This is a genomic window from Mycobacterium aquaticum (genome assembly GCF_002086485.1).
In the GTDB taxonomy this organism is placed as follows: domain Bacteria; phylum Actinomycetota; class Actinomycetes; order Mycobacteriales; family Mycobacteriaceae; genus Mycobacterium; species Mycobacterium aquaticum.
The window spans coordinates 1-57671 of the sequence record NZ_MVHF01000008.1; the positions used below are offsets into that span (position 1 = coordinate 1).

At 66.0% G+C, this 57671-nt stretch carries 52 protein-coding genes and 1 tRNA gene (1 of these 53 running past the window's edge); 31 read left to right on the forward strand and 22 right to left on the reverse strand.

Annotated features, from left to right (window positions below; translation table 11 throughout):
* Window positions 1–135 precede the first annotated feature (135 nt).
* The 3 genes from BST13_RS10545 to BST13_RS10555 form a co-directional block, all read right to left on the reverse strand.
* Complete coding sequence (locus BST13_RS10545) at window positions 136–630, reverse strand: methylated-DNA--[protein]-cysteine S-methyltransferase (protein ID WP_083163439.1); 495 nt, start codon at window positions 628–630, stop codon at window positions 136–138.
* Entirely contained in the window at window positions 627–2144 is a 1518-nt protein-coding gene (locus tag BST13_RS10550; protein ID WP_083163441.1) for a DNA-3-methyladenine glycosylase 2 family protein, read from the reverse strand. Before BST13_RS10550 ends, BST13_RS10545 begins: the two co-directional genes overlap by 4 nt.
* 79 nt (window positions 2145–2223) lie before the next feature.
* On the reverse strand, window positions 2224–3828 hold the full coding sequence (locus BST13_RS10555) for an adenylate/guanylate cyclase domain-containing protein (RefSeq protein WP_083163445.1): 1605 nt from the start codon (window positions 3826–3828) through the stop codon (window positions 2224–2226).
* Window positions 3829–3874: 46 nt separating this feature from the next.
* Between BST13_RS10555 and nucS the strand changes: the two genes are divergently transcribed.
* Both nucS and BST13_RS39710 read left to right on the forward strand, forming a co-directional pair.
* On the forward strand, window positions 3875–4561 hold the full coding sequence (gene nucS / locus BST13_RS10560) for an endonuclease NucS (protein ID WP_083163447.1): 687 nt from the start codon (window positions 3875–3877) through the stop codon (window positions 4559–4561).
* Window positions 4561–4851: a hypothetical protein gene (locus BST13_RS39710; protein WP_083163450.1), complete on the forward strand. Its 291-nt coding sequence runs from the start codon at window positions 4561–4563 to the stop codon at window positions 4849–4851. Before nucS ends, BST13_RS39710 begins: the two co-directional genes overlap by 1 nt.
* 3 nt (window positions 4852–4854) lie before the next feature.
* Here the strand turns inward: BST13_RS39710 and mce are convergent, their stop codons facing one another.
* Window positions 4855–5331 (reverse strand): methylmalonyl-CoA epimerase, encoded by a 477-nt coding sequence (mce, locus tag BST13_RS10570; RefSeq protein WP_083163453.1) that lies wholly within the window; start codon window positions 5329–5331, stop codon window positions 4855–4857.
* Between the two features lie 84 nt (window positions 5332–5415).
* Between mce and BST13_RS10575 the strand changes: the two genes are divergently transcribed.
* Genes BST13_RS10575 through BST13_RS10585 form a run of 3 tightly spaced genes read left to right on the forward strand, consistent with a single transcriptional unit; the run spans window position 5416 to window position 7923 of the window.
* Complete coding sequence (locus BST13_RS10575) at window positions 5416–6594, forward strand: acetyl-CoA C-acetyltransferase (RefSeq protein ID WP_083163455.1); 1179 nt, start codon at window positions 5416–5418, stop codon at window positions 6592–6594.
* Between the two features lie 47 nt (window positions 6595–6641).
* Window positions 6642–7025, forward strand: coding sequence for a DUF3817 domain-containing protein (locus tag BST13_RS10580; RefSeq protein WP_095533490.1), 384 nt, complete (start codon window positions 6642–6644; stop codon window positions 7023–7025).
* Between the two features lie 13 nt (window positions 7026–7038).
* Complete coding sequence (locus BST13_RS10585; RefSeq protein WP_083163458.1) at window positions 7039–7923, forward strand: tetratricopeptide repeat protein; 885 nt, start codon at window positions 7039–7041, stop codon at window positions 7921–7923.
* Here the strand turns inward: BST13_RS10585 and glgB are convergent.
* Window positions 7920–10127: a 1,4-alpha-glucan branching protein GlgB gene (glgB, locus tag BST13_RS10590; RefSeq protein ID WP_083163460.1), complete on the reverse strand. Its 2208-nt coding sequence runs from the start codon at window positions 10125–10127 to the stop codon at window positions 7920–7922. The two genes, BST13_RS10585 and glgB, sit on opposite strands and share 4 nt — an antisense overlap.
* A 7-nt stretch (window positions 10128–10134) precedes the next feature.
* Complete coding sequence (locus BST13_RS10595; protein WP_083163463.1) at window positions 10135–12207, reverse strand: alpha-1,4-glucan--maltose-1-phosphate maltosyltransferase; 2073 nt, start codon at window positions 12205–12207, stop codon at window positions 10135–10137.
* Window positions 12208–12410: 203 nt separating this feature from the next.
* Between BST13_RS10595 and BST13_RS10600 the strand changes: the two genes are divergently transcribed.
* Window positions 12411–15014 (forward strand): glycosyltransferase family 1 protein, encoded by a 2604-nt coding sequence (locus BST13_RS10600; RefSeq protein WP_083163465.1) that lies wholly within the window; start codon window positions 12411–12413, stop codon window positions 15012–15014.
* A complete protein-coding gene (locus BST13_RS10605) occupies window positions 15011–15883 on the forward strand; it encodes a Vgb family protein (protein WP_083163468.1) in 873 nt (290 codons plus the stop codon). Before BST13_RS10600 ends, BST13_RS10605 begins: the two co-directional genes overlap by 4 nt.
* Before the next feature lie 13 nt (window positions 15884–15896).
* Here BST13_RS10605 and BST13_RS10610 read toward each other — a convergent pair whose 3' ends face one another.
* The 3 genes from BST13_RS10610 to BST13_RS10620 are packed head-to-tail and all read right to left on the reverse strand — an operon-like array spanning window position 15897 to window position 20734.
* Window positions 15897–17339, reverse strand: a complete 1443-nt coding sequence (locus BST13_RS10610; protein WP_083163470.1) for a neutral zinc metallopeptidase — start codon at window positions 17337–17339, stop codon at window positions 15897–15899.
* 30 nt (window positions 17340–17369) lie between these two features.
* Entirely contained in the window at window positions 17370–19334 is a 1965-nt protein-coding gene (locus tag BST13_RS10615) for an ATP-dependent DNA helicase (RefSeq protein WP_083163868.1), read from the reverse strand.
* A 44-nt stretch (window positions 19335–19378) separates the two neighbouring features.
* On the reverse strand, window positions 19379–20734 hold the full coding sequence (locus tag BST13_RS10620) for a nicotinate phosphoribosyltransferase (protein WP_425437007.1): 1356 nt from the start codon (window positions 20732–20734) through the stop codon (window positions 19379–19381).
* A 9-nt stretch (window positions 20735–20743) separates the two neighbouring features.
* Between BST13_RS10620 and clpS the strand changes: the two genes are divergently transcribed.
* From clpS to BST13_RS10675, 11 genes are all read left to right on the forward strand, one after another.
* The gene (clpS, locus tag BST13_RS10625; protein WP_029371899.1) at window positions 20744–21046 is read left to right on the forward strand and encodes an ATP-dependent Clp protease adapter ClpS; all 303 of its coding nucleotides are present in this window, start codon (window positions 20744–20746) and stop codon (window positions 21044–21046) included.
* Window positions 21047–21052: 6 nt separating this feature from the next.
* Window positions 21053–21631, forward strand: a complete 579-nt coding sequence (gene aosR, locus BST13_RS10630; RefSeq protein ID WP_029371901.1) for an oxidative stress transcriptional regulator AosR — start codon at window positions 21053–21055, stop codon at window positions 21629–21631.
* Window positions 21632–22651, forward strand: a complete 1020-nt coding sequence (locus BST13_RS10635; protein WP_083163475.1) for a P1 family peptidase — start codon at window positions 21632–21634, stop codon at window positions 22649–22651.
* Window positions 22596–23096 (forward strand): M67 family metallopeptidase, encoded by a 501-nt coding sequence (locus BST13_RS10640; RefSeq protein WP_211296060.1) that lies wholly within the window; start codon window positions 22596–22598, stop codon window positions 23094–23096. The genes BST13_RS10635 and BST13_RS10640 overlap by 56 nt, the downstream gene beginning before the upstream one ends.
* A complete protein-coding gene (locus BST13_RS10645) occupies window positions 23093–23365 on the forward strand; it encodes a MoaD/ThiS family protein (protein WP_029371905.1) in 273 nt (90 codons plus the stop codon). Before BST13_RS10640 ends, BST13_RS10645 begins: the two co-directional genes overlap by 4 nt.
* A gap of 3 nt (window positions 23366–23368) precedes the next feature.
* Entirely contained in the window at window positions 23369–24343 is a 975-nt protein-coding gene (locus tag BST13_RS10650) for a cysteine synthase (protein ID WP_083163480.1), read from the forward strand.
* Between the two features lie 10 nt (window positions 24344–24353).
* The gene (locus BST13_RS10655) at window positions 24354–25013 is read left to right on the forward strand and encodes a rhomboid family intramembrane serine protease (protein WP_083163482.1); all 660 of its coding nucleotides are present in this window, start codon (window positions 24354–24356) and stop codon (window positions 25011–25013) included.
* Window positions 25010–25834, forward strand: a complete 825-nt coding sequence (murI, locus tag BST13_RS10660) for a glutamate racemase (protein ID WP_083163485.1) — start codon at window positions 25010–25012, stop codon at window positions 25832–25834. The genes BST13_RS10655 and murI overlap by 4 nt, the downstream gene beginning before the upstream one ends.
* A 64-nt stretch (window positions 25835–25898) precedes the next feature.
* Window positions 25899–26663, forward strand: a complete 765-nt coding sequence (locus BST13_RS10665; protein ID WP_083163488.1) for a cyclic nucleotide-degrading phosphodiesterase — start codon at window positions 25899–25901, stop codon at window positions 26661–26663.
* 9 nt (window positions 26664–26672) lie between these two features.
* The gene (rph, locus tag BST13_RS10670) at window positions 26673–27452 is read left to right on the forward strand and encodes a ribonuclease PH (protein WP_083163491.1); all 780 of its coding nucleotides are present in this window, start codon (window positions 26673–26675) and stop codon (window positions 27450–27452) included.
* Between the two features lie 6 nt (window positions 27453–27458).
* Window positions 27459–28079 (forward strand): non-canonical purine NTP pyrophosphatase, encoded by a 621-nt coding sequence (locus BST13_RS10675; protein ID WP_083163494.1) that lies wholly within the window; start codon window positions 27459–27461, stop codon window positions 28077–28079.
* On the opposite strand, the gene BST13_RS10680 is transcribed toward BST13_RS10675, so the two are convergent.
* Complete coding sequence (locus BST13_RS10680) at window positions 28069–28419, reverse strand: DUF3817 domain-containing protein (RefSeq protein WP_029371915.1); 351 nt, start codon at window positions 28417–28419, stop codon at window positions 28069–28071. The genes BST13_RS10675 and BST13_RS10680 overlap by 11 nt on opposite strands.
* Window positions 28416–28793, reverse strand: a complete 378-nt coding sequence (locus BST13_RS10685) for a hypothetical protein (protein WP_083163497.1) — start codon at window positions 28791–28793, stop codon at window positions 28416–28418. Before BST13_RS10685 ends, BST13_RS10680 begins: the two co-directional genes overlap by 4 nt.
* Window positions 28794–29168: 375 nt before the next feature.
* On the opposite strand from BST13_RS10685, the gene BST13_RS10695 reads away from it, so the two are divergent.
* Both BST13_RS10695 and BST13_RS10700 read left to right on the forward strand, forming a co-directional pair.
* Window positions 29169–29252: transfer RNA gene (locus tag BST13_RS10695), tRNA-Leu, on the forward strand.
* A gap of 88 nt (window positions 29253–29340) precedes the next feature.
* Window positions 29341–29706 carry a SpoIIAA family protein gene (locus BST13_RS10700; protein WP_083163500.1) on the forward strand — a complete coding sequence of 122 codons (366 nt, stop codon included), beginning with the start codon at window positions 29341–29343 and terminating at the stop codon, window positions 29704–29706.
* Between the two features lie 626 nt (window positions 29707–30332).
* Here the strand turns inward: BST13_RS10700 and BST13_RS10710 are convergent.
* The 5 genes from BST13_RS10710 to BST13_RS10730 all read right to left on the reverse strand — a co-directional run bounded on the left by BST13_RS10710 (window position 30333) and on the right by BST13_RS10730 (window position 36241).
* On the reverse strand, window positions 30333–31856 hold the full coding sequence (locus BST13_RS10710) for an HNH endonuclease signature motif containing protein (RefSeq protein WP_158087139.1): 1524 nt from the start codon (window positions 31854–31856) through the stop codon (window positions 30333–30335).
* 246 nt (window positions 31857–32102) lie between these two features.
* Entirely contained in the window at window positions 32103–32978 is an 876-nt protein-coding gene (locus tag BST13_RS10715) for a hypothetical protein (RefSeq protein WP_083163508.1), read from the reverse strand.
* Window positions 32975–33799: an HSP90 family protein gene (locus tag BST13_RS10720; RefSeq protein ID WP_158087140.1), complete on the reverse strand. Its 825-nt coding sequence runs from the start codon at window positions 33797–33799 to the stop codon at window positions 32975–32977. The genes BST13_RS10715 and BST13_RS10720 overlap by 4 nt, the downstream gene beginning before the upstream one ends.
* Window positions 33796–34749, reverse strand: coding sequence for an ATP-binding protein (locus tag BST13_RS10725; protein ID WP_083163513.1), 954 nt, complete (start codon window positions 34747–34749; stop codon window positions 33796–33798). Before BST13_RS10725 ends, BST13_RS10720 begins: the two co-directional genes overlap by 4 nt.
* A gap of 85 nt (window positions 34750–34834) precedes the next feature.
* Window positions 34835–36241 (reverse strand): NAD(P)/FAD-dependent oxidoreductase, encoded by a 1407-nt coding sequence (locus BST13_RS10730; RefSeq protein WP_083163515.1) that lies wholly within the window; start codon window positions 36239–36241, stop codon window positions 34835–34837.
* A 295-nt stretch (window positions 36242–36536) separates the two neighbouring features.
* Here BST13_RS10730 and BST13_RS10735 point away from each other — a divergent pair, with 295 nt between their 5' ends.
* Complete coding sequence (locus tag BST13_RS10735) at window positions 36537–38144, forward strand: DUF6398 domain-containing protein (protein ID WP_142282766.1); 1608 nt, start codon at window positions 36537–36539, stop codon at window positions 38142–38144.
* A gap of 24 nt (window positions 38145–38168) precedes the next feature.
* Here BST13_RS10735 and BST13_RS10740 read toward each other — a convergent pair whose 3' ends face one another.
* Together BST13_RS10740 and BST13_RS10745 are read right to left on the reverse strand one after the other, a co-directional pair.
* A complete protein-coding gene (locus BST13_RS10740; protein ID WP_083163519.1) occupies window positions 38169–40013 on the reverse strand; it encodes a fatty acyl-AMP ligase in 1845 nt (614 codons plus the stop codon).
* A gap of 91 nt (window positions 40014–40104) precedes the next feature.
* Window positions 40105–41070 carry a sigma-70 family RNA polymerase sigma factor gene (locus BST13_RS10745; RefSeq protein ID WP_083163521.1) on the reverse strand — a complete coding sequence of 322 codons (966 nt, stop codon included), beginning with the start codon at window positions 41068–41070 and terminating at the stop codon, window positions 40105–40107.
* A 75-nt stretch (window positions 41071–41145) separates the two neighbouring features.
* Between BST13_RS10745 and BST13_RS10750 the strand changes: the two genes are divergently transcribed.
* Together BST13_RS10750 and BST13_RS10755 are read left to right on the forward strand one after the other, a co-directional pair.
* On the forward strand, window positions 41146–41892 hold the full coding sequence (locus tag BST13_RS10750) for an SDR family NAD(P)-dependent oxidoreductase (RefSeq protein WP_083163523.1): 747 nt from the start codon (window positions 41146–41148) through the stop codon (window positions 41890–41892).
* Window positions 41893–41909: 17 nt separating this feature from the next.
* Window positions 41910–42632 carry a DUF899 domain-containing protein gene (locus tag BST13_RS10755; RefSeq protein ID WP_083163525.1) on the forward strand — a complete coding sequence of 241 codons (723 nt, stop codon included), beginning with the start codon at window positions 41910–41912 and terminating at the stop codon, window positions 42630–42632.
* Window positions 42633–42958: 326 nt separating this feature from the next.
* Here the strand turns inward: BST13_RS10755 and BST13_RS10765 are convergent, their stop codons facing one another.
* From BST13_RS10765 to BST13_RS10775, 3 genes are read right to left on the reverse strand one after another with little or no spacing between them, the layout of a single operon-like run.
* Entirely contained in the window at window positions 42959–43570 is a 612-nt protein-coding gene (locus BST13_RS10765; protein WP_083163527.1) for a Fic/DOC family protein, read from the reverse strand.
* Between the two features lie 7 nt (window positions 43571–43577).
* Window positions 43578–44915 (reverse strand): FAD-dependent oxidoreductase, encoded by a 1338-nt coding sequence (locus BST13_RS10770; RefSeq protein ID WP_211296061.1) that lies wholly within the window; start codon window positions 44913–44915, stop codon window positions 43578–43580.
* The gene (locus BST13_RS10775) at window positions 44915–45244 is read right to left on the reverse strand and encodes a bifunctional 3-phenylpropionate/cinnamic acid dioxygenase ferredoxin subunit (RefSeq protein ID WP_083163870.1); all 330 of its coding nucleotides are present in this window, start codon (window positions 45242–45244) and stop codon (window positions 44915–44917) included. Before BST13_RS10775 ends, BST13_RS10770 begins: the two co-directional genes overlap by 1 nt.
* Window positions 45245–45700: 456 nt before the next feature.
* Here BST13_RS10775 and BST13_RS10780 point away from each other — a divergent pair, with 456 nt between their 5' ends.
* From BST13_RS10780 to BST13_RS10815, 8 genes are all read left to right on the forward strand, one after another.
* Window positions 45701–46885, forward strand: coding sequence for an aromatic ring-hydroxylating oxygenase subunit alpha (locus tag BST13_RS10780; RefSeq protein ID WP_083163873.1), 1185 nt, complete (start codon window positions 45701–45703; stop codon window positions 46883–46885).
* Window positions 46886–46888: 3 nt separating this feature from the next.
* Window positions 46889–48385, forward strand: coding sequence for an aldehyde dehydrogenase family protein (locus BST13_RS10785; RefSeq protein WP_425437005.1), 1497 nt, complete (start codon window positions 46889–46891; stop codon window positions 48383–48385).
* 30 nt (window positions 48386–48415) lie between these two features.
* A complete protein-coding gene (locus BST13_RS10790) occupies window positions 48416–49936 on the forward strand; it encodes an APC family permease (protein ID WP_083163531.1) in 1521 nt (506 codons plus the stop codon).
* A gap of 38 nt (window positions 49937–49974) precedes the next feature.
* Window positions 49975–51222, forward strand: coding sequence for a haloacid dehalogenase-like hydrolase (locus BST13_RS10795; RefSeq protein ID WP_245839516.1), 1248 nt, complete (start codon window positions 49975–49977; stop codon window positions 51220–51222).
* Between the two features lie 45 nt (window positions 51223–51267).
* Window positions 51268–52845, forward strand: a complete 1578-nt coding sequence (locus tag BST13_RS10800) for a GMC family oxidoreductase (protein WP_083163535.1) — start codon at window positions 51268–51270, stop codon at window positions 52843–52845.
* Between the two features lie 58 nt (window positions 52846–52903).
* Entirely contained in the window at window positions 52904–54697 is a 1794-nt protein-coding gene (locus BST13_RS10805) for a putative nucleotidyltransferase substrate binding domain-containing protein (protein WP_083163877.1), read from the forward strand.
* A 45-nt stretch (window positions 54698–54742) separates the two neighbouring features.
* Window positions 54743–55525 carry an IclR family transcriptional regulator gene (locus BST13_RS10810; RefSeq protein WP_083163537.1) on the forward strand — a complete coding sequence of 261 codons (783 nt, stop codon included), beginning with the start codon at window positions 54743–54745 and terminating at the stop codon, window positions 55523–55525.
* A gap of 81 nt (window positions 55526–55606) precedes the next feature.
* Window positions 55607–56977 (forward strand): L-serine ammonia-lyase, encoded by a 1371-nt coding sequence (locus BST13_RS10815; protein ID WP_083163539.1) that lies wholly within the window; start codon window positions 55607–55609, stop codon window positions 56975–56977.
* A 5-nt stretch (window positions 56978–56982) separates the two neighbouring features.
* Here the strand turns inward: BST13_RS10815 and BST13_RS10820 are convergent, their stop codons facing one another.
* Window positions 56983–57671, reverse strand: the 3' portion of a protein-coding gene (locus BST13_RS10820) for a neutral zinc metallopeptidase (protein ID WP_095533491.1). It continues 652 nt past the right edge of the window; 689 of the gene's 1341 nt are visible here — the last part of the coding sequence; its start codon lies off the right edge, out of view — the gene reads right to left on this strand; it ends in the stop codon at window positions 56983–56985.

The following is a 57671-nucleotide window of genomic DNA, read 5'->3' on the forward strand; positions in this document are numbered from 1 at the left end:
CGGAAGCTAAGCCTGCCAGCGCCGATGATACTACCCACACGGGTGGAAAAGTAGGACACCGCCGAACACACATTAAGCCCCGGGCCCCCAATCACCGATTGGGGGCCCGGGCATTTTTATTTGGAACTCACTCAATCAAAAAAGCGACGGCGCTTGCCGGCTTTTCTCCAATTCCAGCAGCGCTCTTTTACGGTCCAATCCACCGCCATATCCGGTGAGGCTGCCATTCGCGCCGATTACCCGATGGCAGGGCACCACAATTCCGATGGGATTGTGCCCATTGGCCAGTCCGACCGCGCGAAATGCGCCGGGTGCTCCGATTTCCCGCGCGATATCTCCATATGTGCAGGTTTCGCCGTAGGGAATGGATTGCAGGGCAGCCCATACCCGGCGTTGGAAAGCCGTCCCGACCATGTGCAGTTCGAGGTCGAATGCCGTGCGCTCGCCGGCGAAATACTCGGCCAACTGTTCGACAGCTTCGGGGAACGCCGAGTCATCGACCTCCCAGCCGTCGCGGCTGGGTTCGTAGGTCTGGTCGACCATTCGTAGGTGCATCAACCGGCCGTCGCGTCCCGCCAAGGTGAGCGGCCCGACCGGGCTGTCCACAGACCGGCATTGCAGTGTGGTCATAGTGTCTCCTGAACTGTCAGATCCTGAGGCTGATCGGGTAGCGGCCAGTCGTTGACTGCGTGGTCGAGCGTGGTCCACAAATGCTGCGTCGCGTACGCCCGCCAAGGCCGCCAACGGGCGCTGTACTGGGTCAGAGCAGTCTGATCCGACGGCAGCCCGAGTTGCTCAGCGGCCAACCTCACGCCGAGGTCGCTGGCGGGAAAGGCGTCGGGATCCCCGAGCCCGCGCATGGCGATCACTTCAGCACTCCACGGTCCGATCCCGGGCAGCGCCAGCAGTTGCTCACGTGCGGCAGTCCAGTCGCAGCCTGGATCCAGGACCAGCCGGCCGTCGGTCAACGCGTGAATCAGTGCACTGACCGTCCGGCGGCGGGCGGCAGGCATGGCCAGGTGGGCGGGGTCGATCTCGGAGAGCTCGGCGACGTCGGGGAATGCATGGGTCAGTCCGCCATTGTCGTCACGGATGGGAGGCCCGTAGGCCTTCACGAGCCGGCTCACGTGGGTGCGTGCCGCCTTGATGGACACCTGCTGCCCGAGTACCACCCTGATCGCCAACTCGGCTTCGTCGACGGTGCGAGGGATGCGTTGGCCGGGTGCCTTGGCCACCACGGCGGCCAAGTCCTGATCGGTGCCCAACGCGTCGACCACGGCCTCGGGATCGGCGTCGAGGTCCAGCAGCCGTCGGCACCGCGCGATGGCGGCGGCCAGGTCGCGGAAGTCGTCGAGCACAAGCCCGCATCGGACATGATCGGGCTGCGGTTGCAGACTCACCACGCCGTGACCGTGCGGTAACCGCAGCGAGCGGCGAAGCCACCCGTCGCGGACCTCCTCCAGTCCCGGCACCGCACTGGCCGCCAGGTGACCGAACAAGCCCTCGAACGCGAACGGCATCCGGACCGGCAGACGCAGCGAGATCACGCCGGGTGCGGTGGGTTCGTCGCGGGCAAATCGGGTTGCTGCACGCCTGCGCAATTCGGTCGGCGTCAGATCGCACACGGCCCTGACCGTGTCGTTGAACTGACGGATGCTGGCGAAGCCTGCGGCGAAAGCCACGTCGCCGAACGGCAATTCGGTGGTCTCGATCAAAACCCGCGCGGTCTGGGCGCGCTGTGCTCGGGCCAACGCCAGCGGGTTGGCGCCCAGCTCGGCCTGCAGGATGCGTTCCAGCTGCCGCGTGGTGTAACCGACGCGTGCTGCCAGCCCTGTGACACCCTCACGGTCGACGGTGCCGTCGGCGATCAGCCGCATGCACCGGGCGACCGCGTCGCCACGCACGTTCCATTCGGGAGATCCCGGCGAGGCGTCAGGCCGGCATCGTTTGCACGCGCGGAATCCGGCGGCCTGTGCCGCAGCGGCGGTGGGGTAGAAGCGCATGTTGCGCGCCAGCGGCGGACGCACCGGACAACTGGGGCGACAGTAGATTCCCGTGGTGAGCACCGCGGTGACGAACCACCCGTCGAACCGGGCGTCCTTGGACTGGACGGCCCGGTAGCAGCGTTCGAAATCCTCGTGCACACCTGCAACGATGGCACGAGAACGACGACGGAACTAGCGGAAAAACGACATGGTCGTGATGGTGGTGTCCGCCGAGAGGTCAGACCGGCACCGCCAACTGCGTCGGTTCATCGAGTCCGCGCAGCGTGACGGTGTCGCCCAACGACCACCGCGCCTTCTCCGCGTCGGTGGCGTTGGCGATGGTGTCCGATGACGCCACGAGACGGCCCGGCACGGATTTGGACAACTCGCAGAGCCGCGCGGCCTCGTTGACCGGCTCACCGATGACCGTGTACTCGAATCGTTCTTTCGCGCCCACGTTGCCGGCGACCACCTGGCCGGCCGCCACGCCGATGCCTGCGGATAGCTCGGGCACCGCGCTGCGCAGCCGCTCTGCGATGGCCCGGGCTGCGGCCAGTGCTTCGTCCTCGGCGTGCTCGAGGCGCACCGGGGCACCGAACACCGCGAGTACGGCGTCGCCTTCGAACTTGTTGACCAACCCCTGATGACGGTCCACCTCGTCGACGATGACCGCGAAGAACCGGTTGAGCAGGGTGACCACTTCAGTCGCCGGTCGGCTCGTGACCAGCTGACTCGAACCGATCACATCGACGAAAATGACTGCGGCGTGGAGTTCTTCGCCGCCGAGCACTGGCTTTTGTTTTTCCGCCAGCTCGGCCACCTCTCGGCCGACGTGGCGGCCGAACAGGTCGCGCACGCGTTCGCGCTCTCGCAACCCCTGCACCATGGAGTTGAAACCGCGTTGCATCTGACCGAGTTCGGTGCCGTCGAACACCACGAGATTGGTGTTGAGGTCGCCGTCCTCGACGCGTCGCAGCGCGGCCCGGACGACGCGGATCGGCGCCGCGGTCAGCCAGGTGGCAATCCACATCAGGATGAAACCGAATACCAGCGCGAACATTGCGAGCACCATGACGGCGACCGCGAACTGGGTGGGAGTGAGGTTCTGCAGCACGAGCGCGAACAGCGCGGCCAGCAGAATCCCGAGAATCGGTACGCCGGAGCCCAGCGCCCACACCACCATGGTGCGGCCCATGATGCCCGAGGACAGCCGTATCGGTGGTGGGCCGGCCTCCAGCGCCTGAGCGGCGACCGGACGCAGTGCGAACTCGGTGAACATGTAACAGCTGACCGACATGACGATGCCTGGAAAACTGATGCCCAGCAGGAACTTCGGGATGTAGTTGCTGTCGACCAGTCCGTAGAGCGTGGTGAGCAGCGCGGTGCCGGCGCCCCACAGGATCAACAGGACCGTGGTAAGGCGGCCCGGCGCGAGGAAGGTGTTGCGCTGATCCTCGCGGCTCGGCGGCCGTCCCTGCAGCGACCACCGCACATAGTTGATCACCCGGTTGGTCGCCCACACCACGCCCACCACCAACGCCGCGGCGACATACGCCGGGGCGATGGCGAAGGTGATCACCCGGACGTCCGGAGCGAACACGCTCGGAGTAGGGAACACCAGCGTGACGATCAGCAGCGAGACCCCGATGCCCAGCAGGTTGGCGATGATGACAAACGTCGTAAGGATGATCTGGATCCGCACGCGGCGTCGGCGCTGGCTCTCCGATACCCGGCCCAGGATCCATGACCCGTACGCCGGCTCGTCCTGGAGTCTGCTGCTCTGCCGGGTCAGGGTTTCCAGTACCCAGCCCAGCCGCTTCGCCACGGATTTGTCGGCCATCATTGAGGCGTCAGCCTAGTTCGTCGGTCGTGCCCTTAAGGTGGTTCGGGTGCGCCTCGTGATTGCCCAGTGCACTGTCGACTATGTGGGTCGGCTGACCGCACACCTTCCGTCCGCCCGTCGGCTGTTGTTGTTCAAGGCCGACGGCTCGGTGAGTGTGCACGCCGACGACCGTGCCTACAAGCCGCTGAACTGGATGTCTCCGCCATGTTGGGTCACCGAGGAGGGCGCAGAGGATTCAACCGGTCCGTCGCCCATGGTCTGGGTGGTGGAAAACAAGGCCGGTGAACAGCTGCGGATCACGGTGGAGGACGTCGAGCACGACTCCAGCCACGAACTCGGTGTCGACCCTGGCCTCGTCAAGGACGGGGTGGAGGCACATCTGCAGGCTCTGCTGGCCGAACACGTCGAATTGCTGGGCACCGGTTACACGCTGGTTCGCCGTGAGTATCCGACCGCGATCGGACCCGTGGATCTGCTGTGCCGTGATGAGCTCGGTGGTTCGGTGGCTGTCGAGATCAAGCGTCGCGGTGAGATCGACGGTGTCGAGCAGCTGACCCGCTACCTTGAGCTGCTCAACCGCGACAGTGTGTTGGCGCCGGTGGCCGGCGTGTTTGCGGCCCAGCAGATCAAACCGCAAGCCCGCACTCTGGCGATGGACCGTGGGATCCGTTGTGTGACTTTGGATTACGACCAGATGCGAGGCATGGACAGCACCGAGTATCGGCTCTTCTGATGGGGCGGCGACGCAGAGAACCTCCTCGGAGGTTGCCGTCGGCGTTGTCGACGCGTCGAATCGAAACAGGCCCTGATGGTTACGACTATGAAGTGCGGGCCGTCACCGCAGCGCGTGCGGTCAAGGTGTATCGCTGCCCGGGATGTGACCACGAAATTCGTTCGGGTACAGCCCATGTCGTGGTCTGGCCAGCTGACATGGGAGAGGCGGCCGTCGACGACCGCAGACATTGGCACACGCCGTGCTGGGCGAATCGGACCAATCGAGGTCCGACACGCAGGTGGTCGTGAAGGTCAGTGATCCGAGTCGCTGGCCGGCTCGACCAGCTCGACCAGCACGCCACCCGCGTCCTTGGGGTGGACGAAGTTGATGCGCGAATTCGCGGTGCCCTTGCGAGGGGCCTCGTACAGCAGACGCACGCCCTGGCTGCGCAGCCGCGCGCTGAGCGCATCTATGTCGCTGGTCCGGTAGGCCAGCTGCTGCAGGCCTGGGCCGCGCTTGTCGATGAACTTCGCGATCGTGGAGTTCTCATCCAGCGGCGACATCAGCTGGATCTGTGCGCTGCCCTTGGGCGCGCCGCGAACCGAGAGCATCGCCTCGCGGACGCCCTGCTCCTCATTGACCTCCTCGTGCAGCACGATCATGCCGAGGTTGTCGTGGTACCACTTGATCGAGGCATCGAGGTCGGGCACCGCAATTCCGACATGATCGATCGCGGTCACCAGGGCGCTGGAGAGCGCTGGGCGGGTATCGACATGTTCGGTGGTCATAACGCAACGGTAACCTTTACTTGAATGTTCGCGGTATGTGTGATCGGCCACACAGCTCTGTCAACCACCCACTGGAGGTAACAAATGACAACGTCGGTGATCGTTGCTGGAGCACGTACTCCGGTCGGGAAGTTGATGGGTTCGCTCAAGGATTTTTCGGGCAGTGACCTGGGTGCGATCGCCATTCGCGGCGCCTTGGAGAAAGCGGGTGTCGACGCGTCTCTCGTCGAGTACGTGATCATGGGTCAGGTGCTCACCGCCGGTGCCGGGCAGATGCCTGCGCGTCAGGCCGCGGTGGGTGGTGGCATCGGCTGGGACGTGCCTGCCCTGACCATCAACAAGATGTGCCTGTCCGGCATCGATGCCATTGCGCTGGCCGATCAGCTGATCCGGGCGGGTGAGTTCGATGTGGTCGTCGCGGGCGGGCAGGAGTCGATGACGCAGGCTCCGCACCTGCTGCCGAAGAGCCGTGAGGGCTACAAGTACGGCGATGTCACGGTGCTCGATCACCTCGCCTACGACGGTCTGCACGACGTTTTCACCGATCAGCCGATGGGTGCGTTGACCGAGCAGCGCAATGACGTCGACAAGTTCACGCGCGCCGAGCAGGATGAGTTTGCTGCGCAGTCGCATCAGAAGGCCGCTGCGGCGTGGAAGGACGGCGTATACGCCGACGAGGTGGTGCCGGTTTCCATCCCGCAGCGCAAGGGTGATCCGATCGAGTTCGCCGAGGACGAGGGCATCCGGGCCAACACAACCGCCGAGTCGCTGGGTGGGTTGCGTCCGGCGTTCCGCAAGGACGGCACCATCACTGCGGGTTCGTCGTCGCAGATCTCCGACGGAGCGTGTGCCGTCGTGGTGATGAACAAGGCCAAGGCCGAGGAGCTGGGCCTGAGCTGGTTGTGTGAGATCGGCGCGCACGGTGTGGTCGCGGGCCCGGACTCCACGCTGCAGTCTCAGCCGGCCAATGCCATCAAGAAGGCGATCGCCCGCGAGGGCATCACTGCTGACCAGTTGGACGTCATCGAGATCAACGAGGCGTTCGCCGCGGTGTCGCTCGCCTCGACCAAGGAGCTCGGGGTGGACCCGGCGAAGGTCAACGTCAACGGCGGTGCCATCGCCATCGGTCATCCGATCGGCATGTCCGGCGCCCGCATCACACTGCACGCCGCGCTGGAGCTGGCGCGCAAGGGTTCGGGCTATGCCGTGGCCGCACTGTGCGGCGCCGGTGGTCAGGGAGATGCCCTCGTCCTGCGTCGCTGACAGCTATCAACGACGCTGTGTAGTAGCTGGCGGGCCGCTCGGGCACAATGGCGGCCATGACACGCTCCTTCGACCTGCGCACGGTCTCCGGCTGGTTCCGGCTCATCGCCCTCGCCGAGGCGGTGAGTTGGGCAGGCCTGCTGGTCGGCATGTACTTCAAGTACCTCGGCACTCCGCGCACCGAGGTCGGTGTCAAGGTGTTCGGGCCTATCCACGGCGGCATCTTCATCGCGTTCGTGGTGGGAGCCGTACTGGTCGGGATGGCGCACAAGTGGGGTGTCGGCACCTGGATTCTGGCGTTGCTGGCCAGCATCGTGCCGTTGGGCAGTGTGATTTTCGTCATGTGGGCCGACCGCACTGCCCGCCTCACCCCGGCCGCTGGCTCGGCCGGGGTGCTGCAACCGGGAGGCGCAGTACCCGAAACGACGTGACAGACTTGATGCCGTGACACGTCCACGTCCTTCCGTCGGACCGGCGCTGGCCGGTGCAGTTGATCTGTCGGCACTCAAGCAGCGGCCCACTGAGGGCGCCGCGTCTGCGGCGCCCGGTGGGGTCGAGGTCACCGAAGCCAACTTCGAGGCCGAGGTTCTGGTCCGATCCAGCCAGGTGCCGGTGGTGGTGCTGCTGTGGTCGCCGCGTAGCGAGGCAAGCGTTCAGCTGGGCGACGCGCTGGCCGGCCTGGCCGCCGCCGACGGCGGCAAGTGGTCCCTGGCGGTGGTCAACGTCGACACCACGCCACGGGTCGCGCAGATGTTCGGCATCCAGGGTGTGCCCACGGTTGTCGCCCTTGCCGGTGGGCAGCCGATCGCCAGTTTCGAGGGTCCGCAGCGGCCCGAGCAGCTGCGCCGGTGGGTCGACTCGCTGCTGCAGGCCACCGCGGGCAAGCTCGAAGGCGGACCGGAGGGCGAGACCGAGCAGGTCGATCCCGAGCTGGCGGCGGCCCGCGACCACTTGGACAACGGTGACTTCGCCGCCGCGTTGACGGCCTATCAGGCCATCCTCGATGCCAACCCGAACCATGCCGAGGCCAAGGGCGCAGTCCGGCAGATCGCCTTCCTGCAGCGGGCCAGCGTGCAGCGCCCCGACGCGGTCGCCGTCGCCGACGCAAACCCGTCCGATATCGAGGCGGCATTCGCCGCGGCCGACGTGGAGATCCTGCAGCAGCAGATCTCGGCCGCCTTCGACCGGCTGATCGCACTCGTCAAGCGCACGGCCGGAGACGACCGCACCGCGGTACGCACCCGGCTGATCGAGCTGTTCGATCTGTTCGACCCGGCCGACCCCGAGGTGGTCGCGGGCCGTCGCAACCTCGCGAACGCGCTGTACTAGGCGGGCTCGAACCAGAGCGCGGACAGTGGCGGCAACACCATGACCGCCGACGCCGGACGGCCGTGCCACGGCTCGTCGGTGGCCTCGACCGCACCGTAGTTTCCGATACCCGACCCGTTGTAGAGCGTGGCGTCGGTGTTGAGCACCTCGTTCCAGGTGCCCGCGTGTGGCAGACCCAGCCGGTACTGGCTGTGTTCGGTGCCGGCGAAATTGATCACGCAGGCCAGCATCGAACCGTCTGCGCCGAATCGCAGGAAGCTCAACACATTGTTGGCCGAGTCGTTGGCGTCGATCCACGAGTAGCCCTCGGGGGAGGTGTCGCGGCTCCACAGCGCCGGGTGGCTGCGGTAGATGCTGTTGAGGTCGTGCACCAGCCGCTGCACTCCGCCGGAGAAGCCCTCTTCGTCGAGTTGGAACCAGTCCAGGCCCCGTTCCTCGGACCACTCGGCCCGCTGTCCGAACTCTTGGCCCATGAACAGCAGCTGCTTGCCCGGGTGGGCCCACTGATAGGCCAGCAGGCTGCGCAGGCCGGCCGCCTTCTCATGGTCGCCGCCGGGCATCCGGCCCCATAGGGTGCCCTTGCCGTGGACCACCTCGTCGTGACTGATGGGTAGGACGTAGTTCTCACTGAACGCGTAGAGCATGGAGAACGTCATCTCGTGGTGGTGGTAGCTGCGGTAGATGGGATTACGACTGATGTAGTCCAGCGTGTCGTTCATCCAGCCCATGTTCCACTTCATCGAGAAGCCAAGGCCGCCAAGATTTGTGGGTCTGGTGACACCGGGCCAGGAGGTCGATTCCTCGGCCACGGTGACGATGCCTGGGGCGGCTTTGTGCACGGTGGCGTTCATCTCCTGCAGGAACTGCACGGCCTCGAGGTTCTCCCGCCCGCCGTAGATGTTGGGCGTCCAGCCACCTTCCGGCCGCGAGTAGTCGAGGTAGAGCATCGAGGCAACGGCATCTACGCGCAGGCCGTCGACGTGGTACTCCTGCAGCCAGTACAGGGCGTTGGCGACCAGGAAGTTGCGCACCTCGGCCCGGCCGAAGTCGAATACATATGTGCCCCAGTCGAGTTGCTCGCCGCGACGGGGGTCTGAGTGCTCGTACAGCGCGGTCCCGTCGAACCGGCCCAGTGCCCACGCGTCCTTGGGGAAGTGTGCAGGCACCCAGTCCACGATCACCCCGATGCCAGCCTGGTGCAGGGTGTCGACCAGGTACCGGAAATCGTCCGGGGAACCCAGACGCGCTGTCGGCGCGTAGTACGACGTCACCTGGTAGCCCCACGAACCACCGAACGGGTGTTCGGCCACGGGCAGCAGCTCGACATGGGTGAAGCCCTGTTGGACAACGTATTCGGTGAGCTGTTCGGCGAGTTCCCGATACGACAGGCCGGGACGCCACGACATCAGGTGCACCTCGTAGGTGCTCATCGGCTCGAACACCGGATTGAGCTCGGCGCGCCGCGACATCCAGTCGGTGTCGTCCCATGTGTAGGAACTGGTGAACACCCGCGACGCGGTATGCGGGGGCACCTCGGTCGCGAACGCCATCGGGTCGGCACGGTCGGAGACCGAGCCGTCGGCACCGTGCACGCGCAGCTTGTAGAGCCCGTCGACCGGGAAGTCCGGCCAGAACAGTTCCCACACGCCCGTAGAGCCGAGCACCCGCATCTGGGCTTCGTTGCCGTCCCAGTGGTTGAAGTCGCCGATCAGGCTCACGCCCTTGGCATTCGGCGCCCACACCGCGAACGACACCCCATCGACAACACCATCCGGCGTGGTGAACGATCGGCGGTGCGCACCGAGGATCTCCCAGAGCCGTTCGTGGCGGCCCTCGGCGAACAGATGTAGGTCGAGTTCGCCGAGCGTCGGCAGGAATCGGTAGGCGTCGGCGGTGGTGTGGACGTCGACGGTGTCGTCGGCGCCCGGATAGCCGATCTCCAGGCGGTAGTCGACCAGGTTGGTGTACGGCACCGCCACCGCGAAGAGCCCGGATTCGAGGTGTTCCAACGGAAATCGCTCGGCACCTATCAGCGCGGTCACCTTGACGGCATGCGGCCGGTAGGCCCGGATGACCGTGTGGTCACCGTATTCGTGCGCACCCAGGATCGCGTGCGGGTCGTGGTGTTCGCCGGCCAAGAGCCGGTGCACATCTGACGGGTCGGGCCGCAGCTGTGCATTGGTGAGTTGATTGCTTCGCGTCATCGTGCCCTCATTCCCTGCGTAGCAAGTCGAGTCGTTTGTCCTGCGGTATCAGCGGCATGTTCAGCACGTGCGCCACTGCTCTGGCCGGATCGATGCGGATGTAATTGGACTGGCCCCATTGGTATTCCTCGCCGGTGATCTCGTCGCGCACCCAGAACCGGTCGTAGGACTCCATCCCGAGCGCCTCCATGTCGAGCCACAGCGTGGCCTGCTCGGGGCCGAATGCGTTGAGCGTCACCACGACCAGCACCGTGTCGCCGGTGATCGGGTCGAACTTGCTGTAGGCCAGCAGTGCCTCGTTGTCGATGTGGTGAAACGTCACGTTGCGCAGCTCGCGCAGTGCGGGATGCAGTCGACGAATCTCGTTGAGCCGCGTGAGGAATGGCTCGAGTGATTCACCCGCGGCCAGCGCTGCCTCGAAGTCGCGGGGGCGCAGCTCGTACTTCTCCGAGTCCAGGTACTCCTCGCTGCCCTCCCGCACCGCCCGGTGCTCGTAGAGCTCGTAGCCGGAGTACACCCCCCATGTCGAGCTCAGCGTGGCTGCCAGCACCGCGCGGATCGCGAACATGCCGGGGCCGCCGTGCTGCAGGCTCGCGTGCAGGATGTCGGGGGTGTTGACCCACAGGCTCAGCCGCGCGCAGTCGGCGTATTCGGCGATCTCCTTGCCGAATTCGGTGAGCTCCCACTTCGAGGTGCGCCAGGTGAAGTACGTGTAGGACTGCGTGAAACCGAGCTTGGCAAGTCCGTAGAGCCGCGCGGGCCGGGTGAACGCCTCGGAGAGGAACAGCACGTCGGGGTCGTCGTTCTTGACCTCGGCGATCAACCACGCCCAGAAGTTCGGGGGTTTGGTGTGCGGGTTGTCAACCCGGAACACCTTGACACCGTGGGAAACCCAGTACCGCACCACGCGCAGCACCTCGTGGTAGAGGCCCACCGGATCGTTGTCGAAATTGAGCGGGTAGATGTCCTGGTACTTCTTCGGTGGGTTCTCGGCGTAGGCGATGGTGCCGTCGGGTAACACCGTGAACCATTCCCGGTGGGACTTGGCCCACGGGTGATCGGGCGCGCACTGCAGGGCCAGATCCAGCGCCACCTCCAGTCCCTGGTCACGTGCGGCGGCGACGAACGCGTCGAAGTCGTCGATGGTGCCCAGGTCCGGGTGCACGGCGTCGTGGCCGCCTTCGTCGCTGCCGATCGCCCATGGCGACCCGACATCGCCGGGGGCGGCGGTGACGGAGTTGTTGCGGCCCTTGCGATGCACCTTGCCGATCGGGTGGATCGGGGGGAGGTAGACGATGTTGAAGCCCATCCGCGCGACCCGGGGCAGGGCAGCGGCGGCGGTGGCGAACGTGCCGTGCACGGGATGGCCGTCGGCGTCCCAGCCGCCGGTGGACCGCGGGAACATCTCGTACCACGAGCTGAACCGGGCCAGCGGCCGGTCCACCCACACGCCGTACCGCTCACCGCGCGTGAGTAATTCGCGTAGCGGGTACTGCGCCAACAGGCCGGTGACCTGCTCGGACAATGCGGCACCGGCGCGGGTGAAGGGATCCCCGGGTTCGCGCAGCGCGGCCGCGGCTGACAGCAGTGGTTCGCGCAGGTCATGCGGCATGCCTGCGGCGGCACGCTCCAAAAGTCGGGCGCCGATCAGCAGATCGTTGGACAGTTCACCCTCGCTTTGACCGGCCTGCAGCTTCGCCTCGACCGCGTGGCGCCAGGTGGCGATGGGGTCGCCCCAACCGTCCACCCTGAAGGTCCACAGGCCGACCCGGTCGGGGGTGAAATAGCCGTGAAAAACATCGGGCACGTCGCCTTCGGCCATCGGAAGGGCCTGCGGTTTGATCCGCGCGGCGGGCGTCACCACGTCCTGGATCGGCGGCGGCGCCGGGGTGGGTCCGTCGGCCAGTCGGGGGTAGTCCGTGCCGTGATAGCGCACCACCAGGGTGGCCGCCACCTTGTCGTGGCCTTCGCGCCACACCGTCGCGCGCACCGGCACCACTTCGCCGACGACGGCTTTCGCAGGGAAACGCCCACCGGATATCGCTGGCGCGACGTCGTCGATTCCGATACGACCGGCCACCCGTCACTCCTCACGTTGGATAACGCTGTTTTATTGCACTGCCCTGTCGCGTCCAGTACCCACCGTAGTGTCCGGTCGAACCTGGCGGGGAGGAAGCCGCGCAGGTGTTGATTTCCCTTTGCGCAGGCCTGCGGGGGTGTGGATTTGTGTGGTCCAGGGCTCATTGCCTGCGAGATCACGATTTGTCAGTAAGGTGATGTCGCGTGAAAGCCCTCCGACGGTTCACTGTCCGCGCCCATTTGCCAGAGCGGCTGGCGGCTTTGGAGCGCCTGTCGATCAACCTGCGCTGGTCGTGGGACAAGCCCACCCAGGATTTGTTCGCCGACATCGACCAGGCGCACTGGAAGTCCGCCGGCGGCGATCCGGTCGCGTGTCTGGGTGCTGTCAGCCCCAAGCGGCTCGACGAGCTTGCCCGTGACGAGTCTTTCTTGAGCCGTCTCGACGGGTTGGCAGCGGATCTGGACAATTACCTGACCCGGCCGCTGTGGTATCAGCAGCAGGCCGCCGAGGGCGTCGAGATGCCCAAGGGCATCGCGTACTTCTCGATGGAGTTCGGTGTCGCCGAGGTGCTGCCCAACTACTCCGGTGGTCTGGGCATCCTGGCCGGTGACCACCTGAAGTCGGCGTCGGATCTGGGTTTGCCGCTGATCGCGGTCGGGCTGTACTACCGGTCGGGGTATTTCCGGCAGTCGCTGACCGCCGACGGCTGGCAGCACGAGAACTATCCGTCGCTGGATCCGCAAGGACTGCCGCTGCGCCTGTTGACCGACGCGGCGGGCGAGGCCGTGACGGTGGCGCTCGCGCTGCCCGATTCCCGTGAGCTGGCCGCCCGGGTGTGGATCGCCCAGGTGGGCCGAATCCCGTTGCTGTTGCTGGATTCCGACATCCCGGAGAACGAGCACGACCTGCGCGGGGTGACCGACCGGCTCTACGGCGGTGACCAGGAACACCGGATCAAGCAGGAGATCCTGGCCGGTATCGGCGGGATCCGCGCGATCCGGGCGTTCATCGAGGCAGAGGGGCTGCCCGCACCCGAAGTGTTCCACATGAACGAGGGCCACGCCGGTTTCCTCGGGCTCGAACGCATCCGGGAATTGGTCGCCGCGGGGCTGGATTTCGACACCGCCCTGACGGTGGTGCGGTCCTCGACGGTGTTCACCACCCACACGCCGGTACCCGCGGGCATTGACCGGTTCCCGGTCGACATGGTCAAGCGGTACTTCGGCGGATCCTCCGATGGTCAAGGTGAATCGCGACTGCTGCCAGGGGTGCCGCTGGACCGCGTGATCGCGTTTGGCGCCGAGGACGATCCGTCGAAGTTCAACATGGCACACATGGGTCTGCGGCTCGCGCAGCGGGCCAATGGCGTCTCGTTGCTGCATGGGCGGGTGAGCCGCGAGATGTTCAACGAGCTGTGGCCGGGCTTCGATCCGAACGAGGTACCGATCGGTTCGATCACCAACGGCGTGCACGCCCCGACGTGGGCGGCCCCGCAGTGGGTGGCGCTGGGTCGCGAGCTCATCGGCTCCGATGATCTGGGGTCGCTGCGCGAGCCCGCCCTGTGGCAGCGCCTGCAGGAGGTCGACCCGGGGCACCTGTGGTGGATCCGGTCGCAGCTGCGCGAAACCCTGATCGGCGATGTGCGTGATCGGCTGCGTCGGTCCTGGCTGGAGCGCGGCGCTTCCGATGCGGAATTGGGCTGGATCGCCACGGCTTTCGACCCGAACGTGCTGACCATCGGGTTCGCCCGGCGAGTGCCGACCTACAAGCGGCTCACGCTGATGCTGCGTGATCCCGAGCGCCTGGAGGCGCTGCTGCTCGACGAGCACCGGCCCGTGCAGCTGATCGTGGCAGGCAAGTCGCACCCAGCCGACGACGGCGGCAAGGCGCTGATCCAGCAGATCGTGAAATTCGCCGACCGGCCGGAGGTGCGGCACCGCATCGCATTCCTTCCCGACTACGACATGTCGATGGCCCGCTTCCTGTACTGGGGCTGCGATGTGTGGCTGAACAACCCGCTGCGACCGTTGGAGGCCTGTGGCACATCGGGGATGAAGAGCGCGCTCAACGGCGGGCTCAACCTGTCCATCCGCGACGGCTGGTGGGACGAGTGGTACGACGGGGAGAACGGCTGGGAGATCCCGACCGCCGACGGGTTGCTCGACGAGGGACGCCGCGACGACCTGGAGGCCGCGGCGCTCTATGACCTTCTGGAGAAGGCGGTCACCCCGAAGTTCTACGAGCGCAACGAACATGGGGTGCCGACCCGCTGGGTCGAGATGGTGCGCCACACCCTGCAGGAGCTCGGTCCGAAGGTGCTGGCCTCACGGATGGTCCGCGACTACACCGAGAAGTACTACCTGCCTGCGGCCCAGTCTCTGCGCAAGACTGTCCAGCCGGCCTCGGGTGAACCGTTCGGTGCTGCAGCCGAATTGGCCGACTACCGGCGCCGCGCGCAGTTGGCCTGGTCCAAGATCGAGATCACCGATGTGGACAGCTACGGCCTGCCCGACACGCCGCTGCTCGGGTCGCAGCTCACGCTGACAGCGACCGTGCAACTGGCGGGGCTGGCCCCTGACGAGGTCGTGGTCCAAGCCGTGCTCGGCCGCGTCGACGCCACCGACTCGATCACCGAACCAACCACGGTGGCGATGACCCACACCGGCACCGCCGACGGCGGCAACGAGGTGTTCTCGACCACCACACCACTGCCGGTGGCAGGGCCGGTGGGCTACACCGTGCGAGTGCTGCCGCATCACCCGTTGCTGGCCGGTGACAACGAGCTCGGACTGGTGACGCTGGCTTGAGCCGCGCACTCAAAGTCGCTGTCGACGGCGGTCCGTACGCACTGACGGCAGGCCCCGACGGCGCCATGTGGGTGACCCTGGTGCACGCCGGCGCCGTCGCCCGGATCTCCGCCGGCGGCGAGGTCACCGTGCATGCGGTGGGCGAGGGTTCGCGGCCGTCGATCATCACCGCCGGTCCCGACGGGGCGCTGTGGTTCACCCGTAGCGGGGACGACCGGATCGGTCGCATCACTGCTGCGGGTGAGCAGTCGGAGTTTGAATTACCCACCGGCAGTGCCCCTTTCGGTATAACCGCGGGACCGGACGACGCGCTGTGGTTCACCGCGATGACTTCCGGGGTGATCGGCCGGATCAGCACCGACGGCGAGATCACCACCGAGGCGGCGGTGGGTGGCATGCCGTCGATGATCACCCGGGGTCCCGACGACGCACTGTGGTTCACCCTCAACGAGGGGAATGCGATCGGCCGGCTGGCCCTCGCCCGCACGCGAGGACAAGAAGGTAGCGGCATGCTCACCAAGCGTCAATTGCCCACGCCCGCAGCGGGTCCGGTCGGCATCGCGGCCAGCCACGACGACGCGGTGTGGTTCACCGAGATCCGCGCCGACAAGTTGGGCCGCATCCCGATGGACGATGCCATCCAGGAATTGGATCTGCCCGGCAAACCGCATGCCGTGGTCGCAGATCCGTCCGGCGGAGTGTGGGTAAGCCTCTGGGGCGCGGATCAATTGGCGAGGGTCAGCGACGACGGTGAGGTGATCACCGTCGACCTGCCGTCGGGCAGCGAACCGCACGGTCTGGCGATCGGTCCGGACGGCGCCGCCTGGGTGGCGCTCGAATCCGGGTTCGTGCTGCGCATGCCGAACTGAATTCAGCAGGCTGTCAGTCGAATCGCTTGAAGCACCGCTCGGCGTCCCCGAGCACGCCCAGCCGGAACGCGTCGATGCGGGAGAAGCCGGACGGCACCGATTCGCCGTTGACGTCGCTGGCCACCAGCCCGTTGGTGAGGATCCCTGACACTGCCTCGTCGATGTCGCCCGCGGTCAGCACGATGGTGTCGCCGTTGCTCAGGGTCAGGTTCTTGCTGAGCTTGGCGTTGGCCACACCGGTCAGGCACGCGGTCCGCAGGGCGGCCTTGGCGTTGTTGAGCGGTACGCCACGCGCTTCCTGCAGCGACAGCATGTACCGCGACGTCAGGACCGAGAAGGCGGTGTTGTCCCCATTGGCCGGGGCCATGGCGCCGTCGTCTTCGTTCTTGACGCCCATTGCCGCGAGGTCGTTGAGGTCGACGACGATGGTGTTGGTGGCCGGGCAGTACGAGGCCGGCGGGCTGGGCCTGGCGTTGGGGCAGGTCTTCGCATCGTCGGCCGAGAAGCTGAGCGCCGGCGGTTTGGCCGGTTTGAATATCGTGTTCAGCGCGTCGACCATGGCGCGCACCCACTTCTCGGTGATCGGCAGTTCGCCGGACTGATCCTCGGGCAGCAGCACCGGAAGGTCGCCGCGGCGCTGTTTGATCTCCTTGACATCGATCGCCGCGCACGCCGACGGGCCATCGGTGAAGCCGAACTGAAACGCCGAGACCCGCTCGAAGGCCGAGCCGTGTTCGTTGACGCCGGCTTGCGCGTCGTCCTCGCTCTGCAGCGGGTCACGGAACGCGATGACCGCGGCGAGCACATTGTTGAGCCCGTCGCCGGTGTTGAGCGTGAAACGGGGGGAGTTGCCCTCGGCCACCCAGCGCATGTACGTGCCTGCCAGGCAATCGGCCTGCTGCTCGGACACCAGCGTCGGGGTTCCTCGCGTGATGAGTTTGGCCTGTTGCTGCACTGAATGGCCGTATTCGTGGGCCAGCACCAGCACTGCGGCCATATCGCCGCCGTCCTTGCGCAGGGACGGCATCAGCACGCCGCGATCCCAGCCGATGCTGCGGTCGAGCTTGCAGAACGCCGCGTTGACCAACCCGTAGGTGCTCTCGCCGCAGAACTCGCCGTCGTAACCGTGTGCGTCCCAGGAGATCAGTTCGGACACCGGTTCGAACGAGCCGTCGAAGGAGTCCGAGTAGGCGTTGTGCCAGAAGTCCTCTATGTCGCTGACGGCATCGCCGGCCAGCTTGTCGACGTCGCCGTTGTCGGTGCCGGTGACGTCGCGTGAGCCTGCCTCGGCGTTGGGTCGCAGCCCGCTGGGTCCGTCGGTGGCGGGCATACCTGCCACCGAGAACGGATCGGCGAACACCGAGACGGGATTGCCCTGCAGCACCGTCGAGCAGGACAGGACCGGCAGCACTGCACACGCGGCGATCGCGATGCGGGCCAGACGCCGTCGACTCATGGAGCTACAGGATAGTGAAAACCCGCAATCTCAGCTGCCGCCACGCAATCGGCGCAGGGACTGGCGCACCCGCTCGCCGTCGGTGGTGGACCAGAACGGCGGCAGTGACGCGCGCAGGTATCCGCCGTAGCGTGCGGTCGCCAGCCGGGAATCGAGCACCGCGATCACACCGCGATCGTCGGTGTGGCGAAGCAGTCGGCCCGCGCCCTGCGCCAGCAGCAGTGCCGCGTGATTGGCGGCCACTGCCATGAAGCCGTTGCCGCCGCGGGCACTGATCGCCCGTTGCCGCGCGGTCAGCAGCGGATCGTCGGGGCGCGGGAACGGTATCCGGTCGATCAGCACCAACGACAGCGACGGCCCTGGCACGTCGACTCCCTGCCACAGCGACAGCGTGCCGAACAGCGAGGTTTCGGGATCGGCGGAAAACTGTTGCACCAGAGCCGAAGTGGTGTCGTCGCCCTGACACAGCACCGGGGTTTCGAGGCGCTCGCGCATGGCCTCGGCGGCGGCTTTCGCCGCCCGCATCGAGGAGAACAGGCCCAGTGTGCGACCACCCGCCGCGGTGATCAGACCCTCGATCTCGTCGAGGGTGTCGTCGCCGGTGCCGTCGCGGCCAGGTGGTGGTAAATGCTTGGCTACATACAGGATTCCGGATTTGGCATGGTCGAAGGGTGAGCCGACGTCGATGCCGCGCCAGCCCGGCGTCGCCGCGCTCTCGGAGTCGTCCGGTTTGGCCAGTCCCCATGCCCTGGCCATGGCGTCGAAGTTGCCGCCCAGGCTCAGGGTGGCCGACGTGAGCACGGCGGTGGTGTGGTCAAAGAGCCTGGTGCGCAACAACCCTGACACGGTCAGTGGGGCCACCCGCAGGACAGTCCGGATGCTTCCGCGCGATTCGTCATGGTCGAGCCACACCACATCGGTACGGTCCGGGATGGCCGGGACGAACGACGACAGGATGCGGGTGGCGGTGTCGTCGACATCGGTCAGTGCGGTCACGGCCTCGTTGCGGGCGACCGCGGCTTTCGGATCGCTCGGCGAGGTGTCGATCGCCATCCTGGCCTTGTTGGCGGCGTCGCGCAGGGCGGTCAGATATGTGGCCAGCTCGTCGTCGAGCACGTCGATGCGGCCCGGCTCGGTCTCGTGCAGCAGCGAGGACAGCGTCGCGATGCTCGCCTCGAACCGTTCCGCGAGTTCGGGATCCACCAGCCTCGCGGCTCGTCGGTGCGCAACGGCCATCGATGTCGGGGAGAGCTCGGCGGTGGCCACGCCGGTGACTCGATCGGCGAGTTCGTGGGCTTCGTCGACGATCAGCAGTTCGTACTCGGGCAGCACCGCGAAATCGGAGAGGGCGTCGATGGCCAGCAGGGCGTGGTTGGTCACCACCACATCGGCGGCGCCGGCCAGGCCGCGGGCCCGCTCGGCGAAGCAGTCGGTGCCGTACTGGCAGCGCGACACCCCGAGACACTCCCGCGCCGAAACGCTGACCTGACTCCAGGAACGGTCCGGTACACCCGGGGTCACCTCGTCGCGGTCGCCGGTCTCGGTGTCCGAGGACCAGTCCATCAGGCGCTGCACGTCGCGGCCCATGGCGCTGATGGCCATCGGCGAGAACAACTCGTCCTGCGGACGGTCCTCTGGTTCGCCAGCTCCATTGTGGATCTTGTTGAGGCACAGGTAGTTTCCCCGGCCCTTCAGCAGTGCGAAGGTGGGGCGGCGGGGGAGCACACCGGCCAGCGACTCCACGAGCCGGGGCAGGTCGCGATCCACCAGCTGGCGCTGCAGCGCGATGGTCGCGGTCGAGACCACGACCGGCTGCTCGGTGGCCAGCGCGTGCGCGATCGCCGGGACCAGGTAGGCAAGCGATTTGCCGGTGCCGGTGCCGGCCTGCACGGCCAGGTGCTCACCGGATTCGAAGGCGTGCGCGACGGCCTTCGTCATCTCGATCTGACCGGTGCGGCGCGCGCCACCCAGTCCGTCGACCGCGACCGCGAGCAGGTCGGTGACGTCGTTGGGGAAGTCGGATTCCGGCGTGGGAGCTCCTAACGATCCTGGGCGGGCACCATGCGGGTGCCGATGGCCGGTTCGCCGCGGGAGAGTTTGAGGCCGTCCCACGGCAGGCTGTGCAGCCCGGCGGCGACCCGCTCGCGCGCGGCGGTGAGTTCTGCGGCAGGGGTCGCGTCAGACACCGGCTCGCCGCCGATCACCAGCGGCACGGTGAGTGTGCGCGCGGTCAGACCGGACGGAGTCGGTGGCGGCTGTCCGTACGGGTGGATGACCTCTTCGACGACGGTTCCGGACGCCTTCGCCAGGCGCAGGGCCTGCTTGCGGCCGCCGTGCGATTCCTTGCGGCTGCTGCGCTTGGCGACGCCGATGCCGTCGACCTCGACGAGCTTGTAGACCATGCTGGCGGTCGGCGCTCCCGAGCCGGTCACCACCGAGGTACCGACGCCGTAACTGTCGACGGGTTCGGCGCGCAGGGCGGCGATCGCGAACTCGTCGAGATCACCGGAGACCACGATGCGCGTCGAGTTGGCGCCCAGCCCGTCGAGCTGTGTGCGGACCTGGCGGGCCAGCACACCCAGATCGCCGGAGTCGATGCGGACCGCACCGAGCTCGGGCCCGCCCACGGCGATCGCGTTGGCAACGCCCGTGGTGATGTCGTAGGTGTCCACCAGCAACGTGGTGTCGGTGCCGAGAGCGGCCACCTGTCCGCGGAACGCGGCCTGCTCGTCGGGACCCGACGCGGTCGTGTGCAGCAGGGTGTAGGCGTGGGCGGCAGTGCCCATGGTGGGCACGCCGTAGCGGCGCTCGGCCTCGAGGTTCGAGGTGCCCGCGAACCCGGCGAGGTAGGCCGCGCGGGCCGCGGCGACGGCGGCCTGCTCGTGGGTGCGCCGTGAACCCATCTCGATCATCGGCCGGCCCTCCGCGGCGCTGGTCATCCGAGCCGCTGCCGAGGCGATCGCCGTGTCGTGGTTGAAGATTGACAGTACGAGCGTTTCGAGGATCACGCACTCGCCGAAGCTGCCGTGCACGGAGAGCACCGGCGAACCGGGGAAGTAGAGCTCGCCTTCGGCGTAGCCGTCGACGTCCCCGCGGAACCGGTAGTCGGCGAGGTACGCCAGGGTCGCGTCGTCCAGGAAGTCGAGCGTCGCCAGTGCGGCGTCGTCGAACCTGAACTGCCCCAAGGCTTCGACGAAGCGTTGGGTGCCGGCCACCACGCCGTATCGGCGGCCCTCGGGAAGCCGGCGGGCAAAGACCTCGAACGTGGTCTTGCGGTGCGCGGTACCGTCGCGAAGCGCGGCGGCGAGCATGGTCAGCTCGTACTTGTCGGTGAGCAACGCGACCGTCACAGCAGCAACCGTAGCCGTTTCCGGGTTTGGGGATCTCGCCGGTATTGTGAGCCCATGGTTACACCGGCGAAGGCCCGTCCGGGTACCCGGGAAGAAGTTGACGTCGCCGGGGCCGAGGCCACCGACAGTCCATGGGTGACCATCGTGTGGGACGACCCAGTCAATCTGATGACGTACGTGACCTACGTCTTCCAGAAACTCTTCGGCTACAGCGAGCCGCACGCCACCAAGCTCATGCTGCAGGTGCACAACGAGGGCAAGGCCGTGGTGTCGGCGGGCAGCCGTGAATCCATGGAGGTCGACGTGTCGAAACTGCACGCCGCCGGGCTGTGGGCGACCTTGGCGCAGGACCGCTGATCGACGGTGCGCAAATGGAAGCGGATCCAAACCGCTGACGGCCCGCGGTTCCGCTCGTCGTTGGCTGCCCATGAAGCCGTCTTGCTGCAGAACCTGGTGACTTCGTTGCTTGGCATGCTCGAGGAACGCGAATCCTCGGTGCCGACAGATGAACTGCACGCCATAACCGGCATCCGGACCGGGAATCCGCAGCCCCCGCAGGACGACACCCTGCGCAGACTGCTCCCCGATTTCTACCGGCCTGCCACCGAGCATCCCGCCGGCTCCGGCACCGCCGAAAGCCTCAACAGCGCGCTGCGCGGCTTACACGAGCCCGAGATCATCGATGCCAAACGCGATGCGGCACAACGGCTGTTGGACACGCTTCCGGACGGCGGCGGCAAGTTCGAGCTGACCGAGAGCGACGCGCAGGCCTGGGCCGCCGCGGTCAACGACGTACGACTGGCACTCGGCACCATGCTCGACATCAGGCCCGACGGCCCGCACCGGCTGTCGCAGGAGCACCCCATGGCCGGGCACCTCGACGTGTACCAGTGGCTCACGGTACTGCAGGAGTACCTCGTGCTGGGACTCATGGGCAAGTAGATGGGCTCGATCACCGACGTCGGCGGCATCCTGGTCGGCCACCATCACCGCATCGACCCGGACGTCACGTTGGGTGCCGGTTGGGCGTCGGGCACCACTGTGGTCCTGGCCCCGCCCGGGACGGTCGGCGCCGTCGACGGCCGCGGCGGGGCGCCGGGTACGCGCGAGACCGATCTGCTCGACCCGATCAACACGGTCCGCCACGTCGACGCCGTTGTCCTCTCCGGCGGCAGCGCATACGGCCTGGCCGCCGCGGACGGTGTGATGACCTGGCTGGAGCAGCAGGGTCGTGGTGTCGCGATGGATGGCGGGGTGGTTCCCATCGTTCCGGCCGCGGTGATCTTCGATCTGCCCGTCGGCGGATGGGCGAACCGGCCGACCGCCGAGTTCGGCTACGCTGCCGCCGCCGCGGCGAGTACCCAGTTCGGTCTCGGCACCGTCGGGGCCGGGGTGGGAGCGCGGGCCGGTGTGCTCAAGGGTGGCGTCGGTACGGCGTCGACAGTGCTGCCCGACGGAGTCACCGTGGGTGCGCTGGTGATCGTCAACGCCGCAGGCGACGTCGTCGACCCCGCAACCGGGCTGCCCTGGACGACCGCACTGACCCACGATTTCGGCCTCGTCGCGCCGCCGGCGAATCAACTCGCCGCATACGCCGATCTGCACCACGAACTGAGCCCGCTCAACACCACCATCGCTGTCGTGGCGACCGACGCCGCGCTGAGCAAGGCCGCATGTCGGCGCGTCGCAGTGGCCGCTCACGACGGGCTGGCGCGCACCATCGCGCCGTGCCACACCCCGTTGGACGGCGATACCGTGTTCGCCCTGGCCACCGGCGCGGTGACCGTTGAGCCTGCCCCGAAAACCCCGGCCGCGATGTCGCCCGAGACCATGCTGGTGGCGCGGATCGGGGCCGCTGCGGCGGAGGTGCTGGCCCGGGCGGTGCTGGTCGGGGTGCTGGCCGCGGATGCGGTGGCAGGAATACCCACCTACCGTGACATGTTGCCGGGAGCGTTCGGATGAAGGGAGCCGTCCAGTGTTGGTGATTCGCCGTGACCTCGTCGAGGCCATGGTGGCCCATGCGCGGGCGGACCATCCTGACGAGGCGTGTGGGGTGATCGCCGGGCCCGAGGGAACCGATCGGCCCGACCGGTTCATCGCGATGGTCAACGCCGAGCGTTCGCCGACGTTCTACCGGTTCGATTCGGGTGAGCAGCTGAAGGTGTGGCGCGCCATGGATGAGGCCGACGAGGTGCCCGTCGTCATCTATCACTCACACACCGCGACCGAGGCGTATCCGAGCCGCACCGACATCGCGTACGCGTCAGAGCCCGATGCACACTACGTGCTGGTCTCGACCCGCGACCCGAACCAGCATGAACTACGCAGCTACCGCATCCTCGACGGCGTCGTCACCGAAGAGCCCGTCCAGATCGTCGAGCAGTACAGCAACAAGGAGCAAGTGTGACCGTTAACGTCTCGATCCCGACCATCCTGCGTCCGCACACCGGCGGGCAGAAGAGGGTCAGCGCCTCCGGCGACACGTTGGCCGCGGTGATCAGCGATCTGGAGGCCAACTATTCGGGCCTGTCCGACAGGCTCGTCGATAACGGCAAGCTGCACCGCTTCGTCAACATCTACGTCAACGACGAGGACGTGCGATTCTCCGGCGGCCTGGACACCGTGATCGCCGACGGCGATTCGGTGACCATCCTGCCTGCCGTCGCCGGCGGGTAACGCATGGCCAGGCACGATTCGCTGCTGCAGGCCCTCGGCGATACGCCGCTGGTCGGACTACAGAACCTCTCGCCGCGCTGGGATGACGGTGACGACGGAACGCCGCACGTGCGGCTGTGGGCCAAACTCGAGGACCGCAATCCGACGGGCTCCATCAAGGACCGGCCGGCGCTGCGGATGATCGAGCAGGCCGAGCGCGACGGGTTGCTCGAGCCCGGCGCCACCATCCTCGAACCGACCAGTGGCAACACCGGTATCTCGTTGGCCATGGCGGCAATGCTCAAGGGCTACAACATGATCTGCGTGATGCCGGAGAACACCTCGATCGAGCGGCGTCAGATCCTGGAGCTCTACGGCGCCAGGATCATCTTCAGCCCCGCAGAAGGTGGCTCCAACACGGCCGTCGCCACCGCCAAAGAGCTTGCAGCGCAAAACCCGTCGTGGGTGATGCTGTACCAATATGGCAACCCGGCGAACAGCGACGCGCACTACTTCGGCACCGGGCCCGAGTTGCTGGCCGACCTGCCGGAGATCACCCACTTCGTCGCCGGGCTCGGGACCACCGGCACGCTGATGGGCACCGGTCGCTTCCTGCGTGAGAAGGTCCCCGGTGTGCAGATCGTGGCCGCCGAACCGCGTTACGGCGAGGGTGTGTACGCGCTGCGCAACATCGACGAGGGGTTCATTCCCGAGCTCTACGACCCCGATGTGCTGACCACCCGGTTCTCGGTCGGCTCGTACGACGCCGTCAAACGGACCCGCGATTTGGTGACCCGCGAAGGTATCTTCGCCGGTATCTCCACCGGCGCGGTATTGCACGCCGCGCTGGGTATGGCCGCCAAGGCGGTCAAGGCCGGTGAGCGCGCGGACATCGCGTTCGTGGTGGCCGACGCCGGATGGAAGTATCTGTCGACCGGTGCCTACGCCGGTAGCCTGGATGACGCGGAGGACGCGTTGGAAGGGCAGTTGTGGGCATAGAGGTGTGGGCATGAGCAGGCCGGGCCTGCCCGTGCCGACCACGCCGAAGAAGCCACCGGCGTGGAAGGTCGGCGGCGCCACCATCCTCACCTTTGTCGCACTGCTCTACGTGATCGAGCTGGCTGATCAGCTCTCGGGTGGGCGGTTGGACCGCAACGGCATCCGCCCGCTGGAGACCGACGGCTTGTGGGGCATCCTGTTCGCCCCGCTGCTGCACGCCAACTGGCAGCACCTCATGGCCAACACGGTCCCGGCGCTCGTCCTCGGATTCCTCGTGACGCTTGCCGGGATGAGCCGGTTCATCTGGGCGACGGCGATCGTCTGGATCCTCGGCGGCTTCGGCACCTGGTTGATCGGCGACGTGGGCGGATGCGCGTTGCAGACCAACCACATCGGCGCGTCGGGGCTGATCTTCGGCTGGCTGACGTTCCTGATGGTGTTCGGCTGGTTCACCCGGCATGTCTGGCAGATCGTCGTGGGCATCCTGGTGCTGTTCATCTACGGCGGCGTGTTGTGGGGTGCCATCCCCGAACTCAACACCTGCGGCGGAGTGTCGTGGCAGGGACACCTGTGCGGGGCCATTGCCGGGATCTTCGCGGCCTACCTGCTGTCGGGGCCCGAACGCAAAGCCCGGCAGCACCGCAAGCGGCCCACCCAGCTGACCTCATGAGAGATCAGCTCGCCCCGATCGGGATTTTCGATTCCGGGGTCGGTGGGCTCACCGTCGCCCGCGCCATCATCGACCAACTGCCCGACGAGGACATCGTCTATGTCGGCGACACCGGCAACGGGCCGTACGGGCCGCTGACCATCCCTGAGATTCGGGCGCACTCGCTGGCCATCGGCGACGACCTGGTCGCCAGGGGAGTGAAGGCGTTGGTGATCGCGTGCAACACCGCTTCGTCGGCGTGCCTGCGCGACGCGAGGGAACGCTACGCGCCGGTTCCGGTGGTCGAGGTGATCCTGCCCGCAGTGCGGCGCGCGGTCGCCGCGACCCGCAACGGGCGCATCGGCGTCATCGGCACTGCGGCCACCATCGCGTCGCGGGCATACCAGGACGCCTTTGCCGCGGCGCGCGACACCGAGATCATCGGGGTGGCCTGTCCGCGGTTCGTCGACTTCGTGGAGCGCGGCGTGACGAGTGGGCGACAGGTGCTCGGGCTCGCCGAGGGGTATCTGGAGCCTCTGCAGCGGGCCGAGGTGGACACTCTCGTCCTGGGGTGCACGCACTACCCGATGCTGTCGGGGTTGATCCAACTGGCCATGGGCGACAACGTCACGCTGGTGTCCTCGGCCGAGGAGACCGCGAAAGATCTGCTGCGCGTGCTGACCGAACTTGATTTGCTGAAGCCGCACGGAGTTTCCCCGGCGCACCGGGTCTTCGAAGCGACGGGCGATCCGGAGGCGTTCACCGCTCTGGCGGCCAGGTTCCTCGGCCCCAGCCTCGACGGTGTGCGGCAGGTGGGGCGTCACGCCGGCGCCGGAACATGATCTCCGTCGCCCAAACCGGCCATGTCTTGGCCACGTGCATGCCAGGCATGGCAAGCTAGGCACTGTGCGTTTGACCGTCCTGGGATGCTCCGGCAGCGTTGTCGGCCCAGATTCGCCGGCGTCGGGGTATCTCGTCACCGCGCCGGACACCGTGCCGATGGTGATCGACTTCGGCGGCGGCGTTCTCGGCGCGCTGCAGCGCTACGCCGATCCCAACGCGGTCAATGTGTTGCTGTCGCATCTGCACGCCGATCATTGCCTGGACCTGCCCGGACTCTTCGTATGGCGGCGCTATCACCCGATCCCGGCCACCGAACGCGGCATCATGTACGGGCCCGCCAACACCTGGGCCCGGTTGGGCGCGGCGTCCTCGCCCGAGGGTGGCGAGATCGATGACTTCACCGACATCTTCGATGTGCGCAACTGGGTGGACGGCGAAGCCATCGAACTGGGCACGCTGAACATCACGCCACGGTTGGTATGCCATCCGACCGAGTCGTACGGCATGCGGTTCACCGACCCCTCCGGCGCGACGCTGGTGTACAGCGGGGACACCGGTTACTGCGACGCGCTCGTGGACCTGGCGCGCGGTGCCGACGTGTTCCTGTGTGAGGCATCGTGGACCGACGATCCGTCTCGTCCGCCGCGGCTGCATCTGTCCGGTGCCGAGGCCGGGCGCGCTGCCGCCGCGGCCGGTGTCGGCGAGCTGCTGCTCACCCACATTCCGCCGTGGACGTCGCGCGAGGACGTGATCAGCGAAGCGAAGGCCGAGTTCGACGGCCCGGTGCACGCCGTGGTGTGCGGCGAGGTATTCGACATCACCCGATAGGGTTGGCGGGTGTCCAGACGAGAAGACGGCCGCCTCGATGACGAGCTGCGCCCGGTAGTCATCACCCGCGGCTTCACCAATCATCCGGCCGGCTCGGTGCTGGTGGAATTCGGCCAGACCCGTGTCATGTGCACTGCCTCGGTCACCGAGGGTGTGCCGCGCTGGCGCAAGGGATCCGGGCAGGGCTGGCTGACGGCCGAATACGCAATGCTCCCTGCCGCCACCCATGACCGGTCGGACCGTGAGTCCGTAAAGGGCCGCGTCGGCGGCCGCACGCAGGAGATCAGCCGGCTCGTCGGCCGCTCGCTGCGGGCCTGCATCGACCTGGGGGCGTTGGGGGAGAACACCATTGCCATCGACTGCGATGTGCTGCAGGCCGACGGCGGCACTCGCACCGCAGCCATCACCGGGGCCTACGTCGCGCTGGCCGATGCGGTGACGTACCTGGCTGCGGCGGGACGACTCTCGGATCCGCGGCCGCTGTCGTGCGCGATAGCGGCGGTGTCGGTCGGCGTGGTCGACGGCCGCGTTCGGGTCGACCTGCCCTACACCGAGGATTCCCGCGCCGAAGTCGACATGAACGTCGTCGCCACCGACACCGGGACGCTCGTCGAGGTCCAGGGCACCGGCGAGGGCGCGACATTCCCGCGCTCGACGCTCGACAAGCTGCTGGATGCCGCGCTTGGGGCCTGCGAGCAGTTGTTCGTCGTTCAGCGTGAGGCGCTGGAGTTGCCGTATCCCGGTGTGCTGCCGGAGGGGCCGGCTCCCAAGAAGGCGTTCGGAAGCTGAGGGCCGATGCCTGAGCTGTTGGTGGCCAGCCGCAATCCGAAGAAGCTGGCCGAGCTTCGGCGCGTGCTCGATGCTGCTGGGATATCCGGGCTTTCGCTGCTGTCCCTGGCTGACGTGCCGCCGTTCGACGAGGCACCCGAGACCGGCGCGACGTTCGAGGAGAACGCGCTCGCCAAGGCGACCGATGGCTTCCGGGCCACCGGCCTGGCGTGTGTGGCCGATGATTCCGGGATCGCGGTCGCGGCACTCAACGGCATGCCCGGTGTGCTGTCGGCGCGGTGGTCCGGCAAGCACGGGGATGACGCGGCCAACACCGCACTGCTGCTGGGGCAGCTCGCCGATGTGCCCGACGAGCGGCGCGGCGCGGCGTTCGTCTCCGCCTGCGCCCTGGTGTCGGCCTCCGGTTCGACGGTGGTCCGCGGCGAATGGCCGGGTACGGTCATCCGCGAGCGCCGCGGCGACGGCGGCTTCGGCTACGACCCGGTCTTCCTGCCCGACGGATCTACGCTGACCGCCGCAGAGCTGTCACCCGCCGAGAAGGACGCGGCATCGCACCGTGGGCGGGCGCTGGCGTTGTTGGTACCGGCGTTGCGGGAACTGGCCGGCCTTGCAGGCCCTACAGGCTGAAGCGCTCTTTGATCGCGATGGTGTTGAAGTGCTCGGCGATGATGCCGAGCAGCGGGATGGTGCCTGCGAGCAGGGTGCCGATGGTCTTGCCGAGCGGCCAGCGGATCTTGACCGCGAGGTTGGCCGTGAACATCAGGTACACGAAGTACACCCAGCCATGCACGATGCCGATCCAGCTCGGCGGATTGTCGACCTGAACGATGTACTTGAGCACCATCTCGTAGCAGAGCGCGATCAGCCACAGACCGGTGGCCCAAGCCATCACGCGGTACCCCAGCAGGGCCTTGCGGATGGTCTCCTTGGGCGTGGTGACCTCGGTGTCCGGTTCGGGTGCGGTCATCTGTCGGTCCTGTCCTTCTTCTCGGCATCGCTCTTGGCCAGTTCGGCGAGGTATCTGTTGTACTCGCTCATGGCCTGATCGTCATCGTCGTCTTGCACTGCGGGCCTTGGCCTTTCAGGGAGCAGCCCGGCAGGGATCTCGGTCTGTCGCGTGACCGGCTGCGGTGGTGCGTCCTCGTAACGGACGAACTTGTAATACGCATAGAAGCAGAAGGCGGCGAACATCGGCCACTGCAAGGCGTAGCCCAGATTCTGGAAGCTGCCCGAGACAGATTCATACCGCGTCCACTGCCACCAGGCCAGCCCCATACAGCCGGCAGCAGCGAGGCAGACCAGAGCGATGAGCGCTGGCCTCCTACGCCGTGTAGTGGACATTAGTCCACGGTACCGCGCGGTGCTGGATCAGCTCACATCCGTCAGACCTTCGGGCCGATGAACTCATCGAGACGTGCGGTCGCCGCTTTGCGGTACACCGCCACGTCGTACTGGCTGGGGCGGGTCCAGGGGGTATCCAATCGATCGAGAGCGGCTCAACTTGGAAATGCACGCATCCCGGAGATACATGCCGAGGACATAGCAGTATGCATCGGCCGGAAGGGCCGAGAAGTCGTGGCTGCTTCGACATACCAACGGGTCATACCGGAATCGCGGTCGACACCTCGGTCTACGCCGCCATTCCCACACGGTCTTACGGTGGATGCCCGTTTGCCGCGCGATGGCGCAGTCGTGGCGGGGTAGGATCGGCACGCCGCGGGCGTGATGAAATTGGCAAACATGCGGGCTTTAGGTGCCCGTGCTCGGAAGAGTTTGTGGGTTCGAGTCCCACCGCCCGCACTCTTGTCGCCTTGGCGACATCGCGATACTGGCCCGCCATTTGACAAAATTGGGCACGTTCCGGTGGCTCGCAGCGAGAGGAAAATCGATGATCGAACTGCTTTCGGACATGCCCGACGGGGTGTTCGGCATCCGGGTGACCGGCAAGGTGAGCGGTGATGACTTACGGCAGTTCCGCCCCAAGATCGACGAGCTGTCGAAGACGAGCGAGATCAGAATCGTCGAGGTCATCGAAGACTATGAGGGTTTCGGCCCCGGTGGGCTCGTTGAGGATCTGAAGCTCGGGATGGGGATGCTCGCGCATCATCACGCGGCGTTCAAGAGGATCGCCGTAGTGTCCGACAAGGAATGGGTGGCCCTTGCCATGCATGCGTTCGCGTGGATGATTCCCGGCGAGCTCAAAGTCTTTGGCCTAGAAGATCTCGATGCCGCCACGCAGTGGGCGGCGGGCTGAGGGATGGATCACAAGACTCATCGCAGAGATCCAGCGCGACTCGTTCACCGGGGTCGGTCAGCCTGCTCTGCTGAAGGGCAAACGGGTCCGATAGCGGATCACGGTGCCCGGCTGTCGATGTTCAGCCACTGCGCTCCGTCATAGTCGAGCTGTTCATGCAGCGCATTGATTGAGTCCTCTTCGGAATCGATGTTGCAGCGCAGTTGGCCAATTCAGCTGTGGCGAGCAGATCGCGAGCCCGGCGATCTTGCTGCAAGGGTCCCTCCGGCAACGCTAGGTTCCAGCGATCGAACGGTTCGGCGGCGCCGTCATCGTGCTGCGGTCGCACGAGGCAGACTGGAATACAAGTTCTTGCTGAGCAGCGCGATCACGCCGCCCACATTCATTCGATAGTTCTGCTGTTCAAGCCCGTCCATCTCCGGCCTCTCCTACGTCGGTTCGTTCGAGAACCGCATAGCGGCGCATGAGATACCGACAAGTCGAGGATGAGAACCTGCAGTAGGTGCGGCGGGTTGGCTCGCGTAGGTGGCGGGGCCGTTCCGAGCCGCGCGCATCGACAGCGTACGTGATGGTCTTCAATCATGCTATTTATCAACATGATTGGTGAGATCGCATAAGTGAACGCGCTACCCGTCGTCGGCCGCGTCGGGTGGAGCCAGCAGTTCCTCAGGGCGGAAGTGATGGTTGACAGTGTCCTGACCCGTGTTCATCAGTGGCGGCGGATACCAGCGGATGCGGCCGGTGTCGGGATCGACGCTGGTCGTCCAACCGAGGCCGACGAGGCGGTTATCGGGTCCGCAGCTCAGTCCGAGGTCCGGGGCGTCGGTCTGCCCGCCATGTTGCCAGTCGGTTTTGGCGTGGTGGACCTGGCAGTGGTCGGCCGCTGCGGTGCATCCCGGCCGCGTGCACCCGCGGTCACGGTCGTACAACAGCAGTCGTTGCGCCTTGGTGGCCAGCCGTTTGGTGCGGGCCATGTACAGCGGCTCTGCTGTGTGATGCTTATAGATGGTGAGGTAGTGAAAGCTGTGGGACGCCAGCCGAATTAGATCTTTCATCGGCATCCGTATGCCTGAGCCAGTGATCGCAATGCCCGCTGCGGATTCTAACTCGGACAGCGTGGTGGAGACGACCACGGTGACGGGAAGGCCGCCGTGCCGGCCGAGTCGTTTGGACATGAGCAGTTCTCGTAGCGCCACTTTGAGCGCATCGTGGTTGCGCTGGGGCTGAGTGCGGGTGTCCCGGGCCGCAGCCTCCGCTTGGGCGTGCTCGCGCTCTTGCTGGGAGGCGTCTGATTCCGGCTGATGGTCAGCGGCCACCGAATCAGCGGCGTCGGGGGCAGCCGCCGCGGGGGCAGCAGTGTCGGCCGTGTCGTCGGTGTTGGGAGTGTCGAGTGGGTTGGGAGTCGGGTTGTGGATCGGGTGCGGGTCGTCGGGATTGTTGATGCCGGGCCGGGCCCAGACACTGTTGATCGTGGCGACATACGCTGCGGTTTCGGGATCAAGCCAGCCCTCGACGTGTACGTACCCGTCGGCATCCTGTCGACCCAGACGTAACCCCCGACGATGCGCCGCAAGATCGGGACTGTCACCGTCCTGATTGAGCAGAAACAGGAGTTTTTCCGCACCGGCCTTCAGTGTTTCAGGCGTCTCGCGGGTCGCCGCCGCCACCAGGTCCACTTCGACTTCGGCCAGTTCCGTCGCGTTGACGTAGCTCGCGACCTTTTTCACCGTGTCGCTGATGATCGCGATGTGGTCAGCGCTGATCGTCCCGTCCAATAACGCCTGTGCGCAGGCAGGAAGCTCGGGGTCCAACACCTCACCACCAACGGTGTACCGCGGTGCCAATTCGGTCGCTGCAGCTACCCGACGGGAGGCTTCCTTGCGGCTGATTCGCATCCGGGTAGCCAGCACATCAATCCAGGACTTGCCGCCGATCTCGTGCGGGGTTGCCTGAGCCATCAACGCCGCCTGGATGCGGTGATCAATGAGCGCATGAGTGCGGGCACGCTGTTCCCGCTCGGACTGGATCGCCAACAACTCTGCGGTGTCGAACGTCGTGAAATCCACATCGGCCAGCGCCGTGGTCGAAGCTTGGTGCCCCGCCAGTGCACGCTGCACTGTGTCTCGGGCCTCCGTAACTCCAACCGCCATAGTTCGAACATACATTCGAGCGCCGACAAAACGTGCCGCGCTGAGACTGATGTGACCACAGTGGCCAAAGTTTTTGAGCCGGGCTTGGGCCGGTCGGTGTTGGAGCCGGTGACTGCGGAAAGCTTTTGCAGCCCAGTTTGATTGGGCATGAGGGCGCGTGAGCAGTTCGACGACCGCGATGATGTGGTTCGGGATGCCCTGCCTGCCAAGCTCAGCGGATGTCAGTGCGGTGTCTTCGATGGTGTGTCAGCCGTCTCTGTGGCGATCGGAGACGTCTATCCGGATGTCCCACAGGTGGACGTGCCCGGGGATCTCTTGGTCCATGAACCACTCCCAGTCCTCGTACTTGTCCGCGTCTGCCTGCCAGCCATCTGCCTCAGCGTCGCGGCCGGCACCACGTAGGACGCTGGCCACCAGGCGCTGCAGCGCCTGGCTCTTGTCGTGGAAACAGATGTCGTCGAGCATCTCGATTGCTGGCCGTGCGATGCCGTCGATCGCATGATCCACCCGGTGTCGCGCCACTTCGCCGAACATCAGCTCGGCTGCTGCCCAGTGGTATGCGGCGTCGGCCGCGCGCATCGGGTGGTACATCTCCTCGCGGTCGATCAAGTTGGCCGCCATCTCTTGGGCAAGGGCCACCGATTCCTCTGAGGGACTGAGGAATTCGATCAGTGCGCTGAACGCCCACAGCATCAACTCCGGTATGGTGGCGTCGACTTGCCGCGCGAATGCGACCGCCTGCCGGTAGGCAGATTCCGCGCCGTCACGATCGCCGAGTTCCACGAGCGTCTCGCCCAGATCAATGCTGATTTTCGCGGCATGGGCCAGGTCACCGGAATTGGTCGAGTCGGCCGCCAATGTTCGTAGTTCAGCTGCTCGCGCGGCCGGAGGCAGTAGTCTGCGCCGGATGTCGAGCACTTTCGCTCTGGTGCGGTTGAGGACCTGAACGATCCTGACAGATATCTCGTCATCGAAGACAACATCTGTCAACGGCAGGAGCAGGTTGTTGACCTCCTCGTAGTGATCGATCGCCTCGTCGAGCCGTCCCGAGCACAGCGCACGGTCGCCGAGCTGTTCGCTGGCTTCCATGGCGTCGGCGATCAGTTCTGGTTGCTCGTTCATCGGGCGACCTCCGTGCCGTCGACGCCGGCGGCGAGCACGATGATGTCGTCGAGTGCCTCGGAGAGCAGGGCGCGGTCCTCCGGACCGTCGCACTGGGCGGCCATCCGGGCCTGGACGAACAGCAGCTGCATGAGCCGGCTGAACACAAGGTTGTCCGTCGTGCGCGTCAGGGCTCGCACGGCCCGGTTGTCCCAGTTGACCACCAGATGGGGGAGTTCGCAGTATCCCGGTGATGCGATGTCGATTTGGCCGTGGCCGATGAAGACGGCAGGTAGGTCGGTCGACGGGAACTGACGTACCACTACGCGGCAGCCTGTCGTGGCGAGCGCGTGGTTGCCTCGCTGTTCCAGTGTCAACGCGTCGCTGCCGGCCTCGGTGGAGGGCGCCGCAAGCGCAGCGACTTCGGATGCCGGATAGGCGCGAGTGACGGTCACGCCCGACATCACTTGCGGCAGCATGAGCAGCACCTCCTGATCCAGGGTGTGTCCGGCGTTTACGACGATTCGCCCGCCTGGGTTGAAACTGGCGATCGTGCGAAACTCCTTGACGGACGCGGCGTATAGGACGTTCGGGTTCCGGCCGATGACATCGATCAAACGCATCTGGCCTTCCGTCGTCTGTACCGTCAGCATGGGTAGGGCGACCTCGGCCAGCTCGAGGCTCTGGGCATCGCCGTGAGTCGCTGCAGACCTCAGCTCGAGTTCGTTGTCGGCGACGAATTGGGCGAATCGTTCGGGATCGGTGTCTGCGAGGGTACGCAGCCATGTCAGTGCCGTCTGGCCGAGTTTGCGCCGCGTCGTGGTCAGCACCGTGTTGTTCATGATGGCCTCGCGGCTGGCGGTCGGTTCGAGCTTGGTGGAATTGACTGCGGCCCAGGCGAAAAGGCCCACGGCGGCATCAGCGCATCGTCGGCGTCGTCGACCAGCATGTCGTTGACGTAGACCCGGTTGCGGGCAGCGGTCCTGGACCTCCCCGACGCGGTACCGATGTACATGACGCCGTGTAGCCCCAGATCGCGGTCGACGACTTCGATGACATCGAATTGCCTGCCCGCACCCATGCCGCCGTACACCGGTGAAACACCTCGCCGCACAGCGGAATGATGAGCACCGAAATCGCGCAGCCACGGGTACTCACGTGAAATGCCCTTTGGGCCTTGGCTTGTCAGCACCGTGATATCGACCGGGAGGAACTCGGCGTACTTCTGTACCAGTGGGCTTACCTGCTCGGCCCGAGCCCACCCGACCATGTCCGGGCGGGGCCGCAACAGCACCGTGGTGCCGACGGGGATGTCCTCGGTGACCGTTCGGGTCGTGTACGTGCCGTCGCTGCGGCCGATCCACTCGATCGGCGCCGCGCCCGTCGCGCTGCGCGAGACGACGGTGATCTCATCGGCGATGAGAAAGCAGCTCAGCAAGCCGATGCCGAATTGACCGAGGTAGGTGCGACGGCTCCGTTCCAGCTGACCACGCTTGGAGCTCGCGCCGACCGTCGCCAGGAACTGCTCGACCTGCTCGGCGCTGACCCCGATGCCGGCGTCGGTGATCGTGAACTCGCCGACGGGGGAGTCCGGCGATGCCACGCCATAGGGCGAAATCGAGACGGCGCGAGGGGCAGGATCGCCGAGTGCGTCGCGGACCGCGATGGCATCCACCGCGTTCTGGATCAATTCCCGCACATACACGCCGGGACTGGAATACAAATTCTTGCTGAGAAGCGCGATCACGCCGCCCAGATTCACTCGAAAGTTCTGCTGCTCAAGCCCGTCCATTTCAGGCCCCTTCTACGTCGGTTCGTTCGAGAACCGCACAGCGTCGCACGGGGCACCGACAATTCGGGCGTGGTCAGCGCATCCGCTAGGCAGACTCCTCTTTCTCGACCTTGTCCGCGGCTTCGACTGCGGCCAACGGCCCCTGTCGACTCTGCAGCGCCTGCATCGCGGTGCGCGCGTAGATCATCTGGCTGGTGATGGCCATCTGGCCTCGGCCACGGCCGAGGAAGGTGATGAACCAGGTCACCAGTGTGGTCAACCGGTTCTTGTAACCGACCAGGTAGACCAGGTGCAGCACCAGCCAGGCCAGCCATGCCAGGGGGCCGCCGAATTCGAGCTTCCTGGACGATTTCGGGATCGGCACCTGGGCCACCGCGTCGAACCGCGACACCGTCGCCATGCTGCCCTTGTCCCAGTATTTGAACGGCTCACGGTTGGCCGGATCGTCCAGACCTTCCAGGGAGCGCTTGATGATGTCGGTCGCGTAGGCGGCGCCCTGGATCGCGCCTTGCGCCATCCCGGGCACATCGGGGACTGCCATCAGGTCGCCGACGACGAACACGTACGGGTGGCCTTTGACCGTCAGATCGGGTTCGACGATGACGCGGCCGGCGCGGTCGATCTGGCTCCCGTCGGACTGCTCGGCGATCAACTTGCCCAGCGGGCTCGCTTGTACCCCGGCCGACCACACCTTGCAGGCACAATCGATACGGCGTTCACCGCCATCCTTGTCCTTGACGGTGATGCCCATGTAATCGACGTTGGTGACCATGGCGTTGAGCTGGATTTCGACGCCGAGTCGTTCCAGGCGTTTCTGGGCCTTGAGGCCGAGCTTGCGACCCATCGGCGGCAAAACTGCGGGGGCCGCGTCGAGCAGGATCACCCGGCAGTCCTCTGGCCTGATGCTGCGAAACGCGCCAGCAAGCGTCCGCTCGGCGAGTTCGGCGATCTGTCCCGGCAACTCGACGCCGGTCGGGCCGGCGCCCACCACCACGAACGTCAGCCGTCGCTCGCGTTCGGCGTGATCAGTCACCACCTCGGCAGCCTCGAAGGCCCCCAGGATGCGGCCCCGCAATTCCAGCGCGTCGTCAATGGTTTTCATGCCTGGCGCGAAGGTGGCGAAGTGGTCGTTGCCGAAGTAGGACTGTTGGGCGCCGGCAGCCACGATGAGGCTGTCGTAAGGCGTGACGGTCTCCTGTGACATGAGCTTCGAGGTGACTGTCTTGGCTTGTAGGTCAATGCCTTCCACTTCGCCGAGGCGAACCCTGACGTTCTTCTGATCGCGCAGCACCAGGCGCGTCGTGGGTGCGATCTCGCCTTCCGAGAGGATGCCCGTGGCAACCTGGTAGAGCAGCGGCTGGAACAGATGCGTCGTCGTCCGCGAGATCAACGTGACGTCGACGTCGGCGTGCTTGAGGGATCTGGCCGCCTTCAAACCGCCGAATCCGGACCCGATGATCACGACTTGGTGGCGTTTGGCGACGGTGGTCATATTGCTCCTTCGGGCACGGTGGCAGGACCGAATGACACCAGCAAACATACCGGTTGACATCGCTCTGGGGGCTTGAGTCTGTGGCAACCGCCTCCAGTTCGACGAAAAGGTCGTGGATCTGGCGAAGTCGCGACATTTTCGTTTATCTCGGCGGGCGGCCGCGTTCATACGCGTGGCCGGCGCCCATCTGTCACCTGCCGATAGGGTGACGTGCATGTCCAGAAAGGGCGGCAGAGGCAGTCGGCCGAAACGCGGAAGTGACGGGCCTGACCTTCTCACTGATGTGGGCCGTGCCTTGGCCGACCCGGATCCGCTGAACCTGCTGTTGATGGTGAGCATGCTGCTGTGCATCACGGACAGTCGCCAGGACAATCCGTTCACTGCGGCCGACCACAGCAGACCGACGCTCGAGGAGCTGGTTGAGTCCTTCATCGGTGTCCCGTGTCCCGAGACCACGGCGCTGCTCGCTGTGATCGCGGAGATGTCAGCCGGTAACGACGTGCTGCGCGCCCGTATTCGCCGCGAACTCGCCACGCGGCCCGCTCCTGAAATCCATTGGCTGGCAGGGCTTTCGTCGCCGATGGTCACCCGAGTGGTCCGGATGAGCCACGAACTCGGTGATGGCGACGACATCATGATCGCCGCACGGTTGGCGAGTGGGCATGAGTTCAGCTGCGTCGTCTACATCGACCACAACGTCGGCAACCTGGTCAAGGATGCATTCGTGCTTCCCGCCTCGATGGACCAGATCCTGTCGATGTCACAGCAGGCGGCCGAGGACGGCACTCGGTGGGACGATATGACGCTGGCAGACGCTCGGGCCTGGGTGGAGAAGGGCATTCAGCGGGCGACGATGACGATCCCGCCATTCGAATCGGAAAGCTGGCCGGGGTGCCGCGCCTTGGTCGAATGGGTCATTCGCACGTTGCCGACCGGCGGGGTGGGACATCAAACGCCGGAATGGGATTCGAGAAAGTCGAAGCGGTTGGCGCGCCAATTCTTTGCCTCGCAGTATGGGCAACGGTTCTATGACGACGAGCACCGGGACTTGTTGGACACATTGCTGTGGTTCGGCACGGACTACGGTGCCGGAGACCCGTTGCGCTGGAGCAACGTCAAGGTCGAAATGCTGCTTGCTGATTGGATTCCGCGCAAGGTCGTTGCTCCCGCCGAACACTTGGCCAAGCTGCCAGATCTGTTGCGGGCGTACGTCAGGTTCGCGCATGCCGAGGCCGGCATCGGCGCGCGATGGACCGATGAGGCGCTCGCTGCGATCGATGCCATTGAACCGCAATATCAGCGTGAAATCCGAACACCTGGTCTGCAAAGCCCCGAGGCGTTGCTCGCCCAGCTGGGCATCGATATCGGGATGGACCGCCGCGAGCGGAAGCTCGATGAGCTCACGGCGTGTGTGGGAGGCCATGACCAGCTCGACCACCTCGATGACACCCCGCTGCCCGATGAACCGTTCCGCTGGGATGGAATTGGCGGCGACGCGGCCCCGCGTGTGCGGGATATTCTTGCCCTCACTGACCGCTGCTGCGAGCAGGTGCTCGACCTCGAATACCGCACCGCCTGCCGACGGCTGCTCGCACGCGTTGCGGCCAATGATCCGACCAGCTTTGGCCGCGGTCGTGTGGAAACTGTTGCGGGCGCCGTGGTGTGGATCATCGGCAAGGCCAACAACCTTTTTCGCTATCCGGCCGGCGGCATGCAGGTCAAGGATCTGATGGCGCATTTCGGGATTCAGCAGGGCGGCGTGTCACAGCGGGCGGCTACGCTCCTGCGGGCCGGCGGATTCGACAGCGACACCGTTGGGCTTCGGCTTGGCTCGGTCGATTACCTGGTGTCCGAGCGTCGGCGTTCGATCATCGCTGCGCGAGACGCTTGTCGAGGCGATTAAGCCTCGGCGCGTGAGCCCAAGGACCTACCGGTCGAACCGGCCCGCCAAATACTCAGTGCGGCAAGCATTCCGGGCCAGCTTGCCGCTGGTCGTGCGGGGGATGACGCCGGCAGCGACCATCCGCACATCGGCGGCGCGGACCTGATGGTGGCGTGACACCGCGGCGCGGATGGCGTCGACGATCGGTCCCGGCTCTGCGCGGCCGGCGCCCGCGGCGCGTTCGGCCACGACGACCAACTCTTCGCCATGCGCACCGGGGACCGAGAACGCCGCGACGTAGCCCGAGCGCACAGCTCGCGATGCCTCGCTGATCGTGGTCTCGATGTCGGTCGGATAGTGGTTGCGACCGTCGACGATGATCATGTCTTTGATGCGGCCGGTCACGTACAGCTCGCCGTTGACGTACACGCCGAGATCGCCTGTCGCCAACCACAATCCGTTGTCGGGGACGCCCTCGGCATGGCTGCCCGCCTCGAGACGGGTCTGCAGCTTGTTGCCGAATACGCGCTGCGACTCATCGGGCCTGCCGAAGTAGCCACGGCCGATGTTGTTGCCGTGCAGCCAGATCTCGCCGACGTGGCAGTCGGCCATCTCGTCGCCGTCGGTGCCGGCGATCACCACCCACTGGTTGGGAATCGCGCGGCCGCAGGACACATGCGCCACGGCCCCCTCGGCGTCGGCATCGACCACAACTGCTTGCCCGGCGTTGAGCTGGTCGCGGTCCAGATAGATGACACTGGCGGTCTCGTCGGGCGCGATGCTGGCGACCGACAGCGTGGCTTCGGCCATCCCGTAGGAGGGCTTCACCGTGGTCGCCGGTAATCCGTAGGGCGCGAACGCGGCGTTGAACTCCTCGATGGAGGACATGGTCACCGGCTCGGATCCGTTGAGGAGTGTGACGACATTGCTCAGATCGATCGACTCACCCTTGGGTGGCAGACCACGCTGCGCGCACAGCTCGAATGCGAAGTTCGGCGCAGCGGCCAGAGTCGGGCCGGTGGCAGATTCCTCGGCGAGGCGCTTGATCCAGCGGTAGGGGCGCCTGACGAATGCCATCGGGTCCATGAGCGTGATGTGGTTGCCGCACAACGCCGGGAACATGATCATGATCAGGCCCATGTCGTGGTACAGCGGTAGCCAGCTGACACCGCGGATGCCCATTTCCAGATCGCCGGCCAGGATCATCTGCATCACGTTGGTGCACACGTTGCGGTGGGTGATCTCGACGCCGGCCGGAGTCCGCGTCGAGCCTGACGTGTATTGCAGGTAAGCGATGTCGTCGGTATCGCGTGCCACCGGGGTGAACATCGCGGCGAGCGAATCGGGAACAGCGTCCACCGCGATCATGCGGGGCCGCTCGTCGGCGGGCAGGGTGCGCAGGAAGCTCCGTACGGATTCCGACGCCGCAGTCGTCGTCAACACGACGGTGGGTTTGGCGTCGGCGAGCACGGCGGCCAGGCGCTCGGCATGGCCTGCCAGGCTGGGAGCGAACAACGGCACCGCAGTATTGCCCGCGTGCACCGCGGCGAAGAACGCCGACACGTAGTCGACGCCCTGCGGCGCAAGAATCGCCACCCGGTCGCCCGGGGATGTCACCTGTTGCAGGCGAGCACCGATCGAGCGCACCTGCGTCCACAGGGCGTTCCAGCTCAGCTCGATGATCTGCCCGTCGGAGTCCGACGAGTAGTCCACGAACCGGTAGGCCGGTGCATCGCCGAACGCCGCCCGGTTGCCTTCCAGAAACGATGTCATCATCACGCCGTCCGGCACGACGATGGTGCCGTCGGCGAGGACGTAGTCCTCGATGCTGCCGCGCGACGGTTCGACAGGCGCACGCACGGTGCCGCTGTCCAGAGCTTCCCGACCCATAGCGCAAATAATAATAGTGACGCTAAGTACCCTATGTCTCCTGGACATATGACGGTTGTCACCGCCGTCGGGCGGTGTGACCGTCCTCACATCACGGCAGTGACATGGGTAGGCCGAACCATGGCAGCACGCTGCTGTCGAACCGCGTCATGGCGCTGATGCGATCCCCGTCGAGCGTGAGGACCAGCAGGCCGGCGGCATGCCGGATACCTCCCGCGCCGCGGTGGTAGGAGGCGAACGCGAGTTGGCGGTTGGCGCGCGTCGGCACCAGGTCGTAGTGCCGCCCAGGGCGCATGACCGCGGCGTAGAACCGGGCCACCACGTCGCGGCCCTGGTATTCCAGCGGCACGGGCGGCATCGAGATCGTGACGTCTTCGGTGAGCAATGCGACCAGGCCGTCGACGTCACCGGATTGGTAAGCCCGCACGAACTTGTCCACCAACGCCTGCTCGGCAGGGGAGCCGGGCGCGGGCGGTGTCGAGGCTGCGGGGAGCCCGTGGCGCAACCCGGCCCTGGCGCGCTTGAGCGCGCTGTTCACGGAATCGACAGTGCTGCTGAGGATCTCGGCGACCTCGTCGGCGTGATAGCCGAGCACGTCGCGCAGGATCAGCACGGCACGCTGCCGCGGTGCCAGCAGTTGCAGGGCCGTCATGAAGGCCAGTGAGATGGTCTCCTGTTGCTCATACGACGCCTCCGGTATCAGCGTGTCCGGATATGGCTCCAGCCACACCACTTCGCTCAGCCGTGTCGGCTCGGGCGGTTCGATCTCGTTGATGTCCCACTCCTTGGCCGGGCGCCGCTTGGCCGACCGCAGCGCATTGAGACAGCGGTTGGTGGCGATCCGGTAGAGCCAGGTCCGGACCGACGACCTTTCTTCGAATCCGCCCAGGTTCTGCCATGCCGACAGCAGCGTGTCCTGTACTGCGTCCTCGGCGTCCTGCACCGAACCCAGCATCTGGTAGCAGTGCACCTGCAGTTCCCGGTGGTGCGGCTCGGTGAGCTCGCGGAATGCCGCGCCATCACCGGCACGGGCGCGCTCGATCAGTTCCACATACATAGAGACACGCGACAAGACGAAAACTTGTCGCGCTCACTACGCCCAGTTTCGGGTGTCCCCGGCGTCTCAACTGATATGACGAAATTCGATATCGCCGGAACCACCGCGATCGTGACGGGTGCGGGCCGAGGGTTCGGTCGCGGCGTCGCGACTGCTCTGGTCGGTGCCGGTGCACATGTGATCGGCGTTGCCCGTGGCGGCGCTCAACTGGACGATGTCGGTGCGCAACTGGGTGCCAGGTTCACGGCTGTGTGCGCAGACGCCGCCGATACCGCGACGGCCATCGAGCTCATCGACCGGTACCGCCCAGGCGTGATCGTGCTGGCGGCCGGTGCGGCTCCACGGATGGGCAGGCTCGTGGAACAGACCTGGGAGAGCTTCAGCGAGAACTGGAATGTCGATGTGGCGCAGGCTTTTGCATGGATCCGCCACGCACTGCAGCGCCCGTTGGCGCCTGGCAGCACGGTTGTCGCGTTCTCCAGTGGCGCGGCCGTCAACGGATCCCCGCTGAGTGGGGGCTACGCGGGCGCCAAGTCCACGGTTCGGTTCATCGCCGACTACGCGGCAGGCGAATCCGACCAGGCAGGTCTTGGCATCAATGTGGTGTCGGTACTGCCACAGCTGACGCCGGCCACCGACCTGGGTGCGGCAGCCGTTGCGGCGTACGCAGCGGCGGCGGGTGTCAACCCGGACACCTTCGTCGCGAGCAGGGGAGCGGTCCTGGTTCCCGAGCAGGTCGGCAAGGCGATCCTCGAAATCCTCGCCGCACCGCAGCGCCGGGCGTATCTGCTCGGTGCCGAAGGTCCTACCCAATTACCGTGAACAGAAAGGATATTCGGATGAAAACACCGCCGATTGTGACGGCCACGGAGTGGGACGAGGCGCGCCGCCGCCTGCTCGTCAAAGAGAAGGAACACACCAGAGCCGGTGACGCGCTGGCCGCCGAACGGCGAAGGATGCCGTGGCTGGCGGTGGAAAAGCCCTATGTCTTCCAAGGGCCAGACGGCGAACTCAGCCTGCTCGACCTGTTCGCCGGCCGACGGCAACTGATCGTGTACCGGGCCTTCTTCGAGCCGGGGGTATATGGCTGGCCCGAACATGCCTGCCGTGGTTGCTCGATGGTCGCCGATCATGTCGGCAACCTCGCTCATCTCAACGCACGCGATACCACCCTCGTGTTCGCGTCCCGTGCCCCGCAGTCCGATATCGCGCGGGTGCAGCAGCGAATGGGCTGGGACATCCCGTGGTACACCATCACCGACAGCTTCGACGCCGACTTCGGCGTCGACGAATGGCACGGCACCAATGCGTTCATCCGTGACGGCGAGTCGGTGTTCCGGACCTATTTCGTGGACAACCGTGGTGACGAGGTGTTCGGCAACACCTGGAGCTACCTGGACATCACCGCGCTCGGGCGGCAGGAAGAGTGGGAGGACTCGCCGGAGGGCTACCCGAAGACGCCGCCGTACCAATGGTGGAACTGGCACGACGAGTACGAGGATCCGCAGCCGCCCGACGAGTGGATCGCTCGGTCGACCGCCGCGCAGGAACTCTTCAAGTGAGTCGTTTCGGACGCAGAGTCTGTGCGGTACTCGCGGCGTGTTCGGCGGCACTGCACGCGGTTTCGCTCATTTCGGCGACGGGCATCACCGCGGTTCTCACCGCGGTGATGCTCGTCGTGTGCCTGTATTGCGCCCGCGATCTGTGGGAACGGGGAACGCTGCGGGCGTGGACGACGGTCGCGCTGATGAATCTCGCCATGATCGCACTGCACTTACCGATGCCGGCAGGCCATCACCATGGCGCATCCGGCGTAATGCCGGCCTCGCACGCCGTGGCGATGACCGCGGCGACCTGGCTGGCTCTGGTGGAGGTTACCGCTGCGGCGTCAGTGTTGTTCTGGCGCACGAGATCCCGCGAAATCCTGCTGCGGGAGCGTCACGGCGTCCATCAAACTTCGCGCTTGCAGGGTGCGGTCGCGGCACGTCGCCAGCAGATCGCTGCGGTCGATCCGTGACCAATCAAGTTGGTAGCCCGCATGTTCGGCGAGGTACTGCAGGAACACCCGCTGGGTGCGGCCGTTGCCCTCCCGGAACGGGTGCAGTCGGTTGATCGCGGTGAAGTGCCTGCTGAGCCCTTCGACGAACTCGTCGCGCTCCAGGCCGCAGAGGTAATCGTCCTCCTGGATGCGGACGAACACGTGCGCTGCGGCGGCGACCAGCGTTCGCGCAGGAGCGAACTGGCTGGTGCTGCCCGCTTTGAAGATGTCCACGGTTCGCAGCTGACCGGCGAACGGGTAGACGTCTCCGAACAGATGGCGGTGGATCGCCTTGAGGTGCTCCAGGTCGAAATCTCCGGGCAACGGACGCTCCGACAGCTGGATGTGCCGGACGGTGACGAGATCATGCTCGGCTGACACCAAGTCCGCGATGGTGCGGGCATGCACCAGGTTGGTCAGTACCCCCGTCGCGGGATCGACATAACTGGACCGACGGGGCATGACCTTGTCAGATCGCGCTGATCCGCGAGGCAGTGCGGCGCACGAGTTCGTCGGCGTCGATGGCGCCTTGCTCGTAACTCTGAAGGTCGGCGCGCAGCTCCTCCGACGGCGCGCCCGCTTCCAACCCCGCGCTGTGCACCGCGGCGTTGACCGCGGCGGTGCGGGCGGCAACCTGTTCGGCGAGCTGGCGTTCGATGAGCTTGCGATGCCGGGTGAACAGCCGCGGATTGTCCATGGAGAACACCGCCGTTGCGACGCCGTCGCGCTCGTAGAGCGCCACGAACGATGCTGCGGAGGCGTCGCCGTCGATGAAGCGGACGACGTCACCCGCCTGCCGGTGCCCGGCGAACTGCAATTGGCGCCCATACTGTTTGGACCAGAAGTACGGCGCGGCGTGCGGTGCCTGGGGGGTGCCGAGGATCGCAGAGGCCACAATGCGGGCCTGCTGCGTGGCGTTCGTCCAGTGTTCGCTGCGGTGGTGGGCTCCGAGGTGGACGTTGAACGACGTCGCGCAGTCACCGACTGCGTACACACCGGGTGCCCCGGTGCGGCAGGAGTCGTCGGTGCGGAAGCCGTTCTCGATGGTGATCTCGGAATGCGTCAACCACTCTGTGTTGGGCACCGCGCCCACACCGACGACCACCACGTCGGCGGCCAGTTCGGTGCCGTCGTCGAGCAGCACGCCCGTCACCCGGTCCTCGCCGGTCACCGCGGTCACGCAGACGCCGGTCAGCAAGGTCACGCCGTTCTGTCCGTGCAGCGCCGTGCACGCGGCTGCCACCTCTTCGCCGAGAATCCCGACAAGTGGCGTCGTCGACATCTCGACCACGGTGACGTCGATCCCGCGGCCGGCCGCGGTGCTGGCGACCTCCGCTCCGATGAATCCGGCACCGACGACGACTAGCCGCTTTGCGTTCTCGAGAGAGTCCCGCAGCGCCCGGGCATCGTCGACCGTGCGCAGGGTGTGCACACCAGGCAGTGATGGGCAGCCCGGCAGGGAGCGGGCACGCGCTCCGGTGGCCAGGACGACGGCGTCGGCGTCCAAAGTGGAGCCGTCGTCGAGTGTCACGGTGTGCCCGCCGCTCGAATCGGAGGTCAGCCCGACTGCGGCGCGGCCGAGTACCCACTCGGCACGCAGCGCGTCGATGTCATCCGACTCGGCCAGCTCGAGCGAGGGCTCACCGGTCAGATATTCCTTGGACAGCGGCGGGCGGTCGTAGGGCATGTGCGGCTCGTCGCCGACAACGGTGACCCGTCCTTCGTAGCCGGCAGCGCGCAGCTCTCGGACCGTGGACAGTCCGGCCAGGGATGCGCCGATCACGACGATCGATGTCGGTTGGCTCATCACGCGCTCGCTTCCAGCCAGATCTGACCGTCCTCGACGCCCACCTGGTGGGTACGTACCGCGACTTTCGCGGGCGGTCCGGATACCTCTCCGGTGCGCAGGTCGAAGCAGGATTCGTGCAGCGGGCACTCCACGGTGCAGCCCTCGACCCAGCCGTCGGCCAGTGACGCATCCTGATGAGTGCAGGTGTCGTCGATGGCGAACAAACCGGAGTCCGTATGGAAGATGGTGATCGGGTCCTTGCCCTCTAACCGCACGGTGAGCACCTCGCCGACCGGCAGCTCATCGAGCTGCCCGACGACGGTACGGCCGGACGTCGGTGAGCCGATGGGCTCGGTCGACGGCAGGGAAGACGAATCCACAGCCACAGTCCTTTCGTCGTTGCGTCAGACGCAACATGTTCTTATAACGCAACAGTCTGCCCCTGTGAGCCGCCTCACGTCAACCCGTTGACATGACTTGGGCCATACGCAATCATTGATGCGGAAGGCGCACTCGTTGCGTGTTCAGCAACAAAAGCCCGAAGGGGACACGATACGCGATGAGCGACTGCCCGTCCTGTCGGAAGAGTGCATGCGCACGGCGTGCGCGTACTCCTAAAGCCCCGACGAACATCTCGTGATCACGTGGCATCCGAACCACGCCGATTCGACTGTGGCGTTCGGCTTCTCGGGTCACGGATCCACATTCATACCGGCGCCGGCGAGATGCTGGCCGATCTCACCGGCACCGGTGCCACAGCCCATCCCATCGAACTCTTCGACACACGACGGTTGGTGAAATTTATGACGACAATCGACAACCCCACCCCTGCAGCCGCGGGTACCAATCCCGAAGGCGGAAGCCTCATTCGCACCTTGGGCGGCGAATACTATTGGGACACCGAGATTTTCCGGGCTGAGCAGGAGAACATCTTCGAGAAGATGTGGTTCTGCTCCGTGCGAAGCAGCGACCTGCCCGAACCGGGTGATTTCCGCAAGGTCCAGGTGGGCCGGGAGAGTGTGCTGATCGTCCGCGGCCGGGACAAGCAGCTCCGTGCGTTCCTGAACATCTGCCGGCACCGCGGAGCGATGCTGTGCACCGAGGACTCGGGTGCTGTGAAGCGGCACCTGCGGTGCCCGTACCACGCGTGGACCTACGGGCTGGACGGCAAGCTGGTCGCCGCCCCCAACCTGGGCACGCTCAAGGAAGACGACGGCACCGACATCGATCGCACCGAATACGGTCTGGTGCCGGTCGCTCTGCGTGAGTGGCTCGGCTACGCGTGGGTCTGCCTGGCCGACGAACTGCCGTCATTCGAGGACGAGGTGATCGGTGCGGTCACCCAGCGGCTGGGCGACCCTGCCGCCATCGACCACTACCACATCGACGAGCTGGCCGTCGGCCGGCGGGTGGTCTACGACGTGGCTGCCAACTGGAAGCTGATCGTCGAGAACTTCATGGAGTGCTACCACTGCGCCACCATTCACCCCGAGCTGACCGAGGTGCTGCCGGAGTTCGCCGACGGCCTGGCCGCGCAGTACTTCGTCGGGCACGGCGCCGCATTCGGTGAGGACATCGACGGTTTCACCATCGATGGCCGCGCAGGCTTCGACACGATCGACGGGGTCACCGAAGACCAGGACCGCAAGTACTACGCGATCACGGTCCGGCCGACGGTGTTCATCAACCTGGTGCCCGATCACGTGATCCTCCACCGGATGTTCCCGATGGCCCACGACCGCACCATCGTGGAATGCGACTGGCTGTACGCGCCCGACGTGGTTGCCTCGGGTAAGGACGTCGAGCATTCGATGGAGCTGTTCCACCGGGTCAACCAGCAGGACTTCGAAGCCTGTGAACGTACACAACCCGCAATGTCCTCACGGGCATATCGAAATGGGGGTGTACTGGTACCCGCCGAGCACCACATCGGGGAATTCCACGAGTGGACGCTGGCCAAATTGGGCGACACCCAGTCGAAGGGGTAGCTGATGTCCGATATCGGGATGACGATGCAGCCCAGCCTTTACATCGACGGAAAGTGGGTGCATGCCGGCGACGGCGGCACGCGCGACATCGTCAACCCGGCGGACAGCACCGTGGTCGCTGTCGTCGACGAGGCCACCGCGGCTGATGCGTCCGCCGCGGTGGCCGCGGCCCGGGCCGCTTTCGACAGCGGTCCGTGGCCGCACACGCCGATCGCCGAGCGGGCGGCCGTGCTCGACCGCATCGCCGACCTGCTGGCCCGCGACCGTGACGAGCTCGCCCGTATCGAGACCCTCGATACGGGGAAGACGTTGCGGGAGAGCCACATCGACATCGACGATGTGATCTCGGTGTTCCGCTACTACGCCAACCTGGCGGCTGTGGAAGCCGACCGGATCGTCGATGTCGGCGATCCGACGGTGATCAGCCGGGTGGTGCGGGAACCGGTCGGGGTGTGTGTGCTGATCGCACCGTGGAACTACCCGTTGCTGCAGATCGCGTGGAAGATCGCGCCTGCGCTGGCCGCCGGCTGCACCATGGTGGCGAAACCCAGCGAGGTGACCCCGCTGAGCACCATCGTGCTGGTCCGACTGGCCGAGGAGGCCGGTGTTCCTGCCGGCGTGCTCAACCTGATCCAGGCCAGCGGGGCGGCAGTCGGCGCGGCTCTGACCGACACGCCTGACGTCGACCTCATCTCGTTCACCGGTGGTGCGGCGACGGGCACGTCGATCGCTCGCACCGCGGCCGCCCACGCCACCCGGGTGGCACTCGAGCTCGGTGGCAAGAATCCCCACATCGTGTTCGCCGACACCGATTTCGACATCGCCGTCGATCGCGTACTGACCGGTGTGTTCATGCACTCCGGGCAGGTCTGCTCGTCGGGTACGCGGCTCATCATCGAGGACTCCATCGCCGACGAGTTCGTGGCCGCACTGGTCGCACGGGCCGAGAAGATTCGATTCGGCGATGGTCTCGACGAGACCAGCGAGACCGGCCCGTTGGTGTCGATGGCACACCGGGACAAGGTGGAATCCTATGTGGCATTGGGGATTTCCGAGGGTGCGGAGTTGGTCACCGGGGGTGCGCGGCCAACCGATCCGAAGTACGCGGCAGGTAGTTTCTACCCACCCACCATCTTCGACCATTGCGATCGGAGCATGCGGGTGGTGACCGAGGAGACCTTCGGTCCGATCCTGACCGTCGAGCGGTTCAGCACCGAAGCCCAGGCGATCGAGCTGGGCAACGACACACCGTACGGCCTCGCAGCCGGTGTCCGCACCGCGGATCCGGCCAGGGCCGAACGCGTCGCGCGCGCATTGCGGGCAGGCACGGTGTGGATCAACGACTTCGGCTTCTACACTCCGGCCGCCGAATGGGGCGGCTTCAAGAAGTCGGGGAACGGCCGCGAGCTCGGACCGACGGGGCTCGCCGAATACCAAGAGATCAAACACATCTGGAACAGCATCTCGCCGTCGGTGGCGGGCTGGTTCAACGGCGAATAAGCCACCACTTCTCACGAAGGATGCACCACCATGTCAATTCGGTCAGACAGCCAAGCCGATGAAAGTGGGATGGAGGACTTCGGCTACAAGGAGTCCCTGGACCGCAGTATTGGAAAATTCGCGAGTTTCGCGGCCGGGGTCAGTTACATATCGATCCTGACCGGCACCTTCCAGCTCTTCTACGTCGGTTTCGGCAATGCCGGCCCAGCTTATCTGTGGTCCTGGCCAATGGTTTTCGTCGGGCAGATGGCCGTCGCGTTGTGTTTCATGGAGCTCTCCGCCAAGTACCCGGTCGCCGGGTCGGTCTACAACTGGTCGAAGAAGCTCGGTAGCCGCATCGTCGGATGGAGCTCGGGCTGGCTCATGCTGACCGCGTCCATCGTGACGCTGTCGGCGGTGGTGTTGGCATTGCAGCTGAACCTGCCCAGGCTGTGGAGCGGCTTCCAGATGATCGGTGACGGCACCGGAAAGTACGACTTCGCCGCCAACGCAATCATTCTGGGTGTCATCCTGATCGCCTTCACCACCACGATCAATGCGTTCGGGGTGCGGCTGATGGCGATGATCAACAGTGCGGGCGTGTTCATCGAGCTGATCGCAGCGGTGCTCATCGCCGTCATCCTGGCCTTCAACATCAAGCGCGGTCCCAGCGTGTTCTTCTCCACCCACGGCTACGGTGCAGATCTGCCGGGCGGGTACATGGGTGCATTCCTGGTGGCGTCGTTGGCGTCCCTGTACGTGATGTACGGCTTCGACACCGCCAGCTCACTGGGTGAGGAGACGGTCGAACCGCGCCGTACGGCACCGAAGGCGATCCTGCGGGCGATCCTGGCGTCCTTCGTGATCGGTGGCGCCATCCTGGTGTTCGCCGTCATGTCCGCGCCGGATCTCAATGACCCGCTGCTGGGCAGCCCTGATGGCAGCCTGCAGTACATCGTCGAGAAGGTGATGTGGGGTCCGCTCGGCAAGATCTTCCTGATCTGCATCGTGGTGGCGGTGACGGTGTGTTCCCTGGCGGTGCACACGGCCGCGATCCGGCTCACGTTCGCGATGGCCCGCGACAACGCTCTCCCGTTCGGCGAGAAGCTGGCTCGGGTGCACCCCAAGACTCAGGCACCGGTGGTGCCTGCGGTGGTGATCGGTGTGATCGCCGCGCTGATCCTCGTGATCAACCTCGGTCAGCCCAAGGTGTTCACGGTGTTGACGTCGATCGCCATCATCATGATCTACCTGGCCTATCTGATGGTGACCGGCCCGATGCTCAAGAAGCGGCTGCAAGGGCAGTGGCCGCCGGCCGACCTCAAGGAAGGCAATTACTTCACCATGGGCAAATGGGGTATGGCGGTCAACATCTTCGCCGTGCTGTGGGGCGTCGGCATGGCCATCAACTTGGCGTGGCCGCGCGTCGCGATCTACGGCGACCCTTGGTACAACACGTGGGGCGCATTCGTCTACATCGGCGTCATCCTCGGCCTCGGACTCGTGTGGTACTTCGTCAAGGGCCGCCACCACCTGGGCACCCTGGCGTCGCACGCGGCGGACAAGCAGTGAGGCGGGCCGGCGCCGCTGTCGCGGCAGCGGCGCTCGGCATCCTCGTCGCCGGTTGCGGCACTGACGAATCCGCCAAGCCGCAAGCGAGTGAGCCTGCAGCACAGTCGAAGTGCCGCCAACTCGACTCATCTCTGGACTGGCACGACGGGGTGCGGGATTTCCTGCAGAAGGCCATCGACGCCAACAGCACCTGCACCGGAACGGCCGGCGCGGACGCTCACAAGGTGGCGATCTTCGACTGGGACAACACCGTGGTCAAGAACGACATCGGCTACGGCACCAACTTCTACATGCTGGCCAACGACCTCATCCTGCAGCCGGAGAATCAGGATTGGCACCAGACCAGTCGGTACCTGACGGATGCCGCGGCCAAGGCGTTGACCGCCGCGTGCGGAACTGATGTCCCTGCCGGCAAGCCATTGCCGACCAGCACCAACACCAAGTGTGCGGACGAGATCCTGTCGATCCTCGATGACGAAACCACCACCGGCGAAGCCGCTTTCGCCGGGTTTGACGAGCGGCGGATGACCGGTGCGTATGCGTGGGGAGCCGCGCTGTCCGCCGGTTACACCGCCGACGAACTCGCCGGCTTCGCACAGAAGGTCAAGGAGCAGAATCTCGCCGCGCCGGTCGGTGCCACCCAGAAGATCGGCACCAAGGACATGGACGGCTACATCCGGGTCTACCCGCAGATCAAGGATCTCATCGGGACCCTGCAGGCCAACGGGATCGACACCTGGGTGGTCTCGGCGTCGCCAGAGCCGATCGTCAAGGTGTGGGCGTCGGAGGTGGGCGTCAAGCCGGATCGGGTGGTCGGCGTGCGCAGCGTCTATGACGCCTCGGGTAAGCAGACGGCTCATCTGGTCGGGTGCGGTGGAGTCCCCGACGGCGACGACTCGGTGATCACCTACATCGACGGTAAGCGGTGCTGGGCGAACCAGGTGATCTTCGGAGTCGACGGCCCTGCGGCCTTCGACCAGTTGCCCGCAGAGCGCCGACAGATCCTCGGGGCAGGGGATTCCGTCACGGACGTGACGTTCGTCGGCGATGCCACTGCGGCGTCGCTCGTGATCAACCGCAACAAGCCCGAACTGATGTGCCGGGCCTATGACGGACTGTTCACCGCAGGTGGTACCTGGGCGGTGAACGAAATGTTCATCGACCCGCTGCCCCAGCACGCCCCATTCGCGTGCGCAACAGCGTTCACCAAGTCCGACGGGTCCAAGGGTCCCGTTCTGCGACCCGACGGGGCTCCTGTCCCAGATCAGGTCGACAGCGTCTTCTGACGCCAATTTCACCTTTTATCAGTTCATCTCAGGAGTAGCCCCATCATGGTTGACACACAATCGGCAGCGAATACGGACACGTTCGACTACGTCATCGCCGGCGGCGGTACTGCGGGGTGTGTTCTCGCAGCGAGGCTGAGCGAGGACCCGTCGGTGAGCGTGTGCCTCGTCGAGGCAGGCCCGTCGGACGTCGAGGACCGCAACATCCTGGAGTTGTCGGCGTGGATGCACCTGCTGGATTCCGGCTACGACTGGGACTACCCGGTCGAACCGCAGGAGAAGGGCAACAGCTTCATGCGGCATGCCCGGGCCAAGGTGCTGGGCGGGTGCTCGTCACACAACTCCTGTATCGCGTTCTGGCCGCCCGCAGAGGGGCTTGCCGACTGGGAAGCGATGGGCGCCAAGGGATGGGGAGCCGACGGCTTGTGGCCGTTCGTCGCGAAGCTGGAGACCAATGACGCCGAGGGCGATCACCACGGGCACAGTGGGCCGGTGCGGTTGCGCGACGTGCCGCCGCTGGACCCGTGTGGCGCAGCGGTGCTGGAAGCCGCCGCCAAGGTCGGCCTGCCCACGGTGAAATTCAACCGGGGCACCACGGTGACCAACGGTGCGGGCTGGTTCCAGATCAACGCCGCCGAGAACGGCAACCGCATGTCGTCGTCGCACGCCTTCCTGCACCCGATCCTGGGGACGCGGAAAAACCTTGAGGTGCGCACGAATTCGTGGGTCAGCGAGATTCTGTTCGACGACGAGAACAACGCCACCGGGGTGCGTTACCAGCGGCCCGACCTCACCGGGTACGACACGGTGTCGGCCCGCCGCGAGGTGGTCGTGACGGCCGGCGCGATCGACACCCCGAAGCTGCTCATGCTTTCGGGCATCGGGCCTGCCGAGCACCTGCGGGAGATGGGTATTGCGGTGCGGGTCGATTCCCCGGGCGTCGGATCCAATCTCGATGACCACGTCGAAGGATTGGTGTTCTGGGAGGCGTCGCGCCCGATGGTCACCAACTCGACCCAGTGGTGGGAGATCGGTCTGTTCACCACCACCGAGCCCGGGCTGAACCAGCCGGATCTGATGATGCACTACGGCAGTGTGCCGTTCGACATGAACACCCTGCGGTGGGGGTATCCGACCACGGACAACGGATTCTGCCTCACCCCGAATGTCACGCTGGGACGGTCCCGAGGGACGGTGCGGCTGCGCTCGCGCGACTTCCGCGACCGTGCCAAGGTCGATCCCCGTTACTTCACCGATCCCGAAGGGCACGACGAGCGCGTGATGCTGGCCGGTGTTCGGTTGGCACGCAAGATCGCCGAGCAGGAGCCGTTGCGCAGCTGGGTGGCCCGGGAGCTGGCACCCGGGCCCGAGGCCGTCACCGACGACGAGCTGCTGGACTACATCCACAAGACTCACAACACCGTCTACCACCCGGCCGCGACGGCCCGGATGGGATCGGTCGACGACCCGATGGCCGTGCTCGATCCCGAGCTGCGGGTCAAGGGTGTGCAGCGCCTACGCGTGGTGGATGCCTCGGCGATGCCGAAATTGCCTGCCGTGAACCCGAACATTACGGTGATGGCCATGGGCGAGAAGTGCGCAGACCTGATGAAGAAACAGTGATGTGAGCAACGCCGAGGACGTGGTCGCCTATCTGGGCGACCACGCACCGTTCCAGTCGATGGCGCCCGACGCCCTGGCTGAACTCGCCTCGGCAAGCACCACACACCATTTCGACGCCGGTGAGCTGATCACCGACTACACGTTGCGGGTCCCCGACGAGGTCTGGATGCTGCGTGCCGGCCACGTCGTGTTGTTCGCCGGTGTGGGCGAGGGCGACGAGACGCTGGATACCGTCGAACCTGGCGGCATCTTCGGGGTCTATGCATTGCTCACCGGTGGCAAGGTGCAATTCGCCGCGCGCGCAACAGAACCGAGCACGCTGCTGCGGTTGCCGGGGGCGCTGGTGCGGTCGGTCTTCGCCAATCCCGAGGGTTTGTCGTACATCGCCACGTCGGCGTGGGACCGGATCTCGGGCCGCAGCGTCGCGCAGCGGACCTCACGGGCCGCGGTGGCCGACCTGGTGCGGGCCGAGCCGGTGCTCACCGCGGCCGAGACACCGATCCGCGATGCGGTGAAGTTGATGGCGGAGCGGCACTCCTCGTACGTCCTGATCCCGTTGCCGGACGGCGACTTCGGCATCTTCACCGACCGTGATCTGCGCACCCGGGTGGTTGCCGCGGGCATGGGGCTGAACACCGCGGTCGCGCACGCGATGAGCGCGCCCGCGCACACGGTCACCGGTGATCGCGCCGGTGCGACCGTGCTGATGGAGATGCTGGAATTCGGGTTGCGGCACATGCCGGTGGTGGACCACAGCGGACGGGTGCTCGGCGTCGTCGAGGAGACCGATCTGGTCGCCTCGTCGACCCGGCAGAGCTTCGTGCTGCGCCGCGCCATCGCTTTCGCGACGAATACCGCCGAGTTGCAGGTCGCGGCGCGGCGCATCACCGATCTCGGCGTTGACCTGTTCCGGGGTGGCACCGACGCCGGAGGCACGAGCGCGGTGATCTCGGTGGTCATCGACGCCGTCGTGCGCCGTGCGCTGGAACTGGAGATCGCCGACCAAACCGGGGCGTGGCGTCATCAGTTCGCCTGGCTCACCATGGGCAGCATTGCCCGGCGTGAGGCCATGCCCTCCTCCGATGTGGACAGCGCGTTGTCGTGGTCGGACGAAATGTGTTCGGACAAGGGGCGATTCCTGCGCATCGCGGCGGGCGTGCACACGACGCTCGACCAGTGCGGGCTGCCCGCCGACACCAACGGCGCGGTGGCCTACAAGGCGCGCTTCGCGCGGTGCGCCTCGGAGTGGTCAACGGCGGCCGAAGGCTGGCTGGACAATCCGATGAAGGACCGTGGGCTGGTGATGTCGTCGCTGCTGCTCGATGCGCGGGTGGTGTGGGGCGACCCGGCCCTGCACACCGCGCCAGCGGCATTCTCGCGGATGTCGGTCAATCATCCGCATGCCTTGCGGTTGCAGTTGCTGGATGCGCTCGCGGGCAAGGTGCGTCCCCGTTCGCTGCGCGACGTCGTCGCGCGTCGCGGCGGCACCTTCGACCTGAAGGCCCATGCGCTGACCCCGATCGTGAACCTGGCACGATGGGCCGGCCTGACCGTCGGGCTGGTGTCGGCCTCCACACCGGCTCGGCTGGCGGCCGGGGCAGGCAACGGAATCCTCTCCGAGGACGACGCCAATATCCTGCGCGAGGTGTTCGATCTGCTGCAGCGACTGCGGATGGCCCATCAGATCGATCAGCTCGCCACGGGGTGTACCCCGGGCGACATCATCACCATGTCGGAACTGTCGCCGTTGAACCGAAGTCTGCTCAATGACGGGGTCCGGGAGATCGCCGCGGTGCAGCGCCGGGTGCGGCAAACGCTGTCCAATACGGTGTCGAGGTCATCAGCCGGCTGACGGACGACCCACATGCTCGCGCGGCACCTTTACACTGAACGTGTTATGAGTTTGCCCAGCACCAGTCGTCAGCCGGTCGCGGCCGTTCAGTCGGTGGACCGTGCCCTGCAGGTGCTGGAAATCCTGGCAAAGTTGCAGACAGCCGGGGTCACCGAGATCGCGGCCGAGATCGGTGTGCACAAGTCCACGGTGTCGCGGTTGATCGCGGTCCTGGAATCGCGGGGTTTCGTCGAGCAACTGTCCGACCGGGGCAAGTATCAGCTGGGCTTCTCGATCGTCCGGCTGGCGGGGTCGACCACCGCCAGGATGGACCTGGTCAAGCAATCTCAGGACATCTGTGATCAGGTCGCCGAGAAGACGGGCGAGACCACCAATATCGCGATACTCGACGGTGACCGCATCATCAACATCGTCGAATCCGTCGGCCGCGGTGAAATCGCGTTGCGCAGCTGGGTCGGCCAGAGCAACCCTGCGCATGCGACGTCCAGCGGCAAGATCCTGCTGGCGGCATTGCCGCCGTCGGAGGTGCGTGCGCGGCTTGGCCGCAAACTGGAGGCCTATACACCGGCCACGGTCACGGATTTCGCCCGTCTCGGTACAGAACTCGAGGCGGCGCGAGAACACGGCTGGGCACCGACGCGCGAGGAACTGGAGACCGGGCTCAACGCGGTGGCTGCCCCCATCCAGGACCACAACGGATCGGTCATTGCCGCGCTGAGCATTTCGGGCCCGGCCTACCGGTTGGAGCAGTCGAGGTTCGATGAGGTCGCCCAAGTGGTCATCGAGGCGGCCCAGCGAATCAGCCGCCGGATCGGCTATACCGGCTGACGCTTTCGATCCGAAGTCGCCCGTCGGCGGTACAGCTCGGGGATAATCTCCTTCAGAGCTGTAGACCCCCGGAGCCGCGGTGTGACCATCAGTGCGTTCGAACTGTTCAAAGTCGGCATCGGTCCGTCGAGTTCGCACACCGTCGGCCCGATGCGGGCTGCGGCGACGTTCGTCGCCGAGCTGCGTGAGCGCGGAATTCTGGATAGGGTGACCGCGGTGTGCAGCGAGTTGTACGGCTCGCTCGCGGCGACCGGCCGTGGCCACGGCACTGTCTCCGCTGTCGTCCTCGGGTTGGAGGGCGCCGATCCCGAGACCATTGATCCGGACATGATCGAGCGTCGTTTCACCACGGTTGAATCGAGCGGCAGGCTGCAGCTCGCCGGAGTTCACGAGGTGCAGTTCTCGGTGACCGGCGACGTGCTGCTGCACCTCGGGCAGCGATTGCCCTACCACAGCAACGGCATGCGATTCACCGCATCCGACGAGCACGGCGAAGTGCTCCTGCTGCGCGAATACTATTCGGTGGGCGGTGGTTTCGTGGTGTCCGCCGACGACGCGGGCGCGGATGTGGTCACCGATGCCGCCGTGCCTCCGCATGAGTTCGCCAGTGGGCGCCAACTTCTCGCGATCTGCGCTGAAACCGGTTTGAGCGTCAGTGAACTGACGTTGGCCAACGAGATGGCGTGGCGGTCGGAAGCCGAGGTCTTCTCCGGGCTGCTCCACATCTGGGCGGTGATGCAGCAGTGTGTCGAGCGCGGTATGGCGGCCGGCGGGTTGCTCCCCGGCGGGTTGGGGGTACGCCGGAGAGCAGCCACGCTGCTGGCCCGACTGCAGACCGACACTGATGAGCGTGACCCGCTGCGGGGCATGGAGTGGGTCAGCCTGTATGCCTTGGCGGTCAACGAGGAGAACGCCGCGGGCGGTCGCGTCGTCACCGCCCCCACCAACGGTGCCGCCGGGATCGTGCCCGCTGTGCTGCACTACTGCCGGGACTTCATCGAAGGCTTCGGTGACGCCGACGTGGTGCGATTCCTGTTGACTGCCAGCGCTATCGGATCACTGTTCAAGGCCAACGCATCGATCTCGGGTGCTGAGGTGGGATGCCAGGGCGAGGTCGGATCGGCCTGTGCGATGGCGGCGGCCGGGCTCGCCGAGGTGCTCGGCGGTACACCCGCGCAGGTGGAGAACGCCGCCGAGATCGGCATCGAACACAACCTCGGGCTCACGTGTGATCCCGTCGGCGGCTTGGTCCAGATCCCGTGCATCGAGCGCAATGCGGTCGCCGCCATCAAGGCGATCGCCGCGGCTCGGATGGCCGTTCGCGGCGACGGCGTTCATCACGTCAGCCTCGACAGCGCGATCAAGACGATGCGCGACACCGGTGCCGACATGGCCGACGAGTACAAGGAGACGTCACTGGGCGGCCTGGCGGTCAACATCGCCGAATGTTGAGATCGTCACGGAAAGCGTTGGTAGCACTGGTCTTCATCGCCCTGCAGACCGGAGCGGTACGCGAGGATGCGGGTGAAACCTGCGGGCAGTAGTTTGCCGTTGACGTCGCTGGCGGCGAGCCCGTTGACCAGCAGTCCGGCGATGGCCTCGTCGGTATCGCCGGGGGAGAGGGTGAGTTTTCCGCCGGGTTCGGCCATCTTGGCTTGGCCGACGCCGGTGAGGCAGCCGGTGCGCATGGCGGCGACGGGGGTGTCCAGGCTCAGTCCCTTTTCGTGTTGAACGGCCAGCGCGTAGCGGGAGGTCAGCACCGAGATGGCGGTGTTGTCGCCCTGCACCAACTGCTTCTGCTCTTCCTCGATCTTGGCCTCTCCCAGGGCTTCCAGGGCCGCGGTGTCGACGATGATGGTGTTGTTGGCCGGGCAGTAGGACGCCGGTGGGGAGAGTTTGGCGTCGGGGCAGTCTTTGGCGTCGGTGCTCAGGGTCGGCGGTTTCGACGGTGAGTAGATGTCGCCGAGCACGTCCATCAGGTTCTGCAGAGTTCCGGTGCCGAGCGAGGTGTCGACCGGTTCGGTGTCGCCGTAGCTGTCGTACTCGAGGAAGTGCGGCAGGTCGCCCTGGCGTTTCTTGATCTCGTCCATGTCGATGGCGGCGCACTGGTCGCTGTTGCCGCTGAAACCGATCTGGAACGCGCTGA

Bases quoted from the DNA above. Each gene is read 5' to 3' on its own strand.
- BST13_RS10655 (WP_083163482.1), top strand. From the start codon at position 24,354: ATGAGCAGGCCGGGCCTGCCCGTGCCGACCACGCCGAAGAAGCCACCG.
- BST13_RS10640 (WP_211296060.1), top strand. From the start codon at position 22,596: ATGCGGTGGCAGGAATACCCACCTACCGTGACATGTTGCCGGGAGCGT.
- BST13_RS10755 (WP_083163525.1), top strand. From the start codon at position 41,910: ATGAAAACACCGCCGATTGTGACGGCCACGGAGTGGGACGAGGCGCGC.
- BST13_RS10650 (WP_083163480.1), top strand. From the start codon at position 23,369: ATGGCCAGGCACGATTCGCTGCTGCAGGCCCTCGGCGATACGCCGCTG.
- BST13_RS10575 (WP_083163455.1), top strand. From the start codon at position 5,416: ATGACAACGTCGGTGATCGTTGCTGGAGCACGTACTCCGGTCGGGAAG.
- BST13_RS10545 (WP_083163439.1), bottom strand. From the start codon at position 630: ATGACCACACTGCAATGCCGGTCTGTGGACAGCCCGGTCGGGCCGCTC.
- BST13_RS39710 (WP_083163450.1), top strand. From the start codon at position 4,561: ATGGGGCGGCGACGCAGAGAACCTCCTCGGAGGTTGCCGTCGGCGTTG.
- BST13_RS10800 (WP_083163535.1), top strand. From the start codon at position 51,268: ATGGTTGACACACAATCGGCAGCGAATACGGACACGTTCGACTACGTC.
- mce (WP_083163453.1), bottom strand. From the start codon at position 5,331: ATGACCACCGAACATGTCGATACCCGCCCAGCGCTCTCCAGCGCCCTG.
- BST13_RS10745 (WP_083163521.1), bottom strand. From the start codon at position 41,070: ATGTATGTGGAACTGATCGAGCGCGCCCGTGCCGGTGATGGCGCGGCA.
- BST13_RS10750 (WP_083163523.1), top strand. From the start codon at position 41,146: ATGACGAAATTCGATATCGCCGGAACCACCGCGATCGTGACGGGTGCG.
- BST13_RS10610 (WP_083163470.1), bottom strand. From the start codon at position 17,339: ATGAGTCGACGGCGTCTGGCCCGCATCGCGATCGCCGCGTGTGCAGTG.
- BST13_RS10770 (WP_211296061.1), bottom strand. From the start codon at position 44,915: ATGAGCCAACCGACATCGATCGTCGTGATCGGCGCATCCCTGGCCGGA.
- BST13_RS10700 (WP_083163500.1), top strand. From the start codon at position 29,341: ATGATCGAACTGCTTTCGGACATGCCCGACGGGGTGTTCGGCATCCGG.
- BST13_RS10765 (WP_083163527.1), bottom strand. From the start codon at position 43,570: ATGCCCCGTCGGTCCAGTTATGTCGATCCCGCGACGGGGGTACTGACC.
- BST13_RS10720 (WP_158087140.1), bottom strand. From the start codon at position 33,799: ATGAACAACACGGTGCTGACCACGACGCGGCGCAAACTCGGCCAGACG.
- murI (WP_083163485.1), top strand. From the start codon at position 25,010: ATGAGAGATCAGCTCGCCCCGATCGGGATTTTCGATTCCGGGGTCGGT.
- BST13_RS10715 (WP_083163508.1), bottom strand. From the start codon at position 32,978: ATGAACGAGCAACCAGAACTGATCGCCGACGCCATGGAAGCCAGCGAA.
- BST13_RS10785 (WP_425437005.1), top strand. From the start codon at position 46,889: ATGTCCGATATCGGGATGACGATGCAGCCCAGCCTTTACATCGACGGA.
- BST13_RS10555 (WP_083163445.1), bottom strand. From the start codon at position 3,828: ATGATGGCCGACAAATCCGTGGCGAAGCGGCTGGGCTGGGTACTGGAA.
- BST13_RS10710 (WP_158087139.1), bottom strand. From the start codon at position 31,856: ATGGCGGTTGGAGTTACGGAGGCCCGAGACACAGTGCAGCGTGCACTG.
- BST13_RS10725 (WP_083163513.1), bottom strand. From the start codon at position 34,749: ATGGACGGGCTTGAGCAGCAGAACTTTCGAGTGAATCTGGGCGGCGTG.
- BST13_RS10680 (WP_029371915.1), bottom strand. From the start codon at position 28,419: ATGACCGCACCCGAACCGGACACCGAGGTCACCACGCCCAAGGAGACC.
- BST13_RS10780 (WP_083163873.1), top strand. From the start codon at position 45,701: ATGACGACAATCGACAACCCCACCCCTGCAGCCGCGGGTACCAATCCC.
- clpS (WP_029371899.1), top strand. From the start codon at position 20,744: ATGGTTACACCGGCGAAGGCCCGTCCGGGTACCCGGGAAGAAGTTGAC.
- BST13_RS10580 (WP_095533490.1), top strand. From the start codon at position 6,642: ATGGCGGCCATGACACGCTCCTTCGACCTGCGCACGGTCTCCGGCTGG.
- glgB (WP_083163460.1), bottom strand. From the start codon at position 10,127: ATGACGCGAAGCAATCAACTCACCAATGCACAGCTGCGGCCCGACCCG.
- BST13_RS10635 (WP_083163475.1), top strand. From the start codon at position 21,632: ATGGGCTCGATCACCGACGTCGGCGGCATCCTGGTCGGCCACCATCAC.
- BST13_RS10790 (WP_083163531.1), top strand. From the start codon at position 48,416: ATGTCAATTCGGTCAGACAGCCAAGCCGATGAAAGTGGGATGGAGGAC.
- BST13_RS10730 (WP_083163515.1), bottom strand. From the start codon at position 36,241: ATGACCACCGTCGCCAAACGCCACCAAGTCGTGATCATCGGGTCCGGA.
- BST13_RS10675 (WP_083163494.1), top strand. From the start codon at position 27,459: ATGCCTGAGCTGTTGGTGGCCAGCCGCAATCCGAAGAAGCTGGCCGAG.
- BST13_RS10685 (WP_083163497.1), bottom strand. From the start codon at position 28,793: ATGTCCACTACACGGCGTAGGAGGCCAGCGCTCATCGCTCTGGTCTGC.
- BST13_RS10805 (WP_083163877.1), top strand. From the start codon at position 52,904: ATGGCGCCCGACGCCCTGGCTGAACTCGCCTCGGCAAGCACCACACAC.
- BST13_RS10740 (WP_083163519.1), bottom strand. From the start codon at position 40,013: ATGGGTCGGGAAGCTCTGGACAGCGGCACCGTGCGTGCGCCTGTCGAA.
- BST13_RS10810 (WP_083163537.1), top strand. From the start codon at position 54,743: ATGAGTTTGCCCAGCACCAGTCGTCAGCCGGTCGCGGCCGTTCAGTCG.